This is a genomic window from Pseudomonas sp. IT-P294 (genome assembly GCF_949767865.1).
Lineage (GTDB): Bacteria > Pseudomonadota > Gammaproteobacteria > Pseudomonadales > Pseudomonadaceae > Aquipseudomonas.
Map to the genome: position 1 here is coordinate 1 of NZ_CATKQW010000010.1, position 56,107 is coordinate 56,107.

At 59.5% G+C, this 56,107-nt stretch carries 55 protein-coding genes and 3 pseudogenes (1 of these 58 cut by a window edge); 24 read left to right on the forward strand and 34 right to left on the reverse strand.

Annotation, left to right across the window (positions count from 1 at the left end):
- Window positions 1–217: 217 nt before the first annotated feature.
- The gene (locus ACM6I0_RS07095; RefSeq protein ID WP_285435977.1) at window positions 218–931 is read right to left on the reverse strand and encodes a FadR/GntR family transcriptional regulator; all 714 of its coding nucleotides are present in this window, start codon (window positions 929–931) and stop codon (window positions 218–220) included.
- 282 nt (window positions 932–1,213) lie between these two features.
- On the opposite strand from ACM6I0_RS07095, the gene ACM6I0_RS07100 reads away from it, so the two are divergent.
- Both ACM6I0_RS07100 and gudD read left to right on the forward strand, forming a co-directional pair.
- Window positions 1,214–2,560: an MFS transporter gene (locus ACM6I0_RS07100; protein ID WP_414921844.1), complete on the forward strand. Its 1,347-nt coding sequence runs from the start codon at window positions 1,214–1,216 to the stop codon at window positions 2,558–2,560.
- Window positions 2,561–2,584: 24 nt separating this feature from the next.
- The gene (gudD, locus tag ACM6I0_RS07105; protein WP_414921845.1) at window positions 2,585–3,928 is read left to right on the forward strand and encodes a glucarate dehydratase; all 1,344 of its coding nucleotides are present in this window, start codon (window positions 2,585–2,587) and stop codon (window positions 3,926–3,928) included.
- Between the two features lie 130 nt (window positions 3,929–4,058).
- On the opposite strand, the gene ACM6I0_RS07110 is transcribed toward gudD, so the two are convergent.
- On the reverse strand, window positions 4,059–4,937 hold the full coding sequence (locus ACM6I0_RS07110; RefSeq protein WP_414921846.1) for a LysR family transcriptional regulator: 879 nt from the start codon (window positions 4,935–4,937) through the stop codon (window positions 4,059–4,061).
- A 162-nt stretch (window positions 4,938–5,099) separates the two neighbouring features.
- Between ACM6I0_RS07110 and ampC the strand changes: the two genes are divergently transcribed.
- The 3 genes from ampC to ACM6I0_RS07125 all read left to right on the forward strand — a co-directional run bounded on the left by ampC (window position 5,100) and on the right by ACM6I0_RS07125 (window position 8,673).
- On the forward strand, window positions 5,100–6,266 hold the full coding sequence (ampC, locus tag ACM6I0_RS07115; protein WP_414921847.1) for a class C beta-lactamase: 1,167 nt from the start codon (window positions 5,100–5,102) through the stop codon (window positions 6,264–6,266).
- 174 nt (window positions 6,267–6,440) lie between these two features.
- Window positions 6,441–7,214 carry an ABC transporter substrate-binding protein gene (locus ACM6I0_RS07120; RefSeq protein WP_414921848.1) on the forward strand — a complete coding sequence of 258 codons (774 nt, stop codon included), beginning with the start codon at window positions 6,441–6,443 and terminating at the stop codon, window positions 7,212–7,214.
- 25 nt (window positions 7,215–7,239) lie between these two features.
- Window positions 7,240–8,673 (forward strand): N-acyl-D-amino-acid deacylase family protein, encoded by a 1,434-nt coding sequence (locus ACM6I0_RS07125; protein ID WP_414921849.1) that lies wholly within the window; start codon window positions 7,240–7,242, stop codon window positions 8,671–8,673.
- Between the two features lie 74 nt (window positions 8,674–8,747).
- On the opposite strand, the gene ACM6I0_RS07130 is transcribed toward ACM6I0_RS07125, so the two are convergent.
- From ACM6I0_RS07130 to ACM6I0_RS07150, 5 genes are all read right to left on the reverse strand, one after another.
- Window positions 8,748–9,125 (reverse strand): DUF6124 family protein, encoded by a 378-nt coding sequence (locus ACM6I0_RS07130; protein WP_414921850.1) that lies wholly within the window; start codon window positions 9,123–9,125, stop codon window positions 8,748–8,750.
- 262 nt (window positions 9,126–9,387) lie between these two features.
- The gene (locus ACM6I0_RS07135; protein ID WP_414921851.1) at window positions 9,388–9,651 is read right to left on the reverse strand and encodes a hypothetical protein; all 264 of its coding nucleotides are present in this window, start codon (window positions 9,649–9,651) and stop codon (window positions 9,388–9,390) included.
- 14 nt (window positions 9,652–9,665) lie between these two features.
- On the reverse strand, window positions 9,666–10,043 hold the full coding sequence (locus ACM6I0_RS07140; protein WP_414921852.1) for a DUF6124 family protein: 378 nt from the start codon (window positions 10,041–10,043) through the stop codon (window positions 9,666–9,668).
- 438 nt (window positions 10,044–10,481) lie between these two features.
- A complete protein-coding gene (locus ACM6I0_RS07145) occupies window positions 10,482–10,661 on the reverse strand; it encodes a hypothetical protein (RefSeq protein WP_414921853.1) in 180 nt (59 codons plus the stop codon).
- Window positions 10,654–11,217 carry a DUF4174 domain-containing protein gene (locus ACM6I0_RS07150; RefSeq protein WP_285435983.1) on the reverse strand — a complete coding sequence of 188 codons (564 nt, stop codon included), beginning with the start codon at window positions 11,215–11,217 and terminating at the stop codon, window positions 10,654–10,656. The genes ACM6I0_RS07145 and ACM6I0_RS07150 overlap by 8 nt, the downstream gene beginning before the upstream one ends.
- 180 nt (window positions 11,218–11,397) lie before the next feature.
- Here ACM6I0_RS07150 and ACM6I0_RS07155 point away from each other — a divergent pair, with 180 nt between their 5' ends.
- Window positions 11,398–11,766, forward strand: a complete 369-nt coding sequence (locus ACM6I0_RS07155) for a VOC family protein (RefSeq protein ID WP_222587722.1) — start codon at window positions 11,398–11,400, stop codon at window positions 11,764–11,766.
- 145 nt (window positions 11,767–11,911) lie between these two features.
- Window positions 11,912–13,447 (forward strand): diguanylate cyclase, encoded by a 1,536-nt coding sequence (locus ACM6I0_RS07160; protein WP_414921854.1) that lies wholly within the window; start codon window positions 11,912–11,914, stop codon window positions 13,445–13,447.
- A gap of 41 nt (window positions 13,448–13,488) precedes the next feature.
- Here the strand turns inward: ACM6I0_RS07160 and ACM6I0_RS07165 are convergent, their stop codons facing one another.
- The 5 genes from ACM6I0_RS07165 to ACM6I0_RS07185 all read right to left on the reverse strand — a co-directional run bounded on the left by ACM6I0_RS07165 (window position 13,489) and on the right by ACM6I0_RS07185 (window position 19,691).
- Window positions 13,489–15,603: a putative bifunctional diguanylate cyclase/phosphodiesterase gene (locus ACM6I0_RS07165; protein WP_414921855.1), complete on the reverse strand. Its 2,115-nt coding sequence runs from the start codon at window positions 15,601–15,603 to the stop codon at window positions 13,489–13,491.
- 9 nt (window positions 15,604–15,612) lie between these two features.
- Window positions 15,613–16,002 carry a response regulator gene (locus ACM6I0_RS07170; RefSeq protein WP_414921856.1) on the reverse strand — a complete coding sequence of 130 codons (390 nt, stop codon included), beginning with the start codon at window positions 16,000–16,002 and terminating at the stop codon, window positions 15,613–15,615.
- On the reverse strand, window positions 15,987–17,717 hold the full coding sequence (locus ACM6I0_RS07175; protein WP_414921857.1) for a PAS domain-containing sensor histidine kinase: 1,731 nt from the start codon (window positions 17,715–17,717) through the stop codon (window positions 15,987–15,989). The genes ACM6I0_RS07170 and ACM6I0_RS07175 overlap by 16 nt, the downstream gene beginning before the upstream one ends.
- A 183-nt stretch (window positions 17,718–17,900) precedes the next feature.
- Window positions 17,901–18,686, reverse strand: coding sequence for a sulfite exporter TauE/SafE family protein (locus ACM6I0_RS07180; protein ID WP_414921858.1), 786 nt, complete (start codon window positions 18,684–18,686; stop codon window positions 17,901–17,903).
- A gap of 255 nt (window positions 18,687–18,941) precedes the next feature.
- Window positions 18,942–19,691 carry a hypothetical protein gene (locus tag ACM6I0_RS07185; protein ID WP_414921859.1) on the reverse strand — a complete coding sequence of 250 codons (750 nt, stop codon included), beginning with the start codon at window positions 19,689–19,691 and terminating at the stop codon, window positions 18,942–18,944.
- A 252-nt stretch (window positions 19,692–19,943) separates the two neighbouring features.
- Here ACM6I0_RS07185 and ACM6I0_RS07190 point away from each other — a divergent pair, with 252 nt between their 5' ends.
- From ACM6I0_RS07190 to ACM6I0_RS07200, 3 genes are all read left to right on the forward strand, one after another.
- Window positions 19,944–21,092 carry an aldose epimerase family protein gene (locus ACM6I0_RS07190; RefSeq protein WP_414921860.1) on the forward strand — a complete coding sequence of 383 codons (1,149 nt, stop codon included), beginning with the start codon at window positions 19,944–19,946 and terminating at the stop codon, window positions 21,090–21,092.
- A 163-nt stretch (window positions 21,093–21,255) separates the two neighbouring features.
- Window positions 21,256–22,077, forward strand: coding sequence for an aldo/keto reductase (locus ACM6I0_RS07195; protein ID WP_285435990.1), 822 nt, complete (start codon window positions 21,256–21,258; stop codon window positions 22,075–22,077).
- A 30-nt stretch (window positions 22,078–22,107) separates the two neighbouring features.
- Window positions 22,108–22,578, forward strand: coding sequence for a DUF1810 domain-containing protein (locus tag ACM6I0_RS07200; RefSeq protein WP_285435991.1), 471 nt, complete (start codon window positions 22,108–22,110; stop codon window positions 22,576–22,578).
- On the opposite strand, the gene ACM6I0_RS07205 is transcribed toward ACM6I0_RS07200, so the two are convergent.
- The gene (locus tag ACM6I0_RS07205; RefSeq protein WP_414921861.1) at window positions 22,543–24,903 is read right to left on the reverse strand and encodes a DNA polymerase II; all 2,361 of its coding nucleotides are present in this window, start codon (window positions 24,901–24,903) and stop codon (window positions 22,543–22,545) included. The genes ACM6I0_RS07200 and ACM6I0_RS07205 overlap by 36 nt on opposite strands.
- 261 nt (window positions 24,904–25,164) lie before the next feature.
- Between ACM6I0_RS07205 and ACM6I0_RS07210 the strand changes: the two genes are divergently transcribed.
- The gene (locus tag ACM6I0_RS07210) at window positions 25,165–25,605 is read left to right on the forward strand and encodes a CBS domain-containing protein (RefSeq protein WP_090186012.1); all 441 of its coding nucleotides are present in this window, start codon (window positions 25,165–25,167) and stop codon (window positions 25,603–25,605) included.
- A gap of 66 nt (window positions 25,606–25,671) precedes the next feature.
- On the opposite strand, the gene ACM6I0_RS07215 is transcribed toward ACM6I0_RS07210, so the two are convergent.
- Window positions 25,672–26,295 carry a glutathione S-transferase N-terminal domain-containing protein gene (locus ACM6I0_RS07215; RefSeq protein WP_414921862.1) on the reverse strand — a complete coding sequence of 208 codons (624 nt, stop codon included), beginning with the start codon at window positions 26,293–26,295 and terminating at the stop codon, window positions 25,672–25,674.
- A gap of 317 nt (window positions 26,296–26,612) precedes the next feature.
- Here ACM6I0_RS07215 and ACM6I0_RS07220 point away from each other — a divergent pair, with 317 nt between their 5' ends.
- Complete coding sequence (locus ACM6I0_RS07220) at window positions 26,613–27,014, forward strand: hypothetical protein (protein ID WP_414921863.1); 402 nt, start codon at window positions 26,613–26,615, stop codon at window positions 27,012–27,014.
- A 79-nt stretch (window positions 27,015–27,093) separates the two neighbouring features.
- Here the strand turns inward: ACM6I0_RS07220 and ACM6I0_RS07225 are convergent, their stop codons facing one another.
- Window positions 27,094–28,188 (reverse strand): DUF1615 domain-containing protein, encoded by a 1,095-nt coding sequence (locus tag ACM6I0_RS07225; protein WP_414921864.1) that lies wholly within the window; start codon window positions 28,186–28,188, stop codon window positions 27,094–27,096.
- A 161-nt stretch (window positions 28,189–28,349) separates the two neighbouring features.
- Between ACM6I0_RS07225 and ACM6I0_RS07230 the strand changes: the two genes are divergently transcribed.
- Complete coding sequence (locus ACM6I0_RS07230; protein WP_414921865.1) at window positions 28,350–29,885, forward strand: FAD-dependent oxidoreductase; 1,536 nt, start codon at window positions 28,350–28,352, stop codon at window positions 29,883–29,885.
- A 123-nt stretch (window positions 29,886–30,008) separates the two neighbouring features.
- Here ACM6I0_RS07230 and hemB read toward each other — a convergent pair whose 3' ends face one another.
- The 3 genes from hemB to ACM6I0_RS07245 all read right to left on the reverse strand — a co-directional run bounded on the left by hemB (window position 30,009) and on the right by ACM6I0_RS07245 (window position 32,779).
- A complete protein-coding gene (gene hemB / locus ACM6I0_RS07235; protein ID WP_414921866.1) occupies window positions 30,009–30,983 on the reverse strand; it encodes a porphobilinogen synthase in 975 nt (324 codons plus the stop codon).
- 221 nt (window positions 30,984–31,204) lie between these two features.
- Entirely contained in the window at window positions 31,205–32,047 is an 843-nt protein-coding gene (locus ACM6I0_RS07240) for a PhzF family phenazine biosynthesis protein (protein WP_414921867.1), read from the reverse strand.
- A 33-nt stretch (window positions 32,048–32,080) separates the two neighbouring features.
- Complete coding sequence (locus tag ACM6I0_RS07245) at window positions 32,081–32,779, reverse strand: glutathione binding-like protein (RefSeq protein ID WP_285435999.1); 699 nt, start codon at window positions 32,777–32,779, stop codon at window positions 32,081–32,083.
- 373 nt (window positions 32,780–33,152) lie between these two features.
- Here ACM6I0_RS07245 and ACM6I0_RS07250 point away from each other — a divergent pair, with 373 nt between their 5' ends.
- Window positions 33,153–33,830 carry a histidine phosphatase family protein gene (locus ACM6I0_RS07250; protein WP_414921868.1) on the forward strand — a complete coding sequence of 226 codons (678 nt, stop codon included), beginning with the start codon at window positions 33,153–33,155 and terminating at the stop codon, window positions 33,828–33,830.
- Window positions 33,831–33,970: 140 nt separating this feature from the next.
- Here ACM6I0_RS07250 and mnmH read toward each other — a convergent pair whose 3' ends face one another.
- From mnmH to ACM6I0_RS07275, 5 genes are all read right to left on the reverse strand, one after another.
- Window positions 33,971–35,074 (reverse strand): tRNA 2-selenouridine(34) synthase MnmH, encoded by a 1,104-nt coding sequence (gene mnmH / locus ACM6I0_RS07255; RefSeq protein ID WP_414921869.1) that lies wholly within the window; start codon window positions 35,072–35,074, stop codon window positions 33,971–33,973.
- On the reverse strand, window positions 35,074–36,108 hold the full coding sequence (gene selD, locus ACM6I0_RS07260; protein WP_285436005.1) for a selenide, water dikinase SelD: 1,035 nt from the start codon (window positions 36,106–36,108) through the stop codon (window positions 35,074–35,076). Before selD ends, mnmH begins: the two co-directional genes overlap by 1 nt.
- A gap of 129 nt (window positions 36,109–36,237) precedes the next feature.
- A complete protein-coding gene (locus ACM6I0_RS07265; RefSeq protein WP_414921870.1) occupies window positions 36,238–37,194 on the reverse strand; it encodes a quinone oxidoreductase family protein in 957 nt (318 codons plus the stop codon).
- Window positions 37,195–37,223: 29 nt separating this feature from the next.
- Window positions 37,224–37,397, reverse strand: a complete 174-nt coding sequence (locus tag ACM6I0_RS07270; protein WP_090186053.1) for a DUF1427 family protein — start codon at window positions 37,395–37,397, stop codon at window positions 37,224–37,226.
- Between the two features lie 95 nt (window positions 37,398–37,492).
- Window positions 37,493–38,272, reverse strand: coding sequence for an AraC family transcriptional regulator (locus tag ACM6I0_RS07275; RefSeq protein WP_414921871.1), 780 nt, complete (start codon window positions 38,270–38,272; stop codon window positions 37,493–37,495).
- Window positions 38,273–38,418: 146 nt separating this feature from the next.
- Here ACM6I0_RS07275 and ACM6I0_RS07280 point away from each other — a divergent pair, with 146 nt between their 5' ends.
- Window positions 38,419–38,646: a DUF6555 family protein gene (locus tag ACM6I0_RS07280; protein WP_090186063.1), complete on the forward strand. Its 228-nt coding sequence runs from the start codon at window positions 38,419–38,421 to the stop codon at window positions 38,644–38,646.
- Window positions 38,647–38,720: 74 nt separating this feature from the next.
- Here ACM6I0_RS07280 and ACM6I0_RS07285 read toward each other — a convergent pair whose 3' ends face one another.
- The 3 genes from ACM6I0_RS07285 to ACM6I0_RS07295 form a co-directional block, all read right to left on the reverse strand.
- Complete coding sequence (locus ACM6I0_RS07285) at window positions 38,721–38,888, reverse strand: metallothionein (RefSeq protein WP_285436009.1); 168 nt, start codon at window positions 38,886–38,888, stop codon at window positions 38,721–38,723.
- A gap of 85 nt (window positions 38,889–38,973) precedes the next feature.
- A complete protein-coding gene (locus ACM6I0_RS07290; protein ID WP_414921872.1) occupies window positions 38,974–39,426 on the reverse strand; it encodes a DMT family transporter in 453 nt (150 codons plus the stop codon).
- 2 nt (window positions 39,427–39,428) lie between these two features.
- On the reverse strand, window positions 39,429–39,923 hold the full coding sequence (locus ACM6I0_RS07295) for a DMT family transporter (RefSeq protein ID WP_285436012.1): 495 nt from the start codon (window positions 39,921–39,923) through the stop codon (window positions 39,429–39,431).
- A gap of 238 nt (window positions 39,924–40,161) precedes the next feature.
- Between ACM6I0_RS07295 and ACM6I0_RS07300 the strand changes: the two genes are divergently transcribed.
- Window positions 40,162–41,097, forward strand: a complete 936-nt coding sequence (locus ACM6I0_RS07300; protein ID WP_414921873.1) for a LysR family transcriptional regulator — start codon at window positions 40,162–40,164, stop codon at window positions 41,095–41,097.
- Between the two features lie 119 nt (window positions 41,098–41,216).
- Here the strand turns inward: ACM6I0_RS07300 and ACM6I0_RS07305 are convergent, their stop codons facing one another.
- Complete coding sequence (locus ACM6I0_RS07305) at window positions 41,217–42,038, reverse strand: methyl-accepting chemotaxis protein (protein WP_414921888.1); 822 nt, start codon at window positions 42,036–42,038, stop codon at window positions 41,217–41,219.
- 84 nt (window positions 42,039–42,122) lie between these two features.
- Window positions 42,123–42,899: pseudogene (locus tag ACM6I0_RS07310) on the reverse strand (cache domain-containing protein); the annotation flags it as partial.
- Between ACM6I0_RS07310 and ACM6I0_RS07315 the strand changes: the two are divergent.
- Window positions 42,898–43,095 (forward strand): hypothetical protein, encoded by a 198-nt coding sequence (locus ACM6I0_RS07315; RefSeq protein ID WP_414921874.1) that lies wholly within the window; start codon window positions 42,898–42,900, stop codon window positions 43,093–43,095. The pseudogene ACM6I0_RS07310 and the gene ACM6I0_RS07315 overlap by 2 nt on opposite strands.
- Here ACM6I0_RS07315 and ACM6I0_RS07320 read toward each other — a convergent pair whose 3' ends face one another.
- On the reverse strand, window positions 43,096–44,412 hold the full coding sequence (locus ACM6I0_RS07320) for a Na+/H+ antiporter family protein (protein ID WP_285436185.1): 1,317 nt from the start codon (window positions 44,410–44,412) through the stop codon (window positions 43,096–43,098).
- A gap of 412 nt (window positions 44,413–44,824) precedes the next feature.
- Here ACM6I0_RS07320 and ACM6I0_RS07325 point away from each other — a divergent pair.
- Both ACM6I0_RS07325 and ACM6I0_RS07330 read left to right on the forward strand, forming a co-directional pair.
- Window positions 44,825–45,895 (forward strand): annotated as a pseudogene (locus ACM6I0_RS07325) (HAMP domain-containing protein); the annotation flags it as partial.
- A gap of 303 nt (window positions 45,896–46,198) precedes the next feature.
- Window positions 46,199–46,753: pseudogene (locus ACM6I0_RS07330) on the forward strand (methyl-accepting chemotaxis protein); the annotation flags it as partial.
- Between the two features lie 123 nt (window positions 46,754–46,876).
- Here ACM6I0_RS07330 and ACM6I0_RS07335 read toward each other — a convergent pair.
- From ACM6I0_RS07335 to ACM6I0_RS07350, 4 genes are read right to left on the reverse strand one after another with little or no spacing between them, the layout of a single operon-like run.
- A complete protein-coding gene (locus tag ACM6I0_RS07335; protein ID WP_414921875.1) occupies window positions 46,877–48,190 on the reverse strand; it encodes a sensor histidine kinase in 1,314 nt (437 codons plus the stop codon).
- A complete protein-coding gene (locus tag ACM6I0_RS07340) occupies window positions 48,187–48,855 on the reverse strand; it encodes a response regulator transcription factor (protein WP_414921876.1) in 669 nt (222 codons plus the stop codon). The genes ACM6I0_RS07335 and ACM6I0_RS07340 overlap by 4 nt, the downstream gene beginning before the upstream one ends.
- A 3-nt stretch (window positions 48,856–48,858) precedes the next feature.
- On the reverse strand, window positions 48,859–49,164 hold the full coding sequence (locus ACM6I0_RS07345) for a PepSY domain-containing protein (RefSeq protein ID WP_285436021.1): 306 nt from the start codon (window positions 49,162–49,164) through the stop codon (window positions 48,859–48,861).
- Window positions 49,164–49,472: a PepSY domain-containing protein gene (locus ACM6I0_RS07350; RefSeq protein WP_414921877.1), complete on the reverse strand. Its 309-nt coding sequence runs from the start codon at window positions 49,470–49,472 to the stop codon at window positions 49,164–49,166. Before ACM6I0_RS07350 ends, ACM6I0_RS07345 begins: the two co-directional genes overlap by 1 nt.
- Window positions 49,473–49,746: 274 nt before the next feature.
- Between ACM6I0_RS07350 and ACM6I0_RS07355 the strand changes: the two genes are divergently transcribed.
- From ACM6I0_RS07355 to codA, 4 genes are all read left to right on the forward strand, one after another.
- A complete protein-coding gene (locus ACM6I0_RS07355) occupies window positions 49,747–50,826 on the forward strand; it encodes a patatin-like phospholipase family protein (RefSeq protein WP_414921878.1) in 1,080 nt (359 codons plus the stop codon).
- Between the two features lie 85 nt (window positions 50,827–50,911).
- Window positions 50,912–51,268 (forward strand): 6-carboxytetrahydropterin synthase QueD, encoded by a 357-nt coding sequence (queD, locus tag ACM6I0_RS07360; protein WP_081744008.1) that lies wholly within the window; start codon window positions 50,912–50,914, stop codon window positions 51,266–51,268.
- Between the two features lie 208 nt (window positions 51,269–51,476).
- A complete protein-coding gene (locus ACM6I0_RS07365; RefSeq protein ID WP_414921879.1) occupies window positions 51,477–52,307 on the forward strand; it encodes an alpha/beta fold hydrolase in 831 nt (276 codons plus the stop codon).
- A gap of 398 nt (window positions 52,308–52,705) precedes the next feature.
- Window positions 52,706–53,950, forward strand: a complete 1,245-nt coding sequence (codA, locus tag ACM6I0_RS07370; RefSeq protein WP_414921880.1) for a cytosine deaminase — start codon at window positions 52,706–52,708, stop codon at window positions 53,948–53,950.
- Between the two features lie 128 nt (window positions 53,951–54,078).
- Here codA and ACM6I0_RS07375 read toward each other — a convergent pair whose 3' ends face one another.
- Entirely contained in the window at window positions 54,079–55,071 is a 993-nt protein-coding gene (locus tag ACM6I0_RS07375) for a diaminopimelate epimerase (RefSeq protein ID WP_414921881.1), read from the reverse strand.
- A 195-nt stretch (window positions 55,072–55,266) separates the two neighbouring features.
- On the opposite strand from ACM6I0_RS07375, the gene ACM6I0_RS07380 reads away from it, so the two are divergent.
- On the forward strand, window positions 55,267–56,107 hold the 5' portion of the coding sequence (locus ACM6I0_RS07380; protein WP_414921882.1) for a glucan 1,4-alpha-maltotetraohydrolase domain-containing protein. It continues 746 nt past the right edge of the window; 841 of the gene's 1,587 nt are visible here — the first part of the coding sequence; its start codon is at window positions 55,267–55,269; its stop codon lies off the right edge, out of view.

The following is a 56,107-nucleotide window of genomic DNA, read 5'->3' on the forward strand; positions in this document are numbered from 1 at the left end:
AGGGCATGCCGAGCCTTGGCGAGGCACCGAACGTCAGGGGCAAAGCGCTTTGGTTACTTTCGCGCTTTTCGAAAGTGACCCGCCGTCAGGGCGGAACCATAAGCCGCCATGACCGCAAAAACGGATATGTACCCAAAGCCAACCCCAACCCCAACCCCAAAACTTTCTAAAGTAAACAGCATTAGCCGCTGGGTGCTATCCAGTAGAAAAACGAATCTCAGACACCCGCCGAAAACCGGTCACGGCTGTTGGTCAGGTGCAGCCACATGGCGGCGCGCGCCGCGTCCGGGTCCTGACGCTTGATGGCGTTTAGAATCGCCTCATGTTCAAGATTCGCGAGCTGCCCCAGCTTGCTCAAATCCGCCGCACCACGCTCGGCCGCATTGACCCGGGTACGCGGAATCATCGCACTGCCCAAGTGCTGCATGATTTCAGTGAAGCACACGTTACCCGTGGCTTCGGCAATCAACAGGTGAAAACGCTTGTCAGCTTCAACACAGCTGTCGTTGTTAGCGAGCAGACTCTGATAGTCATCAAGCGCTTCGCGCATTTGCGCCAGTTGCTGATCGGTGCGACGCATCGCCGCCAGCGCCGCGGCCTGGGTTTCCAGGCCCATGCGCAACTCCAGAATGCTACGCACCCCGAGGGCCGTATCGACATTAAGGCGCAACCCCTGCTCCGGTGCGCGTTCCAGCACAAAGGTGCCAATACCGTGACGGGTTTCCACCAGGCCCGAGGCCTGCAACTTCGAGATTGCCTCACGCACCACGGTACGACTGACCCCGTGCTCCTGAACAATCGTGTTCTCCGACGGCAGCTTGTCCCCCGGCAGCATCTGGCCGAGCAAGATGCTCTGGGTCAGTTTGGCCACCAGGTCGTGAGCCAGATTGTGGGTGCGCTTGCGGGCAGGCGCGTCGAGGTCTTCTTGCATGGTGATCGTCCGATGGCAGGGCTATCGGAATCGTAGCACTGAGCCCCACTGGAATCTCAAGAAAAGCTCGCTCAACTTGTATGACAACACTCAAGAAAGGCCACATTTCAAAGTCAACAACAGGCCAACCCAAAGGAAAAAAATATAGATAACTGCGCCTATAGCGCCATTTTGTTGGATCTAAGCGCTTGCGCACCGAAAAAATCTAGTTGTATGATGTCTGTCAACACGCAACACCTCAGCTTCACCCCGCATAAAAATAATCAGTGGGAGAAAAACCAAGTGACTACATCCATATCCGGGATGCACGACGGCGCCGATTCGGTCCTGAAATCCGCCATCTCGAAAGTGAAACGCCATGTCCTGCCGCTCTTCGTCATCATGTTCATCGTCAATTACATTGACCGCGTGAACATCGGCTTCGTCCGCGCCCACATGGAGCAAGACCTGGGCATAGGCGCTGCCGCCTACGGCCTCGGTGCCGGTCTGTTCTTCATCGGTTACGCGCTGTTCGAAGTCCCCTCCAACATGCTTCTGCAAAAAGTCGGCGCACGCATCTGGCTGACCCGGATCATGCTGACCTGGGGCCTGGTAGCCGCCTGCATGGCCTTCATCCAGAACGAAACCCACTTCTACATCCTGCGATTCCTGCTCGGCGTGGCTGAAGCCGGGTTCTTTCCGGGGGTGATTTATTACTTCACCCGCTGGTTGCCAGGCGTTGAGCGCGGCAAGGCGATTGCCATCTTTCTCAGCGGTTCGGCCATCGCTTCGCTGATCTCCGGCCCGCTGTCCGGGTTGCTCCTGCAAGTCAGTGGATTTGGCCTGCACGGCTGGCAGTGGATGTATTTCATCGAGGGGATGTTTTCGGTCGGGCTGTGCGTGTTCGTCTGGTTCTGGCTCGACTCCAAACCCCATGACGCCAAATGGATGACCCGCGCCGAACAAGACGCTCTGGTCAAGGCCATCGATGACGAACAACTGGCCCGCGAAGCCGCGACGCCGATCAAACCGTCGTTGGGCACGCTGCTCAAGGATCGCCAGATCATCCTGTTCTGCCTGATCTACTTCTTTATCCAGCTGACCATTTATGCCGCGACCTTCTGGCTGCCGAGCATCATCAAGAAAATGGGTGACCTGAGCGACGTTCAGGTCGGGCTGTTCAACTCGATTCCGTGGTTATTGTCGATCGTCGGCATGTACGCCTTTGCCTCGCTGTCGGCCAAATGGAAGCACCAGCAAGCCTGGGTCGCTACCGCATTGCTGATCGCCGCCGCCGGGATGTTCATGTCCACCACGGGCGGGCCGATCTTCGCGTTTGTCGCCATCTGCTTTGCTGCGCTGGGTTTCAAATCGGCGTCCTCACTGTTCTGGCCAATACCCCAGGCCTACCTGGATGCACGGATCGCTGCCGGTGTAATCGCGTTGATCAACTCGGTGGGCAACCTCGGCGGTTTCGTCGCCCCCACCACTTTCGGCCTGCTTGAAGAACACACCGGCTCGATTCAGGGCGGGCTGTACGGCTTGGCTGCGACGTCGATCATCGCGGCAATCATCGTCTTCGCCGCACGCAATAAACCGAAAACGGCGCCCGCCGTTGCGCTGGGCAAACCAACGCCCAACCACGCCTGAATCGCGATTTACAAGGACATGACAATGAACGCACAAGACACCGCAAAAGCCCCGATCATCACCAGCATGCAAGTGGTGCCGGTGGCCGGTCATGACGGCATGCTGCTCAACCTGAGCGGCGCCCACGGACCGTTTTTCACCCGCAACATCGTGATCCTCAAGGACAACGCCGGCCACACCGGCGTCGGCGAAGTGCCGGGGGGCGAGCGTATTCGCCAAACGCTGGAAGACTCACGCTCCCTGGTGGTTGGCAGCCCGATCGGCACGTACCAGAAGATCCTCAATCAGGTCCGCCAGACCTTCGCCGATCGCGACGCCGGCGGTCGTGGCCTGCAAACCTTCGACCTGCGCATCACCATTCACGCGGTCACCGGCCTTGAGGCCGCCCTGCTCGACTTGCTCGGCCAGCACCTCGACGTGCCGGTCGCCGCCCTGCTCGGCGAAGGCCAGCAGCGCGATGAAGTGAAGATGCTCGGGTATCTGTTTTATGTGGGGGATCGCAACCAGACCGACCTGGCTTATCGCAGCGAACCGGACGCCGACAACGACTGGTTCCAAGTGCGTCACGAAAAAGCCATGACCGCTGACGCCGTGGTGCGCCTGGCCGAAGCCGCGCACGCTCGCTACGGCTTCAAGGACTTCAAACTCAAGGGCGGGGTACTCAGCGGCGATGAAGAGATCGAAGCCGTCACCGCGCTGGCTGAAAGCTTTCCCGAGGCGCGCATCACGCTCGATCCGAATGGCGCCTGGTCACTCAAGGAAGCCATTCGCCTGTGCCGCGACCAGCACCGCGTACTCGCTTATGCCGAGGACCCGTGCGGCGCGGAAAATGGCTATTCGGGGCGCGAAGTCATGGCTGAGTTCCGCCGCGCCACTGGCCTTAAAACCGCGACCAACATGATCGCCACCGACTGGCGGGAAATGGGCCACGCGATCCAGTTGCAATCGGTGGACATCCCGTTGGCCGACCCGCACTTCTGGACGATGCAGGGCTCGGTGCGCGTGGCGCAGATGTGCCACGAATGGGGCCTGACCTGGGGCTCGCACTCCAACAACCACTTCGACATTTCCCTGGCAATGTTCACCCACGTCGCGGCGGCCGCGCCAGGTGAAATCACCGCCATCGACACACACTGGATCTGGCAGGACGGCCAGCGCCTGACCAAGGCGCCGCTGCAAATCGTCGGAGGTTGCGTGCAGGTGCCGAAAAAACCGGGGCTGGGGGTTGAACTGGACCTGGACCAATTGGCCAAGGCCCATGAGTTGTACAAAGGCATGGGCCTGGGCGCGCGCGATGACAGCGTGGCCATGCAGTTTCTGATTCCAGGATGGAAGTTCGATAACAAGCGGCCGTGCCTGGTGCGCTAGACCCTCGCAGCACCGAAAACCCCCTGTGGGAGTGAGCCTGCTCGCGATGAGGCCATAACATTCAACATCATCGTTGACTGTTACACCGCCATCGCGAGCAGGCTCACTCCTACAGGGGCAATGGTATTCGTCAGTTCGTCCTGGCCGCTTGCTGCAGCCATTCCTTGAACGCCGTCATCGCCCCTGTTTCCGCCCGCGACTGCAAGCGGGTCAGCCAGTAGCTGCCGGTGGTGATGCCAATAGCGAACGGTTGCTCGATCGCCCCTGTCGCCAATTGCCGGGCAAACATCAGCGGCGGCGCCAAGGCCACACCTGCACCCTGTAGCGCGGCCTCCATCATGGCCAGCGAGGAGTCGAAGACGATGCTCCTGGGTGGTGGCGTATGCGGCGGCAACCCGGCAGCCAGAAACCACTCGGGCCACTCGTCCGTGCGATAGGAACGCAACAGCGTCTGCTTGAGTACGTCGACCGGCTCTCGCAACTGCTCGGCGATTTGCGCAACGCAAAGCACCGACAATGGCGCTTCCATCAGCTTTGACGCCTCGATCCCGTGCCACGCTCCGGCGCCAAATCGAATCGCGTAATCCAGCCCTTCAGCCGCCACGTCCACCCGGTTGTTGTGGGTCGACAGGCGCAAATCGATGAACGGATGTTTCGCCTGAAAATCCGCCAGTCGCGGCAATAGCCACCCCACCGCGAACGTCCCAACGGCGCCTACGGTGACCACTTCCCGAAAATGCCCGCCCTCGAAACACCCAAGGGTGTCGGCAATTCTGTCGAAAGACTCGCGCAGCACCGGCAGCAAAGTCTCCCCCTCACTGGTCAGCATCAAGCCACGGGGCAAGCGCTTGAACAGTGTCACGTTAAGCTGGGTCTCAAGGCTTTTGACTTGATGGCTCACTGCCGCGGGCGTGACGTAAAGCTCCACCGCCGCCCGGGTAAAACTCAAATGGCGCGCGGAAGCCTCGAAGGCGCGTAATGCATTCAGCGGCAGATGAGGTCGAATCATGCCTACTCCCAAATTTTTCTAATGGCTAACCCGAAATATCATCGTTTGTCGATTGCGGGTCGACTGCCTAGATTTACCCCGCCCGTTAACGGTACGGTGTTGCAAAACCGTTTGCAGTGCAGCGGTTAACGTCATGACAACTCATGGAGAGTGGTTCACATCATGCTCAAAATCAATCGACCAAGACTCGCGTCCTGCAGCGTTCTCACGCTATTGCTGGGGGCCGGCCACTGTATCGCCGCGACTCAGTCCGACGCTCAGATCGACGCCTTGGTGAAAGCGGCTATCGGGCCGGTCATGCAGCAACAGAACATTCCCGGGGTCGCCATCGCAATCACCCAGAACGGAAAGCAACATTACTTTAACTACGGAGTGGCCTCCAAAGAGGATGGCAAACCCGTCAGCAAAGACACGTTGTTCGAGATTGGTTCGGTCAGCAAAACCTTTACCGCCACCCTTGCGGCCTATGCCCAGGTCAGCGGAAAACTGTCCTTGTCTGATCGTGCTAGCCAGGTTTGGCCCGAGTTGAAGGGCAGTGCATTCGACCACATCAGCGTGCTGCAACTCGGCACCTACACCGCTGGCGGGCTGCCGCTGCAATTCCCCGATGAGGCCGATCATCCAGAGAAAATGCTCGGCTACTACCAACAGTGGAAACCTGTTTATGACGCGGGCAGCCACCGCCTGTATTCGAACCCCAGCCTGGGTTTGTTCGGCTACCTGGCCGCTAAAAGCATGGGGCAATCGTTCGATGCATTGATGGAAAACACCCTGCTGCCAAAACTCGGGTTGAAGCACACCTACCTCAAGGTGCCGCAGGATCAGATGAGCCTCTACGCCCAGGGTTACAACAAGGATAACCAGCCGGTTCGAGTTGGACCGGGTGCGCTGGACTCCGAAGCCTACGGGGTGAAAACCAGCGCTGCGGATCTGCTGCGTTATGTTGAGGCGAACATGAAGCCGGCCGAGCTCGAAGAGCCATTGCCGCAAGCCATCGCACTCACTCACTCCGGTTACTACACGGTTCACGCCATGACCCAGGGGTTGGGTTGGGAGCTCTACAACTATCCAGTCACCCTCGATACATTGCTGGCCGGCAACTCGACAGAGATGGCGATGCAGGCATATAAGGTCCAGTGGCTGAATCCGCCGAAGCCAGCGCAAGACGCCACATGGATCAACAAGACCGGGTCGACCGGTGGTTTCGGCGCCTATATTGCCTTCGTGCCGGCAAAGGATATCGGCATCGTGATCCTGGCCAACAAGAACTATCCGAACCCGGACCGAATCAAGATTGCTCATACGATATTGAGTGAACTGGACAGATAAGCCTGACACCCCTACAGAATTGAGCGGCAGCAACAAAAATGGGCGACCCCTTGAGGTCGCCCATTTTCGTTAACAGGTCGCCATTGACGGAAATGGACGATTGTGTCCATTATGGACAAATACATCCATTCCACCCACAGACAACACATTCCTTTGTGAATCAGGAGATCCGTCATGAAAAAAATAATGTGCCTGGGCTTTGCATTGGCATTGTGTGTCTCGGGTGCCATGGCGGAGAACAAGCCTCTGCGCATTGGCATTGAAGCCGCTTATCCGCCGTTCGCCTTCAAGACGTCTGACGGCAGCATCGGCGGGTTCGACTATGACATCGGCAACGCCCTGTGCGCGCAAATGCAGACAAAATGTGTTTGGGTCGAACAAGAGTTCGACGGCCTCATCCCTTCGTTGAAAGTGCGCAAGATCGATGCGGTGATTTCCTCGATGCTGATTACCGAGGAGCGCAAGCGTTCGGTCACGTTCACCGACAAATACTATTCGAGCCCGGCAAGATTGGTCATGAAAGCCGGCGCGCAAGTCGATGATGATTTCAAACAACTCAAAGGCAAGCGTATCGGCGTGCAGCGCGGAACCTCCCAGGATCGTTATGCCACCGACAAGCTACAACCGCTGGGCGCCGAGATCGTCCGTTATGGCTCCCAGTCGGAGATCTACCTCGACATGCAGTCCGACCGGCTCGACGGCACCATTGCCAACGCCGCGCCACTGCAAGAGGGTTTCCTGAAGATGCCGCAGGGCCAGGGCTTCGCCTTCGTCGGACCGGAGTTGCGTAACAAGGAGTACTTTGGCGAAGGCACCGGCATTGCGGTGAGCAAGGGCAACACCGAGCTGGCCGAGCGGTTCAACACCGCGATCAAGGCCCTTCGCGCGGACGGCACTTACCAGCAAGTTGAGAAGAAGTACTTCGACTACAACATCTATGGCGATTGAAGCCCGGTACGCTGGAGCCCCCTGAATGACAGTCATCGATACCCTGATCCGCAACGCCACGCTCATCGATGGTCGCGGCACGCCGCCCTTTATCACCGATGTCGCGGTGGTTGATGGCAGGATCCATGCAATGGGTCATCTGCCTGACCTTGAGGCCCGCAACGTAATCGACGCACGCGGGAAAATCCTTAGTCCGGGGTTCATCGACGTCCATACCCATGATGATCTGGCACTGATCAAACAGCCGGCCATGCTGCCGAAAATCTGTCAGGGCGTGACCACGGTGATTGTCGGAAACTGCGGCATCAGTGCCGCCGGTGTGCGCCTTCGCGGCGACCCTCCGGACCCGATGAATCTGCTCGGCGAGGCGGCGGACTTCAAATACCCCAGCTTCGCAGCCTATGCCCAGGCCATCGAAGCGGTTCGACCTGCGGTGAACGTCGCGGCGCTGGTGGGACATACCGCGTTGCGTGCCAACCATATGGAACGGTTCGACCGTCCGGCGACGCTCCCCGAGTGCGACGCCATGCGCGACGATCTCAACGCTGCGCTGGAACAAGGAGCCTTGGGCCTGAGCACCGGGCTCGCCTACCGCAATGCCCTGCAAGCACCCAAGGCGGAAGTCGATTACCTTGCGGCCACCTTGCACGGTGTCGGCGGAATCTACGTGAGCCATATTCGCTCCGAAGATGACGAAATCATCGAGGCCATCGACGAAGCCATCGACATTGGCCACGACGCCCGCGTGCCCGTGATCATTTCGCATCTCAAGTGCGCCGGGGCAGGCAACTGGGGACGCAGCGAGGCGATTATCGGCCGGATTGAAAATGCCCGACAGCAGCATCCGGTGGGCTGTGATTGCTATCCCTACGCCGCCAGCTCGACCACCATCGACCCGCGCATCGTGGACGAAAGCTTCAGGATCCAGATCACCTGGTCCACGCCGCATCCAGAAATGGCCGGCAAAGACCTCAAGGACATCGCCTCGCTCTGGGGCCTTTCACACGTCGACGCGGCTCGACGGCTGGAACCGGGCGGAGCGATTTATCACGAGATGAACGAAGCCGATGTGTCGCGCATCCTTGCCTATCCACACACTATGATCGGCTCGGATGGCTTGCCCAACGACCCGCGCCCACATCCCCGGCTGTGGGGCACGTTCCCTCGGGTACTTGGCCATTACAGTCGCGATCAGGGGTTGTTTCCACTGGAGGAAGCCGTGCGCAAGATGACCGGGCTGCCGGCGGAACGATTCGGGCTGCGTGATCGCGGGCAGCTCAGTGTGGGGGCCTGGGCCGACCTTGTCTTGTTCGACGCCGACGATATCCGTGACTGTGCCACCTTCGAACAACCGACATTGCCCCCCCTAGGGATCGAGGCCGTATGGGTCAACGGTGTGTTGTCCTACAGCCAGGGCAAAAGCACCGAGGCACGGAACGGACAATTTATTCGTCGTTGAACCAACCACAGGGCTCAGCAACAGTGAAAAAAGGGCGACCTATTGAGGTCGCCCTTTGTCGTTATTGCGTCAGCTCAATGCCGAGTCGGCGAATGATCGTCAGGCGTAGCGTTTCCCGGATCTAGATTGTCCCGCGCCTGATTCACCAACAACTGCGCTATCCCCGCCAACTGCTGAATCGCCCCCAACATTACCCGGTTCGAGCCGTCCAGCTTGTGGGCGAAATTCGCAATCACGGCATTCAGCGAAGCGAGCGTTTCACTGGCCTGATGCAAGAGCGTGAGCGTATCGACGCCAGGGGCAATCGTGAGAATTTGGTTGATCGGGACGGAACGCCTTGGCTTGCGCACACGAATGTTGGTGTCGCGCCCGCTCGTTTCGCCAAGCCGGACGAGCTTGAGGTAACTGACGTCGGTGGGGCGTTGCGCATCATTTTTGCCGAACTTCTTCATAGACGAGGCTCCTTTCTGGCCATTGGTGTTTTCGTCCCTGGATCCCTCAGTGTTGCGGACTCCCACGTCCGACCGCGATGTGTGCGGTGGCTGACGAAGGCTAACGGCGCGTTCTGACAGAATCCAGTTCACGCATTCCGACAGGACTTGCAGGAAATTTCCGAGACCAATGAAACCAATACGTCTATGCGCGCAACATTCGGTTTTTTTGTAGCCGCTGTCGTGGAAAAAATGGGCGATCGCTTTAGATCACCCATCGTTATTATTGCAGTTGCAATCGTCGTCCGATCACATCCATCAAATCACAACCGTCACGCAGCGGAATCGCCAACACTCGCGCGAAGTCCTGCAACAGCAATGCATCACGACCGATGCCCTCTCCTGCCGAAAGGGTTTCCAGCAGTTGAGTCACGCTGCGAATGCGATACGCCGCGGTGTCATGCAAAACATCTACCGGGGCGTCTGTGTCGATCAGCAACGACGCAATGGAGCAATCAATGCCCGTAATCGGCATGTATCTGGCCATAACTGAATCCCCCCTCAATGCTGAACCGGCGGCTGAATGACGGGCTCACCTTCAGGCGGATCAACATTGTCCAGCGCCTGATTCACCAGCAATTCGGCGATGACCGCCAACTGCTGAATCGACAGCGCCACGTTTCGGTTCGAGCCTTCCAGCTTGCAGGCCAGATCGGTAATCAGGACGTTGAGGGAAGCCAGGGTTTCGCAGGCGTGGCTCAGCAGGGTTGGTGTATCGACGCCGGAGTTCACCGTAAAGATGTGGCTGACAGGATCGACGCGCCTAGGGTTACGTAAACGGGCGCTGACCTTACGTTCTGTAGCTTCGGACAGTTGGATGGGGTCGAGTGGATCACAATCCGCTGGGGATTCGGGGGGATTGGGACTTAATTTTTTCATGTGCGAAGACCCTCGGTAATTATGAAAAACTGCCGATCTCACTTCCACATGAGGGTGGCAGCTGTACGCAGGTGTGGAAGTCCGGGATACCAAGAGAAACCCAGTGCACTCAAGAGTGCTCCTGCGCATAGCCGCCATAAGCAACAATGTTGGCATAAAAAACGCCAACATGTGTTTGCAGGTGCACACGCGCTCTCGGTAATCACCGGACTTCCACATCCGACCGCTGATTTTGCAGCGGCCGACGAAGGTTATCGGCAGGGTCAGCTACGCACCAGTTCATGAAGTACGACACGTCTTGCAGGAAATCTCCGAAGCCTGCGAAGGCCGATACATAGCGTCCTAGGACGCCGGCGATTTGGTAGCTCCGCCCTTTTTCGCCCCCCCTGCGCGCATCTGCCCTTGAACGCCGTTTTTCCGCGACGGGACTATGCTGAATCAGGGCTTGAGGGCTGACATCTGAAAGTGCTGTTGGTCGATGGTCACACGGTAGCGCGCTTGGCGATCGGGATGATTCCGGGCCGTGAAGGCCATGAGATTGTCGGCGAATGCGACAACGGTAAGGATGCGCTCAACAAGGCGTCCGGGTTCAAGCCGGACGCCATTGTGTTCAATCATCGGGCATTTCAGGCGGCTTGGTGGGTTTGCCCGGTTTACCCGGTTTTGTACCCTTGGCGCCCTTGGCAGCCGGCTCGGCTGCAACGGGGGTCGCGACCGCTGGCGCGGCGGCTTCTTTCTCGGCCGCTGGCAAGGCGTCGATGGTGTCGAAAATCTTCTTCAAATCGACCGATTTTGAGTCTTCCCCAGAGCTCTCGAACTTCTTCTCGCCGTCCTTGCCCACCAGGATGACTTTGGGCAACGCCCCCGCACCGAGCTTCAGCGAGCGGATCAGGGCCATGGTGTCCTGTTGACCGAGATCCTTGCCATCGAGCTGGCCGAACATGTTCAACACCGTGTACACCCTGATGTTGCGCTGGGCGACACCGTCCTTGTTGGCCGGATCGTTCAGCGACTTTTTCAGCCCCACCCACACCGGGTCGACGGTGCTGGGAGCAATGACAATCAATGCCCGGGACCTGCCCTTATCAATATCCAGAGGTGAGCCATCATCGGCGGCGAGCAAGGGGCCGGCTAAAGCCAGCAGTGTAGTCAGGACCAAAGACCTGATGAGCATGCGCATCTCCTTTTGATATCCACGCTCTAATGATCGCGCATCGCGGTGATCGTTCCGGGTGACGCACCGCAAATGTGTTTCGCCTTGACCCAAGCTTAGGTCAGGCCGGTCATTGCGCAACAGGCTGGGCTAATCTCATGGTTCAAGAAGACCCGCCTGAACCGCCGTGAGGACCACGCCATTAGCGCTCAGTTGAATCACACCATCGTCTGGTGTCGTGACAAACAGACCTCCGCAAACTATTTGACGGAAATGCTTGGGCTGCCCCGCGCGCAACCGTTCGGGCCGATGCTGATCGTCAAGCTCGACAATGGCGTGTCACTGGATTTCTACAACAACGACCCGCCGATCGCGTCCCAACACTACGCTTTTTTAATCGGCGACGAGGATTTCGATGCGGCGTTCGCACGCCTGCAAGCACGCCAGCAAACCTGGTGGGCGGATCCCGGCAAACAGCGACCAAACGAAATCAATGACTACGGCGGTGGGAGACGGGTGTATTTCGATGACCCGGACGGGCATCTGCTGGAGATTTTCACCCGCGAGTGATGCGGCTGAAGGCCCCCCGAAAGACTCGAAGAGGGCAGGATGACTTCCAGCACCTGGCTTATAAAGAAATCGGTAGGCGTGCCGATAATCCAAAATAACTTCAGGTGCCTGTACGTTGTTTTGGGCGATGAGCAAGGAACACAAAATGATGTCTTCTCGTCAGTACGCCCTCAAGGCATCGGACGTGACGCTTTGCGCTCTGGTATGCCTGGCGGGAGTGGCCGTCACGGCATTGGTATTGATTCTTTTCGTTGGGTCAGAGCAGCGCACCGTTAGCGTTGCGTTCCAACTGGAGGTCGACGAACGATTCAGTCGCCTTCAACGACGTTTTAATACTCAGGTCTTGAAACTGGACGTTGTAAGGCGTTTTTTTATCAACGCCGACGATGTCACTGAAAAGGAATTTCTGGGATTCGTCACGCCACTGGTTGAAGAGAACGAAGCCTATAGCTGGGTGCCGAGGATTCTCGAAAAGGATTTACAAACGTTTCGCGCCAAGGCGCTCCTCAACGGCACCAGTGACTTTTCATATCATGAAATCAATCCCGTGACCGGCGAAATAGTCCCCCTCGCGAGTCGGCCTGAACACTGGATATTGCTCTACCTAATGAAGCGCGATGACGTGAAGATCGTACCTGGCATGGATGTTCTGGCTCGCCCGGGTCGCCAAGCCTTGATGAGCAAGGCAAGAGAAACACATCAAATAGTCGTGTCGGAACCGTTGAAAATGACCAATGGGCAGGCGGGGGTTTTCTTTGTCGCCCCCGTATTCCACGAGTCCTCCAAGGCGCCATTGAATGATGATGGTTTGCAGGGGTTCGTAATCTCCACCGTGCGTCTGGCTGCTTTGATGGAGCAAGGCATTCCATTACCAAGCCTGCAACGATTGAACGTGACGCTTTCATTGACCGACAAGCAGCATCAGGGGACAAATATGTATCAGAGCCTGGAGCCAGCGACCCCTTCAAGGCTCTATGCGCAGCGGCTGCTGAAAGTAGCTGACCAAAATTACTTGCTGCAGTTTCGGCCAAGCTCAACATTTCTGGTCGCCAACAGCCACCCACTGTATATCAGCATGATTGTCGTGTTCGGAGCAGGGTTGACGCTGCTGATGACCTTGTTGGTTTACTTGCTGATCACGCAACGTGCACGCGCACTCTCGCTTGTTGATGAGCGCACCCAAGATTTGCGTTTACTGAACATTACCGACCACCTGACCGGGGTTTATAACCGCCGATACTTCGAAGAATTGATGGAGCGCCTGCTCACCGAGGCTAACGTGCGATACCAGCCTGTGTCGTTGATCATGTTCGACATCGATCACTTCAAGTACATCAACGACCGCTGGGGGCATCAGTGTGGTGATAACGTTCTGAAGTCGTTGTGCACACGAATACGCTCGGCAACACGCAAAACCGACCTGCTGTGCCGAACGGGCGGAGAAGAGTTTGCATTGATCTGCCCGGATAGCGAGCTGGACAATACAAGACTGCTGGCAGAGAAGCTTAGAGTTCTGATAAGCACCCTCCCATTTGATGAGACAGGACAGGTGACCTGTAGCTTCGGCGTTGCGACGTGGATTCCATCGGAATCATTTGACGCCTTCGTTCGGCGTGCGGACAGCGCTATGTACAGCGCTAAATCAAGTGGTCGTGATCAAGTCCAGCTTGCCGATTCGTAACAGGCTGGATGTCGGGTTGTGTTCTTGGGAAAGACTACTGCTCAAGTAAAACCTTGCCGCTCGCGTAGAAATTCCTCCAACTCCTTGATCGGCAGTGGCCGGCTGAAAAGATAGCCTTGCACCTGATCGCAACCGTTCGCGCGCAGGAATGCCAGTTGCTCAGGGGTCTCCACCCCTTCTGCGATCACTTGCAGATTGAGACTGTGCGCCAACTCAATGATCGTCCTGGCAATAGCGGCGTCTTGGGGGTTGCTGGTCACTTCACGGATGAAGGCGATATCGATCTTCAGTTTGTCGATCGGGAATCGTCGCAGGTACGCAAGGCTTGAATAGCCGGTGCCAAAATCGTCGATCGAGACCTTCACCCCCAGATTTTGCAGGGTCTGCAAACTGGCAATGGTGTGCGAGGTGTTTTCCATCAACGAACTTTCTGTCAGCTCGATTTCAAGCCAGTGCGGATCGATCCGATGGTCGATCAGCGCCTGCCGGATGCTGTCGATCAGATCACCTTCGATGATCTGCTGGCCGGAGACGTTGACCGCTACCTGGAGAGGCCCCTTCCCTGCGCTTCGCCATTCGGCGATTTGCTTGCACACACAGGTAATCACCCAATTGCCGACCTCGCTAATCAGCCCGAGGTTTTCCAGCATCGGCACGAACACCGCCGGAGAGACATTGGATTGCCCCGGACGTGGCCAGCGCAACAAGGCCTCCAGTCCGCACACCTGGCCGTCGACCAAGCCAATCTTGGGTTGGTAAAACAGCTCAAACGCCTGCTGTTGCACGGCCTCACGCAAGGCGATTTCCATCTCTTGCCGCGCCGATGCATCCACATTCATTTGTGCCGTGTAGAAACGAAAAGTGTCCCGACCGACCTTCTTCGCCTGGTGCATGGCGGTGTTCGCGTGTTTGATCAACCCGTGTGCGTCGTCCCCATCATTTGGGTACAGCGCTATGCCGATACTGGCGGTCATCGCCGTCGACTGCCCGTCGAGCAGAAAAGGCTCGCGCAGCGTCTCGCGTATGCGCTCGACAGTTTGCAGGGGATCTGCCTGGCCCTCGCGAATCATCAGGATCAACGCAAATTCGTCACCGTCCATGCGCCCCACTGTGTCGCTGACATTAAGGCAGTTGGTCAGTCGCTGCCCCAGCTCTGCCAGCATTTGATCACCCAACAGGTGGCCCCAGGTTTCGTTCACGCTACTGAAATCGTCCAGGTCGACGGTCACCACCGCCAGCTGCCAATGACTGAGCGACGCCTGGGTAAGGCCCATTTGCAACGTGGTGAAAAACAGGTTGCGATTGGGCAGCCCGGTCAACGTATCGTAATGGGCCATTTTCAGCATGCGCTGATCGTTTTCCTTACGCGCAGTGATGTCACGCGCAATGCCGACGATGATCCAGTCATCCCCGGTTTTGTAAGCCTGGCGGTGAACTTCTACCGGAAGGAAACTGCCGTCCTTGCAGCGGATACGCGTTTCCGTGGCTTCGCTGGGGCCTCTGCCGGCGATGATCTGATCATATAAAGCCTCCAGCTGTTCGATGGAGTCTTCGCCGAGATCGGCCGGTGTCTTGCACAAGAGCTCTTGCGGGGTGTAGCCAAACACTTGGCAGGCATGTCGGTTGAACTCGATCAGACGCATGGTGCTGCGATTGATCAGGAAGATAGCGTCACCCGACACGTCCATGGCCGAACGAAAACGTTCAAGGTCGATGGTGCGCTGTTGCAGTTGCTCTTCCAGCATCAGGCTGTGGTTTTTCAGGTAATCGCCAAAGGTCTTGAGCCTTAAGAGGTTGCGCACCCGCAGCCACAACTCGGCACTTTCCACGGGTTTACTGAGGAAATCTTCGGCGCCTGCTTCCAGACCGGAAATACGCGCACTGTGCTCACCGAGAGCGGACAGCATGATGATCGGGATGTTTGACGTGGCCTTGTTCGTCTTGAGCTGGCGGGCAACTTCGAAACCGTCCATGCCCGGCATCATGATATCGAGCAGGATCAAGTCCGGCGGTTGTTGTGCGACCGCCAGAAGAGCTTCTTCGCCCGAGTGGGCTGTTAACGTCTGATACCCCTGATGCTGTAATAGCACCTGCAACAATTTGCAGACATGGGGTTCATCGTCAACGATCAATAAAGTAGCGCAAGTGTCCGACATGTAGAGAGCTCAAGTAGAGGGCTGTTGAGGCAGATTGTTTTGCAGCAACGTGTCGATGACCCGGTAGAGCTCTTTGTAGCGCAGAGGTTTGATGATGTAAGCGTTACACCCCGCCAGACGGGTTTTTTCTTCATCTTCTTTCATGGCCATGGCGGTGAGCGCAATTACCGGAATCGCCGCTGTCAGCGCATCGCTCTTGAGCAATGAGGTGGCCTTGAGGCCATCAATTCCCGGTAACTGGATGTCCATGAGAATCAGCGCCGGCTGAAGCTCACGTGCCAGCTTCAGAGCGGTTTCTGCATCCGTCGCGCATATGACGCTGTGGCCGGCACTGGTGAGCAGCAGCCGGGCCAGGCGCATGTTGGCGGCGTTGTCTTCGACGATCAGGATTTCAGCCACGGCGCCTCCACATTGATTGAACGACGGATAGGCAACCACGCCACAAATCGGGCGCCTGCTCCTTCAAGACTGGCAACCGCGACACTGCCGCCATGGAGCTCGGTCAATTGCTTGACCATCGCCAACCCCAGGCCTGTGCCCTCGAATTTACGTGCCAGACTGCTGTCGATCTGGCTGAATGCCTTGAACAACTTGTCCATATTGCTCTGGGCGATACCAATGCCGGTATCGCTGACACTCAACTCCAGAAACTGCTCGAAACCGCTGTCCGGAATCGGGAAACCCTGCACGGGCCAATCCCCTTCGAGCGTCCCGACATGTGCACGCGTCACCTGGCGCACCGCCAATGTCACCACGCCTCCTGGCGCGCTGAATTTTACGGCATTGGCCAGCAGGTTGTAGATGATCTGTTTGGTCTTGCGCAAATCAAGTTCAAAGCTGCCGAATTCGGTATCGGCGTCGAGTTTCAACTGGATGCGTTGCAGTGCGGCTTTCTCACGCACGATCAGCAGGCTGTTGCTCAGCAAACCTTGCAGTTCAACGGGCTCCAGCTCCAGCTTCATCATCCCGGCTTCGACCTTGGACAGGTCAAGGATGTCATTGATCAGCGACAGCAAGTGTTGGCCGCTGTTGAAAATGTCGCCTATGTATTCGCGCTGTGTCTCGGTCATGTCTCCGACCATGCCGTCCCTGAGTGCTTCGGAAAAGCCGATGACGGCGTTCAAAGGCGTGCGCAGTTCATGGGACATGGTGGCGAGGAACTCGGACTTCATGTGGCTGGCATGTTCGAGCTCGATATTCTTTTCTTCCAGCGTACGCTCGAAACGCTTGCGCTCAGTCACATCACGGGCAGCCGCGAACACACCTTGCAACTTGCGGTCACGGTCGTGAAAGGTCGCCGCGTTATAGGACACAACGGTTTCGGTGCCGTTGTAAGCGCGCACAGTGAGTTCGTAATCGCTGACTTTGTTTTCACTGAGCACGCGTTTGATTGCCGCATCGGCGCGCGCCGGATCGGTGAAAAAGTTTTTGCAGGGTGCGCCAATCAATTCGTCCCGGGTACGGCCGGTGAGCGCCATCATTTGTTTGTTGACGTCGGAAATGATGCCCTGCGGATCCGTCATCATCAGGGCATCGATATTCGACTCGATCAACGAGCGCGTATAAAACTGCTGATCGCGCAAACGCTGATCCAGCAGGGCCTGGGCCGCTTCCTCCTGTTTGCGCGCGGTGTTATCGGTGCCGATCAGCAAGTAACCGATAATGGTTTCCGTGCTGTCGCGCAACGAGGTGACCGACACCATCGCCGAGAGGCGACTGCCGTCCTTGCGAATGTAGGTCAATTCATAAATATCTTCGATGCCGCGGGAGGCCTTGAATACCAGTGCTTCGAAGCCTGGCGTGATCGGTGTCTTCAGTTCAAGGCTCAGGGCGGCTGCGCGGGTAATCAATTCGGCGGGGTCGGAGATATCGGCCGGCGTGATCCGGTTGACCACGTCTTCAGACTGATAACCGAGCATGCGCTCGGCGCCGACATTGAAGATTTGGATAACGCCTTTTTCGTCGGTGGCGATACTGGAAAAGTAGGCACTGTTAAAGATTGCGTCTTGAAGGGCGCCGGTCTTGAGCAAGGTTTTCTGCCGGCGAAACTCGACAATCTTCTCAGCGCGAGACAGAGGCTCGGGGGGCGGATGGTCTACTGGCGGCGTGTCCAATGATTCGTTTCCCGTTAACTCGCGAACCTGACCGTGATGACGGTGCCGTAAAGCGTGCTTACGGGAATCGCCCGAATGAGCGACCAGAGGTTTTTACACGATAGCAGAGGCTCTGCAGTGAGGGTAAGCCGGGAAGCTTTCGTTAGACTTTCAGACCATCAAGATTTGATGATGGGGTGCACACTAGAACGCCAGTTTGTAGCCGATCAGCAACAGCATCGTGGCCAGGCAAGGGCGCAGTACTTCATCGGAGATTCGACCCGTGAGGTGACTACCGATATAAATCCCCGGCAGCGAACCGAGCAACAAGAAACCCAGCACGTGCCAATCCATGTTGCCCATGCTGGCATGGCCCAGACCGGCGACCAGGGTCAGGGGCACGGCGTGAGCGATCTCCGTTCCGACGAGACGGCGGGTCGGCAGCAGCGGGTAAAGGATAAATAGCGCAACGGTGCCCAAGGCGCCGGCGCCGATGGAGGTCAGCGCGACCATGGTGCCCAGGACCAGGCCGGTAACGACCGTCAGTGCATTGAGGCGCTTACCGCTGGGGTTGTAGTGGCCGCCTGCACGTTTGTGGGCGAAGTCGAGCAGGCGTTTCTTGAAGAGAATCGCCAACGCCGTGGCAAACAACACAAAGCCCAGCGCCTGCTTGATGACCGCGTTCATCGCCTCGGGCGATGTCTGCAATTGGCTGAGGAACCACAGGGTCAGCGCCACCGCAGGCACACTGCCGAGCGTCAGCCAGCCGGTAATTGCCCAGTCGATGTTGTTGTTCTTGCGATGAACCAGCACGCCGCTGGATTTGGTAATGGCCGCGTACAGCAGGTCAGTGCCCACCGCCGTCGCCGGATTGATCCCGAACCACAGCAGGATCGGGGTCATCAACGAACCGCCGCCCACGCCGGTCATGCCGACGATGAAGCCCACGACCAATCCTGCAATTACCAACCCGAAGTTAACGAAATCCATTAACACGCCCACAAAAAACGCATGAGAAATCTGGCCCGCAGCATAGCGATTTTTCTTATAACCAGTTATATCGATGCGAACTATCCTTATTCCACAACACACCATGTGTCATGTGTACTCAATTCCCTGTGGGAGCGGGCTTGCTCGCGAAAGCGGACTGTCAGCCAACATTTTTGTTGAGTGTTCGACCGCATTCGCGAGCAAGCCCGCTCCCACAAGGGAATCTGTTGTGTCAGTTAGTGCGGTGGGATTGATCTACTGCACCGGCAAGAAATTCAAGAACAGCAAACTCTGGGCGTAATTCAGGCCGATCCGTCGGTAGCGCTCGTCCAGCATCTGCGTCAGCAGGTCCAGCCGCGCGACGATCTTGCCGAATTCCACGGCAAAACTGAGGTTGCTGCCCTCTTCCGAAATTTCATTGGAAAACAGCAAGGGCTCGCCGTTTTTGTTTTGTCGATGGCTCAAGATCCAGGTGGCTTTCTCGATATTGCGTGCGGCGTTGTTGACGAACATCGAGTTGATCGCATCGGTCATGTAAAACTCGACACGGTTGCCATGAGCGGTGACCAGCATGCTGCCGATGGCATAGATGAAAGCGCCGACCCGATCGCCGAGAAATTCCGGGCTCATGGCATAACTCAGCGCCGCCAGGTCTTTCTTGCCGCCCAGGGTTGGCAGTGGCTGCTGTTGTTCAATGGCCAGGCGCACTTGCTTGCCAGCCGTTCTGGCATCGAGAAAGCCGGACTTTTTCAACTCATCAGGGTTGCGCAAATACAACTTGCTCATCAGCAAGTAGAGGCTGTCGAGGTTGTCGCGCATCGTCAGGGTCGCCATGCGATCGACACTGGTCTGAAGAAACTCTTGGGGGGTGCCTTCGCGGAACTGAGTGACGATGTCCCTGCCCTGCTGCTGGCTGCAACCCGTGGCAAAGAGCATCGACAGGCCCGCCAGCAGCAGGCAATGACGACGGCTCAGTGAGGCAGAAAGGGCAAAAACCTGGGCCATGGACAGTTGGACTTGGGCATTGGCCGATGGTGGGAATCACCGCAGGCTGGCCATGGATAGAGCCGTCAATGCGCAAAAAGTGCAGTGCCGATGGTCCATAAACGTTGGTTGCCGAGAGAAGCCCCGCCTAATTAGTCATACTTTATAATTGCAACATAACGTATATCAGCTATAAATCCTTCCTTGCTTGGCATTGAAAATCGAAAATTAGTATTACTACTTTGCTAAAAATAACAAAAAGGAAGATCAACCATGTTGAAATCCCGTTACCCTCTCTGCGGCCTCGGACTGTCCCTGATGATTGCCACCCTCTCCACCCAGGCTGCCGGCCTGTCCAGCGAACACAAAGCCTTCGGCAAGACCCGTGACGGCAGCCCCGTCGAGCAATACATTTTGCGCAACAGCCACGGCATGCAGGCCACGGTGATTACCTACGGCGGGATTTTGCAGTCGTTGAAGGTGCCGGACAAAAACGGCAAATTCGACGATGTGGTACTGGGGTTTGACGACGTTCAGGGCTATCAGGGCGGTACGGCGTACTTTGGTGCGACCATCGGGCGCTTTGGCAATCGCCTGGCCAATGGGGCCTTCGAACTGGACGGCAAGCGCTATCAGGTGCCGCTCAACGATGGCTCAAACTCGCTGCACGGCGGCCCGCAGGGTTTCGACAAGCACGTGTGGAAAGCCCAACCGAGCAAAGGCAAGGATTCGGTGGGCGTGACCCTGACGCATGTGTCGGCGGACGGAGAAATGGGTTTTCCCGGCACCCTCAAAACCGAGGTCACTTACAGCCTCACCGAGAACAATGAGCTGCGCATCGAGTACAAGGCCTCCACCGATAAACCAACGGTGCTGAACCTGACGAACCACAGCTACTTCAACCTCGCCGGTGCCGGCAACGGTGATGTACTCAAACAACTCGTGACCCTGCACGCGACCCATTACACACCGGTCAACGGCAAGCTGATTCCCACTGGCGAACTGGCCCCGGTCAGTGGCACGCCGATGGACTTCACCCAGCCAACCGCCATTGGCAAAAACATCAAGGCCGATCACCCGCAGTTGAAGTTCGCCGAACCGAAACAGGGTGGTTTCGACTTCAACTGGGCGCTGGACGCCAAGGGTGACGTCAGCCAACTCGCCGCCGATGTCAGCGATCCGCAATCGGGCCGCCGCTTGCAGCTTTACACCTCGGAACCGGGCGTGCAGTTCTACACCAGCAACTTCCTCGACGGCACGGTCAAGGGCAAGGCTGGCAAAGTCTATGCGCATTGGGGCGCGTTTACCCTGGAGACCCAGCATTACCCGGACTCGCCGAACCAGCCGAATTTCCCGTCCACACGACTCGACCCGGGCAAGGCCTATACCCAAAATACCGTGCTGAAATTTTCGGCCAACTGACCATCCCACGACACGCAATCCTGCCGCCGCCACAAGCCTGAGGGCACCGTGATCGATCGATCCCGGCCCGAAGGCTCGGCAGCGGCTGCCTGCGTTACGGAACCACTTGAGGATTTTGCTGCCAATCAAAGAGTATGCTTCGATTCAAAATAAGGAGATTTTCATGCGTACCCTCGAATTGGCCGGCGTCAACGTACCGGTCATCGGCCAAGGCACCTGGCGCATGGGAGAAGATCCCTCGCAACACACCAAGGAAGTCGCCGCTTTGCGCCTGGGCATCGAGTTGGGCATGACCCTGATCGATACCGCTGAAATGTACGCCGAAGGTGGCGCGGAAAAAGTGGTGGGTGAAGCCATCGAGGGAATGCGCGACAAGGTCTTCCTGGTCAGCAAGGTCTACCCGCACAACGCCAGCCGTAAAGGTATCCCACAGGCCTGCGAACGCAGCTTGCGACGCTTGAATACCGACTATATCGATCTGTACCTGCTGCACTGGCGTGGCCAGTATCCGCTTGAGGAAACCGTCGACGCCTTCGAACGCCTGCGTGAAGAAGGCAAGATCGGTCGTTGGGGCGTGTCCAATTTCGACGTGGATGACCTTCAAGAGCTGGCCTCACCCGCCTGCGCGACCAATCAAGTGCTCTACAACCTGGAAGAGCGCGGTATCGAATTTGATCTGCTGCCCTGGTGCCAGCAGCATCATCAACCATTGATGGCCTACTGCCCTATCGGTCAGGGCGGGCAACTGCTGGCCCAGCCGACACTCAAACAGATTGCCGCCCGTCACGGGGTGAGCCCCGCCCAGGTTGCACTGGCATGGATACTGCGCACGCCTGATGTGATCGCCATCCCCAAAGCGGTCAGAACCGAACATGTGCAACTGAATGCGCAGGCCGCGCAACTGCGGCTCGAAGACGAGGACTTGAAGGCGCTGGACCAAGCGTTTCACGCGCCACAACGCAAACAGCGGTTGGCCATGGTCTAAGCCATCGCGGTGTTGTCAGAGGACTTCTGCATGAGAAGCACCGATCAGCTCGATGCTTTTAATTTGCCACGGTTCGTTCAGGCTCAGGACCCCGTGTTTGATCGGGTTCAGGAGGAACTGCGCAACGGTCAAAAACGTCGTCACTGGATGTGGTTTATCTTCCCGCAGTTAGCCGGCCTGGGTGGCAGCGAGATGTCACGGCATTTCGCGATCCGCTCCCGCGAAGAGGCGCTTGCCTACCTTGAACACCCACAACTGGGAACGCGCCTGCGCACCTGCACGCAACTGGTCCTGGACATTAAAAATCGCTCGATAGCCGAGATTTTCGGTCATCCCGACAACCTGAAATTCCATTCCTCGATGACGCTGTTTGCCCAGTTTTCGCCCAAGGGCAGCGTGTTCCATCAGGCGCTGGATCAGTACTTTCATGGAGTACCGGATGCCTGGACGGTGTCGCTACTGGACCTAAAACAGGCCCATTTGCCCACCCACCAGGGTTGAGAAGTCGTCGTCGACAAAGGGCAGGATCGCATCCGCCACCGGTTGCAGTTGGCGGGTGACGTAATGGTCGTAGTCAATCGGGGCACTGCGGATCTCCAGCGGTTCGGGCCCGGCAACGGTGATCACGTAGTTGATCCAGCCGCCGTTCTGGTATTGCCGGGGGCGACCCTGCCGGTCGTTGTAGTCGTCGGCGATACGCGCCGCGCGGACGTGAGGCGGCACATTGCGCTCATAGTCATCGAGGGTGCGGCGCAGGCGTTTGCGGTAGATCAGGCGGTCGTCGAATTCGCCGGACAGGGTCTTGCGCACATAATCGCGCACGTAATCCTGATAAGGCTGGCGATGGAAGATCCTCGAGTACAACTCCTGCTGGAACTGCCGGGCCAGCGGTGACCAGTCGGTGCGTACGGTTTCCAGGCCTTTGTAGACCATTTCGTCAGTGCCATCGGCACGAATGACCAGCCCGGCATACCGCTTCTTGCTGCCCTCCTCGGCCCCACGAATGGTCGGCATCAAAAACCGCGTGTAGTGAGTCTCGAACTGCAATTCCAGAGCGCTTTGCAGCCCGTATTCCTGCTGCACATGCTCGCGCCACCATTGGTTGACATGGTCCACCAGCGCACGACCGATCTGCGCGGCCTCTTCCTGGCCGTGGGCACGACGTAGCCAGACGAACGTGGAGTCTGTATCGCCGTAGATCACCGTGTGGCCCTGGGCTTCGATCAACTGGCGGGTGCGCAGCATGATCTCGTGACCGCGCAAGGTGATGGACGACGCCAACCGCGTGTCGAAGAAACGGCAGCCGCTGGAGCCGAGCACGCCGTAGAAAGCGTTCATGATGATTTTCAAGGCTTGCGACAGCGGCGCGTTGTGTTCGCGCTTGGCGGTCTCGCGACCTTCGGCTACCCGGGCGACGATGGCGGGCAGGCAATGCCGGGTTCTGGAAAAACGCGCACCGCGAAAGCCTGGCACGGACTCACTGTCGTCAGGGTGTTGCAAACCTTCGATCAGCCCCACCGGGTCGATCAGGAAAGTGCGGATGATCGAGGGATAGAGGCTTTTGTAATCGAGCACCAGCACCGACTCATACAGGCCCGGTTGCGAATCCATGACGAATCCACCGGGGCTGGCCTGCGCGGGCTTGGTGCCGAGGTTGGGCGCGACGAAGCCCTGACGGTGCATCAGCGGCATGTACAAGTGAGTGAACGCTGCGACCGAGCCACCGTTGCGATCGGCCGGCAAACCGGTGACGCTGGCACGCTCCAGCAGAAAGGTCAGCAGTTCGGTCTTGGCGAAAATCCGCGTCACCAGCTCGCAGTCCTTGAGGTTGTACGTGGCCAGGGCCGGCTTGTCCTCGGCGAACATGCGGTTGATTTCGTCCATGCGCTGGTACGGCGTGCTGATCGCCTTGCCCTCGCCGAGCAAGGATTGCGCGACGTTTTCCAGGCTGAACGAGGGGAAACTCCAGGTCGCCGAACGCAACGATTCGATGCCGTCGATGATCAACCGTCCGGCGGCAGCAGCGAAGTAATGGTTGCGACTGCCGTGTTCGCGCCATTGCATCTCTTCGCCACCCCGCCCCAGTTTCAGCGGCACGCCCAACTGCCGGGCGTGTTGGTGCAGCACGCGCAAGTCGAACTGCACGACGTTCCAGCCGATGATCGCGTCGGGATCATGGCGGGCGAACCATTCGTTGAGTTTTTTCAGCAGCAGGGTTCGCGAGTCGCAGTACTCAAGCTGGAAATCCACTTCGCTGTCGTCGCCATTGGGCGGGCCAAGCATGTAGACCTGACGCTCGCCGCAGCCTTCCAGCGCAATGGAATACAACTCGCCTTGGGCGGTGGTTTCAATGTCGAGGGACACCAGCCTGAGTGTCGGTCGGTAGCCGGGGTCGGGCTTCATTTGTGCTTCGAGCAGCAGGCCATCGGCGTCTGGCGTGCCACCGAACAGCACAGGCGCCGTGATGAAACGCTCCATCATGTAGCGTTCCGGCGGGCGCACGTCGGCTTCGAACATCTCGACGCCTGCTTTACGCAGCGCGGTTTCCAGGCGCATCAACTGGCCGTGCTGCTGGCAATAGAGGCCGAGCACTGGACGGTGCTCGAAATCCAGAAGGGCCAACGGTTTTAGCTCGACGTTTTTTTCGCCGCGCAACACCGTTTCGGCCTGCTCGCGCTGTGCCGCCGGAATGAACGCCACCGACGGTTGATGAGGCAGGCGAATTCGCTGGGGGCCGGCATCGGTCGCCAGCCAGAACTCGACTTGCGTACCGGTCGGTGTATCGCGCCAATGCCGGGTCAGGACGAAGCCCTGCTGTAAATCCACCACTGCAACCTCAAGATTTGATTCAGGTGGCGATTCTACGCGTCATTGCGGTTGATGGCCTTCTCTGCGAGGTGGATACAGGTTCGCTCACACAGGATTGAGTTCAGCCTATGGATTCGTGAACAACGATGGAATATTCAGGTTTACCAAAGAAAAACCGCTGAATGGCGTTTTTTGAGCGTTTTCTGCCGCTTTGTGGCTTGCCCTCAGCGCTTGGGTCTACGATTCTTCAAGAACAACGACAACACCTGAGAAACCGCCATGAAAACCGTCGCCCAACTGCTGAAGTTAAAGGCTGAACAGAATCACGAAGTCCACACCATTGCGCCACATCAAATGGTCCTGGAAGCGCTGATGGTCATGGCCGCGAAAAACGTCGGCGCATTGCCCGTCGTAAAAAATGGCGAAGTCGTGGGCATCATCAGCGAGCGTGACTATGCGCGCAAACTCGTGCTCAAGGGCCGCTCCTCGGTGGGTACACCGGTCGAAGACATCATGGTGTCGCCGGTGATCACGGTGGACACCCACCAAACCGTCGAAACCTGCATGGGCATCATGTCCGACAAACGCCTGCGGCACTTGCCGGTGGTGGAAAACGGCGTGTTGATCGGTTTGCTGTCGATCGGCGACCTGGTCAAGGAAGCCATTGCCGAACAGGCTGAGCTGATCCGCCAACTGGAGCAGTACATTCGCGGCGACTGATTGAAGAAACACCGTACTGGCTGTGGGAGCGAACCTGCTCGCTCCCACATTGATTGTTGATGTTCCTCAGTTCGGCCAATGCCGGGCAAAGACCGGTGCCAACGTCGGGTGCCGGTCGATTCGCGTCAGCCACGCGTAGAAGCCCGGTCGGGCATGGCGCAGATGCTCCCGACTGCCCGCCCACCGCGTCACCACCGCTGCCAGCACATCCAGTGCGCCAGGCGTCTCGTCGTCCAGATACAACTCGCCGGAAAACTGATCGGCAAATACCTCCCAACACCAGTGCAACCGCCGGCGGGCACCGGCCATGAGATTCTCCCTGGACGCAGCATCCGCCTCGATCAGCCAGCGCTCGGGGTAATCGATGATGCCGATGGCCGCGTAGCAATTGCTGACGATGTACGCCAGGCCACGGATCGCCTGATCACGCTCGGCCGGGTCGCTCGACAGCAGGTTCGATTGGGGGAACGCCAGCCCCAGGTGAATCAGGATCGCCGCGCTTTCGGTGAGAATGCCGCCGTCGGGCAGTTGCAGCGTCGGAATCTGCTTGAGCGGGTTGAGCTTCTCCAGGGCTTTGGCGGCCTCCGGTGACGACTCGACGTCGATGAAGCGATAAGGGATTTCACAGAGTTCAAGTGCAGCCTCGATCGCGGCGGCGCCGGAGTTCTGGTGTCCGTAGAGCTGATACATGGTGCTGCCTCCTGGCGGGACAAGGTTACAGTCAGTAGAGGCGCGGTTTGCCGGCTCGTTCCCTGCCGTTGAGTGAATCAGGGCGTTGGCTGCCTTGGCCCGGGGTCTGGCAAAGGCATGTGCCAGCTAACCAGTGTAGAAGCGCCGCTCGCCCCTGCCGAGACGACCCGACGACTGAACCATCACGCCCGCGCAGGGACCCCGCAGGTCCTATCATTGCCGTCAATGGTCACCATCACCTCAATGAAGTTCTCATAAAAAATCCGCGGCGTAACATCGGCTCCATACAAAACAACGACCCCCTGGAGCACACCACCATGAAACGCCAACTCTTCCTCAGCATCGCTTTCTCGGTTTTTGCAGTTAACGCTTTCGCCGCTACTTCGACTCACCCGGTTGTCGCTGAAGGCGGCTCCGATCGTCTGATTGAAAGTCGTGTGGCTGAGGGTGGTTCGGATCGTCTGATCGAGAATCGCGTTGCCGAAGGTGGTTCCGATCGTCTGATCGAAAAACGCGTTGCTGAAGGTGGTTCGGATCGACTGATCGAGAATCGTGTTGCAGAAGGCGGTTCGGATCGTTTGATCGAAAAACGTGTTGCCGAAGGTGGTTCCGACCGTTTGATCGAGAATCGTGTTGCAGAAGGCGGTTCGGATCGTTTGATCGAAAAACGCGTTGCCGAAGGTGGCTCGGATCGTCTGATCGAAAGCCGCGCTGCATAAATGCGTCGTTTCACTGCAGGACTCAATGAAAACCCGGCCTCATCCGCCGGGTTTTTTATGCCTGTTTATCAGCGCTTGGTCACTTGCCCGCACGCTCCATGCAGCGCTGGTAACGCTCATCGACCCGCTTGGCAAACCACGCTGTCGTCAGCTTGCGAGTGATTTTCGGGCTTTGCAGCTCGATCCCCGGCAATACCGCGTGCGGCAACGGTCGACCTTGCGCCTTCTCGGCCAGCTCGAAAACCCGCGCATAGAGTTGAGTGTCCTCAAACCCAAGGTTCTTGCCCTCCTCCAATTGATCCCGAATGGTCGTATTGCGCATACCCAATTGCTTGCCCAGGGTGCGCACCGCCAACTCCGTGGTGCCCGGCATGATCGAGTCATAACGCACCAGATCGCCATCCAGGTCCAGTGGGATGCCAGAGGCGCGACTCACCGCGTTCTGAAACGCCGCATTGCGGCTGGCGTACCAACCGGCGTTGAAATCGGCAAAGCGATACAACGGCTGTTTGTAGCTCACCGGATACCCGAGCAAATGGGCGATGCCGAAATACATACCGCCGCGACGAGTGAACACTTCATGACGGATCGTGCTGTTCATCGGGTACGGATACTCCTTCGCGTGTTGCTCGGCGAAGTCGATGCTGACCTGCATCGGACCTGCGGTGTGCACCGGGTTGAACCCGCCGAACAGGGTCCGCCCCATGGGCACCATGCCAATGAAGTCGTCGAAGATGGCGCTGAGTTCTTGTTCGCTGCGCGCCGCATTCAGCCGCTCGCTGTAGCTTTTGCCGTTGGAGGAACGGACCTGCAGGGCACCGCTCACCAACAGGCTGGGGATGTGCGCGCTGGCGGCACGGCGGTCAATCTCGTCGCGGGCGATCTTGCCCAGGCCCGGCACAGGTGGATCGACCTGAAACGTCGACTCCTGCTCGGTGACCGCGAGCACCGAACACAGGTTCTGGGTCGATGGATAGATGTTTTGCGCGGCAAACGCTGCGTAGATATCCGTGGCCCAGCCCTGGCGATCAACCGTTTTCGCCGGCAGCAGGCGCACGATCTCGGCCTTGACCTCGGCAGGCTTGCGGGCAGGCGGTTCCTGCGGGCGCTGGGTGCCACAGCCCGCCAGCACCAGCAGAGCCGCGAGACTCATGATCAATCGATTGGCTTGCATGTTGCTCCATCAAATCCATTGAGCGGGGATCACCATACGATCAATGGCATGGTGCAGGCTATGACTCTTGCCGTTCCTCGCTGTTCCCGTTGGGTATACGCGACCTGACCAACCCACCGGGCTGAACCATACTTGAACCTCACACCGAAGAGGACAGGCTCATGAACCGTAGCGATGTACTGATCGTCGGTGCCGGCCCGACCGGGCTGGTACTGGCGCTGTGGCTGAGCAAACTGGGGATTCGGGTGCGGATTCTCGACAAGACGTCAGCGCCTGGCACCACGTCGCGGGCGCTGGCGGTGCAGGCGCGGACGCTCGAACTTTACCGTCAGCTCGACCTCAGCGATGCCGTGGTCCGTAACGGCCATCGCGTCGGCGCGGCGAATTTCTGGGTCAAGGGCGAGCCCGTGGCGCGTTTGCCGCTGACGCGCATCGGTGAGGGGCTGACGCCTTACGCCTTTCTCGAGATATTCCCTCAAGACGAGCACGAACGGTTGCTGATCGAACGCCTTGAAAAGTTCGGCGTCGAGGTTGAACGCAACACTGAACTTGAGAGTTTCGAGGACACCGGCGATGGCATCAGCGTCAGGCTGCGCTTGCCCGACGGCCAACAGGAAGTCTGCCAGGCGTGTTATCTGGCCGGGTGCGATGGCGCCCGATCAATGGTGCGCAAGACCCTCGACACTGGTTTTCCCGGCGGCACTTACCAGCAGATTTTCTACGTTGCCGATGTGCAGGCCCGTGGGCCGACGTTCAATGGCGAACTGCACGTAGACCTCGACGAAGCTGACTTTCTCGCGGTGTTTCCGCTGGCCGGTGAAGGTCGCGCCCGTTTGATCGGCACCGTACGTGATGAACGCGCCGACCGGGTTGAAAGCCTGCAGTTTGAAGACGTCAGCAGCCGGGCCATCGAACATATGAAAGTGCAGATCGATCAGGTGAACTGGTTCTCGACCTATCGGGTGCATCATCGGGTGGCGGAGCACTTTCGCAGCGGTCGCGCGTTTCTTTTGGGAGACGCCGCGCATGTCCATAGCCCGGCGGGTGGTCAGGGCATGAACACCGGAATCGGCGATGCCATCAACCTGGCCTGGAAACTGGCAGCGGTGTTGAGCGGTGGCGCGACGGCCAACCTGCTCGACACTTACGAAACCGAGCGCATTGCCTTTGCCCGCAAACTGGTGACCACCACCGATCGGGTATTCACGTTCGTCACCGCCGAGGGCCGCCTGGCCGATTTGTTGCGCACACGCCTGGCACCGTTCGTGATCCCCAAAATGGCCTCGTTCGAAACGTCCCGCGAATTTCTGTTTCGCACGGTGTCGCAAATCACCCTCAATTATCGCGGGACGCCCTTGAGCACGGGCGTCGCCGGTCACGTTCATGGCGGCGATCGCCTGCCCTGGGCTCACGACGGTGAGGGCGACAATTTCGAATCATTGAAGTGTCCGACCTGGCAGGTGCATGTCTACGGCGACACCAGCGACGAGATGATTGACTGGTGCATCGAGCATCACCTGCCGCTGCACGTATTCGATTGGCGCCCGGCGTTTGAAGCCGCGGGTCTGGGGCGCAACGGGTTTTACCTGTTGCGCCCGGATACGTATGTGGCGATTGCCGAAACCTGTGCTGACCCGAAGGTGATCGAGCGGTATTTCAAGCACCACGGGATCCGGCCGTTTTTTGGCAGCGCCTGAGTCCACCCCATACCCCTGTGGGAGCGAGCCTGCTCGCGATGGGGTCGTGTCAGTCGATTGTGTTTTGACTGATACACCGCCATCGCGAGCAGGCTCGCTCCCACAGTTTTTTTGCGGTGGGGTTTAGATCCCGGCCAGGGCCAGGTCCATCGCAAAGTAGGTAAAGATCAGGTCCGCGCCGGCCCGCTTGATCGCCCCCAGGCTTTCACGCACCACCCGGTCCTCATCGATCGCCCCGGCCTGCGCGGCGAATTTGATCATCGCGTACTCGCCGCTGACCTGATACGCCGACAGCGGTAACCGCGACACTTCACGGATGTCGCGGATGATGTCCAGGTAGGCGCCAGCCGGTTTGACCATCAGCGCGTCGGCGCCTTCCTGCTCGTCCATCAGCGATTCGCGCACCGCTTCGCGGCGGTTCATCGGGTTCATCTGGTAGCTTTTGCGGTCGCCTTTAAGGGCGCTGCCGCCGGCTTCACGGAACGGGCCATAAAGCGCCGAAGCAAATTTGGTCGAATAGGCCACGATCGCGGTCTGGGTGAAACCGGCTTCATCCAGCGCCCGGCGAATCGCCTGGACCTGGCCGTCCATGGCCGCTGACGGCGCGATCACATCCGCACCGGCACGTGCCGCGGCTACCGCTTGTCTGCCGAGGTTGATCAGGGTCTGGTCGTTGTCGACCTCGTGGTTGTGCAGCACGCCACAATGGCCGTGATCGGTGTACTCGCAGAAGCAGGTGTCGGACATCACGATCATTTCCGGCACAGCGTCCTTGGCAATGCGCGACATGCGTGACACCAGCCCGTTATCGTTCCAGGTGTCGCTGCCGCTGCTGTCCAGGTGATGCGACACGCCGAAGGTCATCACCGACTTGATCCCGGCCCGGGCATAGCGCTCGATCTCGCCGGCCAGTTTCGACTCGGGGATTCGCATCACCCCGGGCATGCTTTTGATCGGCACGAAATCGTCGATTTCTTCCTCGACGAAAATCGGCAACACCAGGTCGTTCAAGCTGAACTCGGTTTCCTGGAACAGGCTGCGCAGGCTCGCATTGCGGCGCAGACGGCGTGGACGTGCTTCGGGGAACTGACTGGACATGGGGTTTCCTGAACAAGACAAAAGTCGTAGGGGGCGAAGCTTATGCCTTGCGAGGTGTGGGGTACACACCTGAGGCGCGGAACAAACCATTACCGGTCCAGCAATAATCCATCATCCACCACAGAACCTTGTGGGAGCGAGCTTGCTCGCGATAGCGGTGTTTCATCCAAAATCACTGTGGCTGATAGTCCGCTATCGCGAGCAAGCTCGCTCCCACAGGTTTAGATTCTCAGCGTGCCGGCAATACAGGTCACCACAGCACCACCGATCCAGACTTCATCGCCCACCTGCTCGACCTGAATGCGCCCGGCGCGTCCCATCGTCAGCCCCTGACTGACCACATAGGACGCCGGCGCCAGGCCCTCTGCGAGCAGCCATTGGGCAATCCCGGCATTCAGGCTTCCCGTCGCCGGGTCCTCCGGCATGCCGTCACCGGAAATGAAGGCCCGCACTTCGAACTGTGCGTCGTCGCCATCGCGTTCGGGATGCCACGGAGCAATGACGCCTACGGCGAGGCCGAGCATTTGCGAATGATCCGGCTGCAGATCCAGCACCTGCTGGCGATCCTCGACCATCACCGCCAACCAGCCGGCACCGTTATCGACCCACTGCGCCCGGATAATCACGCCAGGCTCCAGTCGCAGCCCGCGACGCACGCGCTCGACCACATCGGCCTCCACCGGCCCGGTCCTGATCAACGGTGGCGCGAGAAAAGCCAGCTCCGCGCCCTGCCTGCGGATCCGCACCAGACCGACGCCACATTCCTGAATGATCTCCTCACCCTTGGGCACGCCACCGGATTCCAGCCACGCGTGGCAAGTGCCCAGTGTCGGATGACCGGCGAACGGCAGCTCGTTGAGGGTGGTAAAGATCCTCACGCGATAATCCGCACGAGGGTCGCGCGGTTCGAGGATGAATGTGGTTTCGCTGAGGTTGGTCCAGCTCGCGAACGCCGCCATGCGCTCATCACTGAGCTCATCGGCACCGAACACCACCGCCAACGGATTGCCCTTGAGCGCGATACGACTGAAGACATCTACCTGCTTGAAATCGAATGAGCTCATTGCCTGCCTTGGTCTTGAGAAAGTCGAAGCGGTTTACTTGGGGATTTCCAGCCCGCGCATCACCGCCGGCCGCGCCAGGAAGCGCTCCAGGACCCGGGTGACATTCGGGAAGTCCTTGATGCCCACCAGATCCCCCGCTTCATAGAAGCCAATCAGGTTGCGCACCCACGGAAAGGTCGCGATGTCGGCGATGGTGTAGCGTTCGCCCATGATCCAGTCGCGTCCTTGCAGGCGTTCATCGAGCACCTTCAACAGGCGTTTGCTTTCATCGACGTAACGATCACGCGGACGCTTGTCCTCGTAGTCCTTGCCGGCGAACTTGTTGAAAAAACCGAGCTGACCGAACATCGGCCCGATGCCGCCCATCTGAAACATCAGCCACTGGATCGTCTCGTACCGCGCCGCCGATTCCTGCGCCAGCAGCTGCCCGCTTTTGTCGGCGAGGTAAATCAGAATGGCACCGGACTCGAACAACGGCAGGGGTTTGTCCCCCGGACCATGGGGATCGAGGATCGCCGGGATCTTGTTGTTAGGGTTCAGTGACAGGAACTCGGGGGACATCTGGTCGTTGGTGTCGAAGCCCACGCGATGGGGCTCGTAGGGCAGGCCGATCTCTTCGAGCATGATCGAGACCTTGACGCCATTGGGAGTTGGCAGGGAATAAAGCTGAATCCACTCGGGGTATTGCGCCGGCCATTTTCGGGTGATGGGGAACGAAGACAGATCGGTCATGGGGGGCCTCCATCGGCAAAGAAAGGGTTGAGCATAATCCAGGTTGATCGCCTGACGGTTGCGATCTTTTTGACCTTATCAAGTCGGCTGATGAACAAGATCGAAAGATTGCAGCTTTAATGTCGCCGCACCCCCTGTACTGTATCCAAAAATTCGCAACATCTTGTCGATAACCTACTCTGCAACCCGTTCGAGGTTACCGGTACATTGCTGCGCACCCGCCGGAATCGAACCAAACAAGCTTCAGAGGACTCTGAAGTTTGGCTTTACGGACACAGGACCGGCTCAACGACAGGGAAAACACCCGATGCTGGGAGCTCGTGTGTAAAGGTTTGTCAGCCTTAACCGAACACGTTGAAGATCACCTATTCAAATGATGAACCCTTTGAAATTCGCTGGCCGCTTCAAACAATGCGCCTACGTCGTCCTGACGGCGGTGCTGGCGGCGGGCGCGTTGTTTTTTGCACTGGAGTCCAGTGAAAGCCGCGCCCAACCTGCGGCTGACGGCACCCAGACCCTTGTCTTCCTGCGTCATGCGGAAAAACCCGAAGGCGGTCTCGGCCAGCTCAACTGCCAGGGCCTGAACCGCGCAATCAATCTGGCCACCCTGCTGCCGGAAAAATTCGGCAAGGCCAATTACGTGTTTGCCGCCGACCCGACCCGCAATGTCGAGGAAGGCGAACAGGACAACTCCTACAGCTACATCCGCCCACTGTTGACCATCAGCCCCACCGCCATAAAGCTTGGCTTGCCGGTGAACATCAATTTTTCGGCCAACGACGTTAGCGATCTGGCGGGTGAATTGCTCCACGACAAGTACCACAACTCGGTGATCTACACGGCTTGGTCCCACGGCTACCTGCCCGAGCTGATCAACAAGGTCGCGGAGGAAGCCGTCGGCAAGGAACAGATAATCACCGAAGACTGGGAATCCAACGACTATGACTCGGTGGTGGTGCTTACGCTGACCTGGCACAACGGCAAGGCCAGTTTGCAGAGCCGCAGCTACAAGCAAGGCCTTGATAACGGGCCCACGTCGTGTCCGACGTGAGCTGATCAAGTTTTATAGGGGCTGCCGGGGGGCCATCGCGGGCAAGCCCGCTCCCACAGGCTATCGTGGCGGCACAATTTCAATGTGAGAGCAGGTTAGCTCCGGTCGGCGTTCCGACGATCGGGTCAGTCAAAACAACCTCACCCTGGCAGATTGGCCCTGGCTCGCAGGTACTCGAGCACCTCCCCCCGCGCCCCGGCAAACTCGATCCGCGCGCCCTTCTTCTCCCGCTGGAACGCATACATCGGGTCGTAATACTCACGGAGCAACCCTTCAATCCAGCCCCGGTGCAAATCAATCGCGCCGCTGCTCGCCTGCTCCGCCAGCGCGTCTTCCATCAGGATCAACATCCGCCGATGCCGTTCGCCGCCCAGGCGCTTCTGCACATTGTTCAGGCTTTCCAGCAATCGCTCGGAAAATAGCGCAAAACCTTCCTCGCCATGTACCGCGACGAACTCGGCACACAAATCCACCACGTAATCGCGCAAGATCCGTTCGACTCGCCCTTCCAGGCTGTCTTCCAGCCAGACCATCGGATACTGCTGCATGCTCTGATAAAGCGGCAACGGCAAGGCGCAACTGCCGATCGCGCGGCTCTCGTCTTCCAGCACAAACTGCTCGATGCCGTGGGCGCGCTTTTTCAGCACGTCCACCGCCAGGCGGTTTTCAAAGTCGATATTGGACGGTTGGCCGGTGGCGCGCTTGCCAAAACTGGAGCCGCGATGATTGGCGTGGCCTTCAAGGTCCAGCGCGTTGCTCAACTGCCAAAGCACCTCGGTCTTACCGGTGCCGGTCATGCCACCCAGCAACACGAAATCGCACTGGGCCACGGCCTCTTCGACCGTGTCGAGCAAGAAGGTGCGCATCGCTTTGTAGCCGCCACCCACTCGCGGATAGTCGATGCCGGCTTCGTCCTTGAGCCACTGCTGGGCAATCTGTGAGCGTAAGCCGCCGCGAAAACAATACAAATAGCCTTCTGGATGCGCCCGGGCAAATTCGGCCCAGGCCTCGACGCGTTCTGCCTTGATCTGGCCAGACACCAACTGATGCCCCAGCGTGATTGCCGCTTGCTGGCCGTGTTGCTTGTAGCAGGTGCCGACCCGTTGGCGCTCGTTGTCGTTCATCAGTGGCAAGTTGACGACACCGGGGAACGATCCCTTGAAGAACTCGACCGGCGCACGAACATCCATCAGCGGTCGGTCGTTGAGGAAAATGTCGCGGTAGTCGGTGAAGTCCTGTGACATCAAATCACCTCGACCGCGTGGGTCTGTCGCTCGACCAGTTCACCGATTGGCTCAAGGATCAGACCCAATTCGGCGGCCACTTTGAGGAATTGCTCGTTGCCTTCGGGCGTGACGGCAACCAGCAGGCCACCGCTGGTCTGCGGATCACACAGCACCCGTTTGTGCAGCTCCTGCAGACGCCCAAGCTTGCTGGCGTAGCTGTCGAAGTTGCGCAGCGTGCCGCCCGGCACACAGCCCTGCTCAAGGTAATACTCGACACCCGGCAGACGCGGCACACGGTCATATTCGATGCGCGCGGTCAGGTGGCTGCCGTCCGCCATTTCCACCAGGTGCCCGAGCAAGCCAAAACCGGTGACATCGGTCATTGCGGTCACGCCATCGAGCTTGCCGAAACGGCTGCCGGGCTTGTTCAGCGTGCACATCCAGTCGCGGGCCAGGCCGATGTCGGCATGGCGCAACTTGCCCTTTTTCTCGGCGGTGGTGAGGATGCCGATGCCCAACGGTTTGGTGAGGTAAAGCAGGCATCCGGCGGTGGCAGTGTCGTTACGTTTCATGTGGCGTTTTTGCACCAGGCCGGTCACGGCGAGGCCGAAGATCGGTTCCGGCGCGTCGATGGAATGCCCTCCGGCCAATGGAATGCCGGCCTCGTCGCATATTGAGCGCCCGCCGCGAATCACTTCACGCGCGATCTCCGGCGCCAGCTTGTCGACCGGCCAGCCCAGGATCGCAATCGCCATCAGCGGATCGCCGCCCATGGCGTAGATATCGCTGATGGCGTTGGTCGCCGCGATACGACCGAAATCGAACGGGTCATCGACGATTGGCATAAAGAAGTCGGTGGTGGAGACCACGCCACGTTCTTCATCGATGGCGTACACCGCGGCGTCATCGCGCGAGGCGTTGCCGACCCAGAGGTTCGGGTCAAGGTTCTGCGCCCCGCTTCCCGCTAGAATCACCTCCAGCACCTGCGGCGAAATCTTGCAGCCACACCCTGCGCCGTGGCTGTACTGGGTCAGACGAATCGGTTCACTCATGGGGCAGTACCTCTGAAGTCAATGCAGGCGAGTCTAGCATTGTGGAGGATCAGCCAACGTCTACGCACAGGTAAGGGACTCATCATCGGATCGCCGCCCGGAGCAAGCCCCTCCACCTTTTGATGGGTGTCAGGGCAACAAAATCACCTTGTCGCCACTGCCCTGGTTCACCTCGGCATACCGATCCAGCCCTTGCGCCAACGGCGATTCAAGCAGGCCCTGGGGCAATGGCAGCAACCCCTGATCAAAGAACTTGCCAAACTGATCCAGCATCGCCGCACACGCCTGGACGCCGTAGAGCAACGAATTGATCCCCACCACCGAACCGCCCTTGCGATACAGCGCCAACGCCGGCAGCTGCACCATGCCGTCCACCGGCGCGGCGATGATTGCGATGCGCCCGAACGCGGCCAGCGCAGGCACCGAGGCCGGCAACCAGAAGCCCGTGGTGTCGAAAATCACATCGGCACCGCCGGCATACACGGCGTTGACCTGCGCCCCTAACTCCTCTGGCTTGTCCAGCTGCAGCGTCTGATAACCCTGAGCCTGCAAATCCTTAACCTGCTCGGGACGCCGCGCCGCTGCCAGCACCTGGGCGCCACGCACCTTGGCCAGCGCCAGCGCGGCACTGCCCACTGCCCCGCCACCGATCACCAATAGGCGCGTTTGCGCCGTTACCAGACTGCGCTCCAGCGCATCCCACGCCGTGGTGTAAGGCACACCGAGGCTGGCGGCCTGGGCGAAGCTCAGGTGAGTGGGTTTGAGCGCCACGCCATTGGCCGGCAGCTTGACGAATTGTGCATGGGAGCCGTCGGCAAAAAAACCCAGCTCGCGACCGGTGCCCCAGACTTCCTGACCAATCAGGGCCTCGGGCCCTTCAACCACCACCCCGGCGAAATCGCGCCCGGGAATGCGCGGCAAGGTGGTGTAGGGGAAGCGCCCGAGCACGTTCTTCACGTCGCTGGGGTTCAGGCCTGCCGCCTTGATCTGGACCAGCACTTCATCGGCGCCGGGAACGGGGGTTGGAACATCAACATAGCGCAAGGCCGAGAGGTCGCCAGTCTTGTCGAATTGCAGTGCTTTCATGGGAGTGTCCATCGCTTCAAGGAAGGGGTTCAGGAGATCCAGCCGCTGACCAGTTGCCGGCCCATGGGCCACAACTTTTCACCGGCAAGCATGCCAAGCAGGCCCACCAGCGCAATGGCCGGTGGTGCGGGGGAACGAAAATCCAGGGCGCCGTACACCAGGCCGACGCCCAGACCGATGACCAGCGAGATGAGGTAGCTCATGGCAGACTCCGTGGGCAAAAAAGGTATGCCTGAAGTCTAGAGCGAGGTGACGGCGGGCACCGGCCAAGTGCTTCTGAATATCGGCCAAAGTGTCTTCACACCTGACGTTGACTCGCGCAAAACTGCGAAGGAACGACACCCAGTTCCCGGCGGAACATGTCGCTGAAGCTGCTCGGCGAATAGCCCAGTTCCCGGGCAATCGTGCTGACCGCCACGCCCTGGATCAATTCTGCCGCCGCCGTCGCCAGTTGCACCTGTCGCCGCCATTGCGCGAAGCCCATGCCCAGGCCGTCCTTGAACAGCCGCGCGAGGGTACGCACGCTGGCCCCGGCATTTTCCGCGTGCTGCTCGAAGGGGATGTCCAGCGAGGGCGCGGCCATGACCGCCTGACACAGGTTCATCAAGCGTCGGTCGGACTCATCCGGTAACGGGATTTTCAGCCGCGAACGCCTGGCCCGCCTGAGCTCCAGCAGTGCCAGACCGACCAGCGCTTCGTAATACTCGGGCGCGCCATCATCGCCCTGCTCCACCAGCCCGACGATCAGCTCTCGCAGCAGCCCGCCGACTTCAATCACCTGAACACTGTCGTCCAGCGTGGCGGCCAGCGAGGGGCGCAGGTAGATGTTGCGCATCTGCAGGTCCGAGACCACGCGAATCCCGTGGGGCACGCCCGGCGGCAGCCACACCGCCCGTTGCGGCGGCACCACCAGCGCCTCAAAGGGCGTTTCGACCCACATGACCCCGCTCATCGCGTACAGCAACTGGCCCCAGTCATGCTCGTGCGGCTCGATGTACAAGCCACGCGGGTAAGTGCGCGCCAACGGTTGCACGGGGACATCGGTGTCACTCAGGTCTGGAGGAGCAGCAAGGGCCATGGGCAATGATCATTGGGGAATTCAGGTGTTTGCATGGTAACGAGCCACTGGCATTGTCGCCACTGGCGGCAGCCGTCCGCCAATCCAAGTGAATTTTCCGCTGGCCCGACGATCCTTCTATTACCACAGGGAGGAATACGGGCTTTATGAACAACGCAAAACTTTTCGTCATTGAATACACCCTTCATGGCGTTCCCAAGTCATTCATCATCCGCCTGGACAAAATGGACAACGCGGAAGCTTGGCATTGGGCCAGTTGTGATGCCGGCGTCGGACGAATCCCTCGCTTTGGCCGAGAGAAGGTGCAAAAAACCAGCAAGCCGCTGGCGGAAAAGTTCGGGATCGAAAACGTGACCTGGCGACCGGCTGGCTGAAGCTCGAAAAAGGGGAAAACAGACAAAAAAAAGTGGAGCCAGGGCGGCTCCACTTTACGTTTTACGTTGATGAGTTATTTGCTGTGGGCGCACTTGCAGCCTTTGCTCGCACACGCTTCGCCATGTTCGTGGTGCTTGGCGCACGCTTCACAGCAATAGTGCTTGCCGTGACGCGCGATCGGATGTTCGCCCAGTTTGCATGAGCATTTGGGGCAGTCGCAGATACTGTCACTGCTGATCATGAGCCTGACTCCATGGGTGGTGGTCGTCGGGTGCGCAATCGCTGGCACCGTCCTGACAGTGTAGGAGTTGGCCGGGGTTTCAGCGTCAGGCCTGACGGGTGTTGCTGCGGTACATGAAGAACAAGGCCAGCGCGAGACACGCCATTGCCACCATCCGGCTGCTCGACAACTCGATCGCCGGGTTGCCCAGCCAGCCGAAGTTGTCGATCAACATCCCCATGCCCAGTTGCCCGAGAATCACCGCCACGGTCGCCACCGCCGTGCCGACGCGCGGCACCGCGCCGACCATGACCATCATGTAGACCACGCCGAACAGCGCGCCGCTGAGCTGCCATTTCGGCACGTCCAACAGGCTGACGGCATGCGCCGGCTCAAAAAACAGGATCAGCAAACCGGTGACCACCGCACCGACCGCAAAGGTCAGCAAACTGCTGCGCAACACACCAACCGTTTCGCCCAGACGTCCGTTGATCGCCGCCTGGACACTCAACACCGCACCGGCGGCCACGACCACCGCCAACAAAATAATCAGATTCATCATTAACCCCGAGCGATCAGAACAAGTGCCGCGACAATCAGCAGCAAGGCCAGCCAACGTTCACCGTTGACCTTTTTGCGCGTGGTGCCGAACCAGCCGAAGTGGTCGATCAACACGCTTTTGCCGACTTGCCCGGAGAGGATTGCGATCATCGTCATGGCAATGCCGATGTGCGGCGTGGCCAGGGTCAGCACCACCACGTAGATCGGCCCCAGGAAACCGCCGATCAATTGCCAGCGCGGCAAAGTGTTCAACGCCGGTCCCTGTTGCTTGCCGCTGAACAACAGCAGCAAAAACAGAATCGCCGAACCCACGCCGAAGATGCTCAACGTCGCCCATAAATGCCCGACCTGAACCCCGAGCGGGCCGAGCAGACCGGCTTCCACGGAAAGCCCCATGCCGGCCAGGATCACCAGCGGCAGCAGCAACAGGCGCAGCCCCGGTTTAGTGGTCGGCGCGGCGACAACGCCAACGTCGTCGATTGAAGAAGTGTGCATGAGGGGGACACCTACCAGTTATCAGATAGAACACGCCCCCTGTGGGAGCGAGCTTGCTCGCGAAAGCGCCGGAACATCCAACATCAATGTGACTGACAAATCGCTATCGCGAGCAAGCTCGCTCCCACAGGGTTTCTGTTCTCAGTGGAATTGGCGCGCATTATCGGCTGGCGATCCTTTGCGATAAATGGGAGCATCCTGACAACACTTTTGCGCAATCCGCACAGCAGGATGAATCATGCACGGCCTCAACGAACTGGGATTCAAGGCACTCCGGCTGTTTGTCGCGGTACTCGACCATGGCAGTTTTTCCGAAGTCGCCCGCCGCGAAGGCCTGGCGCCCTCTTCGATTTCCCGGCAGGTCCAGTTGATGGAACAGGCCTTGAACCAGCAATTGCTCTATCGCCACACGCGCGCCGTCACGCCTACCGAAGCCGGGCGCATGCTGGGGCATCACGCGCGACTGGTGCTGGTGCAACTGGAAGAGGCCGAGCAAGCCTTGCAGGAACAGCAAAGCGAACCGAGCGGACTGGTGCGGATCAACGCGCCAGTGGTGTTCGGGCAGCGTCATCTCACGCCGTGGCTGGGGCAGCTGTGCGAGCGCTACTCGAAACTGCAACTGGATATCCAGCAGACCGACAGCTACATCGACCCGTTACAGGAAGGCGCCGACCTGCTGTTTCGCATCGGCCCGCTGCATGATTCGAGCATGCAGGCGCGCATCCTCGCGCCGCACCGGTTTCAAGTCGCCGCCAGCCCGGCCTATCTGCAACGCCACGGCACGCCGCGACATCCCGAGGATCTGGCGGCGCATCAATGCCTGGCCTACAAAGGCGTGACGGGCCAACAGCGCTGGTTTTTCCGCCAGGATCAGCAGGACTGGACGCCCTACTCGGTGAAAGGACCGATCACCGGCAATCACGCCGACACACTCACCCAGGCCGCTGAACAGGGGTTGGGGCTGGTGATGTTTCCGTCGTGGTTGATTGGTGAGGCGGTACGCAACGGCACGCTGGTGCCGGTGCTGGGGGACTATCAAGTGTCCAACAGCCTTGAGCCGCAGCAGATTGCGGTGCTGTGGCCCGGTAGTCGGCGCTTGTCGGTGAAGGTCAGGACGGTGATCGATTTCTTTGTGGAATGCTTTGGCGCGGTGCCCTACTGGGACAGACCCTGACACCGATAAGCCCTGTGGGAGTGAGCCTGCTCGCGATAGCGGTCTGTCAGTCAAATCGATGTAGGATTTACCACCGCTATCGCGAGCAGGCTCGCTCCCACAGGTTCCGTTCCTGTACTTCAGATACGGAACTGGCCGACCAGTTTGCCCAGGCGCTGACCGAGGTCGGCGAGGCTGCGCGAGGTCTGGGCGCCGAGTTGTGTTTCGTCGGCGACACTGTCCACCGCCACGGCGATCTGGTGCACGCTGCGGTTGATCTCTTCGGCCACGGCGGTCTGTTCCTCTGCCGCGCTGGCAATCTGTGCGTTCATCGAGTTGATGGTGGCGATCAGTTGGGCCATGGTGTCCAGCGACGCACCGGCCTCATTGGCCTGGGCCGAGGTGCCATCGCCCGCTTCACTGGAACGACGCATTGCTTCCACCGCCGATTGAGTACCGGCCTGCAAACGGTCGATCATGCCCTGGATTTCCTGGGTGCTGATCTGCGTACGACTGGCCAGTGCCCGCACTTCGTCGGCCACCACCGCAAAACCACGTCCCGCTTCACCGGCGCGCGCGGCTTCAATCGCGGCGTTCAGCGCCAGCAGGTTGGTCTGCTCGGCAATCGAGCGAATCACTCCCAGCACGCTGACAATCGACGACACGTCTTTTTGCAGACTGTCGAGGGACACGCCGCTTCTGCGAATGTCATCCACCAACGCATGAATCTTCACAATGCTGCCCGCCACCACACGCTTGGCGGCCTGGCCTTCCTCGTCGGTTTGCTGGGCGGCGACCGCCGCGTTTTGTGCACTCTTCGCCACTTCCTGCGCCGCCGCCGACATTTCGTTGATCGCCGTGGCGACCTGATCAGTCTCGTGACGCTGACGCTCCATAGCCTGATCCGAACGCTGGGCCTGATCGGAGACCTGAGTCACCAGGCCGGTCAGTTGCGAGGTCATTTCGGTAATCTGGCGCACCAGACCGTGGATCTTGTCGACGAAACGGTTGAACGAGCCGGCCAGTTCGCCGAGTTCATCCTGGCTGGTGATGGTCAGGCGACGGGTCAGGTCGCCCTCACCCGCCGCGATGTCATCGAGGTTGGCTTTCATCAGGTTCAGCGGACGCAAAATGGTGTTGGCCAGCAGCATCCCGGCGGCTGCGATCACCAACAGCACCACCACCGCAATCCCGACGATGCTCAGCACCACGCCTTCCATCCGTTCCTTGACCTTGGCCTCCACCAGGGCGACTTGCGCTTCGATGCCGTCAAGGTTGACCGAAGTGCCGACCGCCATGTCCCACTTGGGCAGGTAGTCGGTGTAGCCGAGCTTGGGCACCAGCACTTGGGTGTTGCCAGGCAGTGGCGAGCTGTATTGCAGGTAGTGAGTGCCGTCCTTGGCGACTTTGACCAAGTCGCGATTGACGTAGACGCCGTTCGGGTCGCGGTTGTCCTTGAAGCTCTGGCCCACGCCATCGGGACTGTTGGCCTTGAACAGGCGCACGGTGTTGGAGTCGTAGCCGAAGAAGTAGCCTTCCTTGCCGTAGGTGATGCTCGACAGCAGCTTGATCGCCTGGGCCCGCGCCGCGTCATCGCCCTGGGCGGCCGCGTCGTACAACGGTTTGATCGTGGTCATGGCGACCGCGACGTAGCTTTGCAGGGTGGCCTTGGCGTCGCTGAGCAGGCGCTCGCGCGTTTCTTCGACTTCCTTGCGAGCCTGTTCTTGCAGAATGAACAACGTGGTCAGGCTGATGACCAGCGCAAAGAGCAACACCGGGAGGACGGCAAGGGACAGGACTTTAGCCTTGAGGCTCATGCGCATGACGGTTCACTCTTTTGATTTTATTGGCGTGGTTAAAGGCTTTAACGGCACGCCGGACCAAAAGTTGAATCCGCAGGAAAGTAAGCAAGCCCCCTGTGGGAGCGAGCTTGCTCGCGATAGCGGGGTGTCAGCCAACATCAATGTTGGATGTACCGCCGTCATCGCGAGCAAGCTCGCTCCCACAGGGGTGATGTGACTACAAAATCATCGCGGCGACCCAGCCGAACGCCAGCAGCGGCAAGTTGTAGTGCAGGAAGGTCGGCACCACGGTGTCCCAGATGTGGTGATGCTGGCCGTCGATGTTCAGGCCGGAGGTCGGGCCCAGCGTCGAGTCCGAGGCCGGCGAACCCGCGTCGCCCAAGGCGCCGGCCGTGCCGACGATGCACACGATCGCAATCGGGCTGAAGCCCAGCTGCACGCACAACGGCACGAAGATCGCTGCCAGGATCGGCACGGTGGAAAACGACGAGCCGATGCCCATCGTCACCAGCAGGCCAACCAACAACATCAGCAATGCCCCCACGCCTTTGCTGTGATCAATCCACGACGCAGAGGCCTCGACCAGCGTTTGCACCTCGCCGGTGGCCTTCATCACTTCGGCAAACCCTGACGCGGCGATCATGATGAAGCCGATCATCGCCATCATTTTCATGCCTTCGGTGAACAGGTCGTCCGTGTCGCGCCACTTGACGATACCCGAGACCGAGAAGATCAGAAAACCGACCAGCGCACCGATGATCATCGAGTCCAGCAACAACTGAATGATGAACGCCGCCGCAATGGCGACACCGGCGACCATCAGGCTCAGCGGGTTGTACTCCACCGCGACTTGCTCGACTTGCTCGATCTTTTCCAGGTCGTAGACGCGCTTTTTGCGGTAGCTGATAAACGCCGCCGCCAGCCCCACGACCATGCCCAGCGCTGGAATGCCCATGGCGTGGGTGACGTTGATTCCCGTGATGTCCACGCCGCTGCGGGCCACGTTGGCCAGCAGGATTTCATTGAGGAAGATGTTGCCAAAGCCCACCGGCAAGAACATGTACGGCGTGATCAGGCCGAAGGTCATGACGCAGGCGATCAATCGGCGATCCAGTTGCAGCCGGGTCAATACATAAAGAAGCGGCGGCACCAGCAATGGAATAAAGGCGATATGTATCGGCAGGATGTTTTGCGATGCGATCGCGACCACCCAGAGCAGACCGATCAGCAGCCACTTGACCTGGCGGCCACCGCTGGCGTGCTGGCGATCAACCATCGCCAACGCTTTGTCCGCCAGCGCATGGGCCAGGCCGGACTTGGCAATCGCCACCGCAAACGCCCCGAGCAAGGCGTAAGACAACGCCACCGTCGCGCCGCCGCCGAGGCCGCTGTTGAAGGCTTTGAGGGTGGCGTCGATGCCCAGGCCACCGGTCAAACCACCCACCAGCGCGCCGACGATCAGTGCGATCACGACGTGCACGCGGGACAGGCTGAGGATCAGCATGACGCCGACCGCAGCAATTACAGCATTAATCATCGTTACCTCAAGGCAAGCGAAATGAGCTCAGCCGGCAGTCTGCGAAGAGCCGCCAGCGGATCAAGGAATGGGTTTTATTAGAGGGCGCGCACTTTGAAGGAAGCCGCCGCAAGCTGCAACCCTCAAGAAAGTCGATCGTGCGCCGTTATAGTGCAAAGTCTCAGATATTTATCGAATAAAGGACGTCTCCATGTCGATCAGACAACTTTCCATTCAATGGAAAATCACCCTGCTGGCCGGGCTGTGCCTGGCCGGCATCGTGACCCTGCTGGTGGGTCTTTCGCTGTACCGCATGGAGCACAGCTCCGAGATGGTGAAAGCCTCAAGCATGGAGATGCTCACCGAAGCCGCACAGGCCCGGATTGAGTCCCAGGGAGAAAACCAGGCGCTGGGGATTCGCCAGCAGTTCATGGACGCCTATCAATATGGCCATGGTTTTTCGCGGCAGGTGCTGTTCCTGCGCGATCAGGCCGAGAAGCGTTTTCTGGACGCCTTCGACCTGCGTGAAGACCTGACCCGCCAGGTCAAATCGGCGCTGCAGGCCAACCCGGAACTCCTCGGTCTGTCCCTGGTGTTCGAAGCCAACGCGCTGGATGGCAAGGATGAGCTGTTCGCAGGCCAGGCGGAGCTGGGCAGCAACGACAAGGGGCGTTTTGCCCTGTACTGGTCGCAACCGACGCCGGGCAAGGTCACCTCCATGGCGCTGCCGGAAAGTGACATGGCCGACACCAGCACCGGCCCCAGCGGCGAGCCGGCCAACGCCTGGTTCACCTGCCCGCGCACCACGCTCAAGCCCTGCGTGATCGAACCGTACTTCTATGTGATCGACGGCCAGAACGTACTGATGACCAGCATCGTCTTCCCGCTGATGGTCAACGGCAAAGTCATCGCTTCGCTGTCGGTGGACATCAACCTCAACAGCCTGCAAGCCATGAGCCAGGGCGCCAGTAAAAAACTCTACGACGGCCAGACCAGCGTCAGCATCATCAGCCCGGTCGGCCTGTTGGCCGGTTACAGCCCGGACGCCAGCAAACTCAGCCAGCGCCTGGACGCCGTGGACAAGACCAACGGCGCCGAGCTGATTCGCCTGCTCGCCGCCAGCAGCAAAACCGAAAGCCTGCACAGTGATCATCAACTCAAAGTGCTGTCGCCGTTCCTGCCGATTCCCGGTGGCAAGTCCTGGGGCGTGTTGCTCGACGTGCCGGAAAAAGTCCTGGTCGGCCCCGCCGAGACCCTGAAAAAACAACTCGATGACAGCAACCGGTCCGGCACGCTGGTCGAGCTCGGCCTGGGCGTGCTCGCCGCGCTGATTGGCTTGTTGCTGGTGTGGCTGATGGCGCGCAGCGTGACCAGGCCAATCCTCGGCGTGGCGCACATGCTCGAAGACATCGCCAGCGGCGAAGGCGACCTGACCCGGCGCCTGGCCTATGACAAACAGGATGAACTGGGCCAGTTGGCCGGCTGGTTCAACCGTTTCCTCGACAAGCTGCAACCGATCATCGCCGAGGTCAAACGCTCGGTGCAGGACGCGCGCAGCACGGCGGACCAATCTGCCGCCATCGCCACCCAGACCAGCGCCGGCATGGAGCAGCAATACCGCCAGGTCGACCAAGTGGCAACCGCGTCCCACGAAATGAGCGCCACCGCCCAGGACGTTGCCCGCAGCGCGGCGCAAGCGGCACAAGCGGCAAAGGAAGCGGATCAGGCGACTCGCCGAGGCTTGACAGTGATCGATCAAACCACCAACAGCATCGACACCCTCGCCGCCGACATGAGCGCGGCGATGGTGCAAGTCGAAGGCCTGGCGGCGAACAGCGAGAAAATCGGTTCGGTGCTGGAAGTGATTCGCGCCATCGCCGAGCAAACCAACCTGCTGGCGCTCAACGCTGCCATCGAAGCGGCCCGGGCCGGTGAAGCCGGGCGTGGTTTTGCCGTGGTGGCTGATGAGGTGCGCAACCTGGCGCGGCGCACTCAGGAGTCGGTCGAAGAAACCCGACTGGTGATCGAGCAGTTGCAGAGCGGCACCCAGGACGTGGTCGGGTCGATGAACAACAGCCATCGCCAGGCCCAAGGCAGCGTCGAACAAGTGGGTCAGGCGGTCACCGCGTTACGCCAGATTGGCGAGGCCGTGACGGTGATCAGCGACATGAACCTGCAGATCGCCTCGGCGGCCGAAGAGCAAAGTGCGGTGGCCGAGGAGATCAACAACAACGTGGCAACGATTCGCGACGTGACCGAATCGCTGTCGGGGCAGGCGAACGAGTCGGCGCGGGTGAGCCAGTCGCTCAACAGCCTGGCGAATCAGCAGCAGGGCTTAATGGATCAATTCCGCGTGTAACCCGATTTAATGCCCACTAAAGATCCAATGTGGGAGCGGGCTTGCTCGCGAATGCGGTGTTTCAGCAACAGAGATGTCGACTGAAACACCGCTTTCGCGAGCAAGCCCGCTCCCACAGGATATTCAGCGCTTGGGTAATTGAATGATTACTTTAAGGCCGCCCCACTCACTCTCCTCCAGCCTCAACACCCCGCCCCACGAATCGACAATGTCGCGCACGATGCCCAATCCCAACCCGTGTCCGTCGGTCTGTTCATCCAGCCGCGTACCCCGGCTGAACACCTGATCACGCTGCTCCACGGGAATGCCCGGGCCATCGTCTTCCACACTCAACAAAAACCCTTCAGCCATCTCGACCACGCTCAAGCGAACCTCCGCATCCGCCCATTTACAGGCGTTGTCCAGCAGGTTGCCCAGCAACTCCAGCAAATCCTCGCGATCCCACGGCAACTGCAAACCGCTGGGTGCCCGGTAGCTGAGGTCCAGGTGCTCGCCGTGAATCATGCGCAACGTCGCCAGCAAACCCGGCAGCTGCGCATCGCAATCAAACAAGGCCCCCGGCAGCGCATCGCCGGACAACCGCGCGCGATTGAGTTCGCGATTAAGGCGCTGCTGAACCTGTTCCAGTTGCGCCTTGAGGGTCTTGCGCAACTCGGGATGAGCGTCGAGTTTTTCGCTCGACGCCAGGCTCAGCAACACAGCCAGCGGCGTTTTCAACGCGTGCCCCAGGTTGCCCAGGGCGTTGCGCGAGCGCTTGAGGCTGTCCTCGGTGTGCGCGAGCAAATGGTTGATCTGCGCCACCAGCGGCTCCAGCTCCACCGGCACCTGATCGTCGAGTTGCGAGCGCTGGCCCTGTTGCAGCTGGGCGATTTGCTCGCGGGCCTTTTCCAGCGGACGCAAGGCGCGACGCACCGTGATCCGTTGCAGCAACAGAATCAGCAGCAGCCCCGCCAACCCCAGGCCAATCCCGACCTGTTGCATGCGCCGAAAACTCTCGCGCACCGGGGTGTAATCCTGCGCCACGCTAATCGAAATCGACTGGCCGAGCCGCCGATAATCCGAACGCAGCACCAGCAACTGCTGACCTTCGGGCCCCAGTTGCAAGTTGCTGTGCAGGCCCGGGTGGTCAAGGCTCGGCATCTCCTGGTCCCACAAGGAACGGGACCGCCAGTGCTTGTCAGCAAAATCGATGCGGAAGTAATGCCCGGAAAACGGCCGTTGATAGGCCGGCGACAAGTGCCGTTCATCCAGCTGCAAGCCTTGCGGCCCGCGCACCAAGGCCACCAGCAAATTTTCACTGTCGTCACGCAGACCGGCTTCGAGGTAACGCTGCAAGCCCATTTCAAACAGCCACAGGCTGGTCTGCGCCAGTACCAGGCCGACCACCACCATCACGCTGATCAGGCCCAGGCTCAAGCGGCGCTGGATCGACCTCACCGGGCTTGCTCGCCGAACAGGTAACCCTGGCCGCGACGGGTTTCGATGACGCTGCGCCCCAGCTTGCGTCGCAGGTGATTGACGTGCACTTCGAGCACGTTGGAATCGCGCTCGGTTTCACCGTCGTAGAGGTGTTCGGCGAGGTGGCTTTTGGAAAGGATTTGTTCGGGGTGCAACATGAAATAACGCAGCAGACGAAATTCAGAGGCGGTCAGCTGGATGTCGGCGCCGTCGCGGGTCACGCATTGACGGCCTTCGTCCAGATGCCAACCGGCGGCCTTGAGCGTTGGCTGATTGGCCTGGCCGTGGGAGCGGCGCAATAACGCCTGGACGCGCAGGTGCAGTTCTTCGGGGTGGAACGGCTTGGTCAGATAATCGTCGGCGCCGGCCTTGAGGCCTTCGATGCGTTCGGCCCAGGAATCGCGAGCCGTGAGGATCAGCACTGGCGTCATCAGGCCGCCGGCGCGCCATTGCGCCAGCACCTCAAGCCCCGGCAAACCTGGCAAGCCAAGGTCGAGGATGATCAGGTCATACGGTTCACTGCTGCCCTGATACACCGCGTCGCGGCCATCGGCCAGCCAATCCACGGCGTAGCCCTGACGGTTGAGCCCGGCCATCAATTCGTCGGCCAGGGGCACATGGTCTTCCACCAGCAACAATCGCATCGGTCAGTCTTCCTTGTCTTTGAGCAAGCGGCCAGTGGCGGCTTCGATGTCCAGTTCGCGGACCACGCCTTGGGCGGTCAGCAACTCGACTTCATAAATGTAGACGTCGTGTTTTTCTTCAAGCTCGGCTTCCAGCAGTTTTGCCCCCGGATAGCGGTCCAGCGCCTGTTGCAACAGTTGCTCCAGCGGCAGAATAACGCCGCGCTGACGCAGGCGCAGGGCTTCGTCCTGATCCAGGTCACGCGCCATGGCCACCGAACAAAACGCCAGCAACAGCAGCGCCATGCGTGAAAATGAAAGCACCTTCATTACGTATCCTGATGATCCTTGAGCAGCTGGCCGCTGACCGCGTCTAATTCCATGTCCCACTCAATGCCTTGTGGGTCGCGCAGCTCAACCTGATAGATGTACTTGCCGTACTCTTCTTCCAGCTCGGTTTGAGTGATTTTGGCGCCGGGGTGTTTGGCCAGAGCGGTGGCGTTGAGCTTCTCGAAAGACACAATGGTACCAGCGTCGCGCAAACGCAGGGCTTCGTCGGGGCCCAGGTCACGAGCGTGGGCGAGGCTGGCGGTCATGGCGATGAGGGATGCGGTGAACAGGGCAGTCAGGATTTTCATAGGGGGGGCTCCGTATTTTCTTATGTGTTGGCTACGCGGGCCACCTTAGCGAGCTGAACTTAACTGAAACTGAATTGCCATCATTGAAGTGGCACCTCGACATCAACTACCTGCACAAAAACCTGTGGGAGCGAGCTTGCTCGCGATGGGGGGCACATCCAGCATTGATGTTGGCTGACAGACCGCCATCGCGAGCAAGCTCGCTCCCACAGTTAATTTGTGGCGTTGCCTGACCTGTTTATAATCCGCCCGCTTGCCAATTATCGAGACCGGTATGACCGCCATCCACATCAAGTTCCCTGCCCTGACCCTCAAGGCCGGCCCGCGAGCCTTTGCGCGCATCCGTAAAAACGGTTTGAGCGCCGCCGATGTCGGCACGCTGCCCGGAGCCGCTGGTGGGCCGAAAGCGTTGGGGATTCAAGGTCTGGACCTGGCGTTGTTCGGCGAATGGTTGCCGGCCGCACCTCGAGAACGCTCGCTGATTGGCGCCTCGGTGGGTTCCTGGCGCTTCGCCAGCGCCTGCCTGCCGGATGCCGCCGAAGGCATTCGACGCCTCGGTCATCTCTACACCGGGCAAGATTTCGCCAAAGGCGTGACCATGGCGCAGATCAGCCAAAGCTCCCGGCGCATGCTCGATGAACTGTTGGACGGTCGCGATGCGTCGATCCTGAGCAACGCCCATTACCGACTGAACATCATGGTGGTCAAAAGCCACGGCCGGCTCGCGGACGATCACCGCGGCATGCTCGGGCTGGCGCTGGGATCGGTGATCGCCGACAACCTGCGCGGTCGCGCGCGACTGTCGCGGCATTTCGAGCGACTGATCATCCACGACCCGCGCCTGATGCCTCCGGTCAATGCGTTGAACGACTTCCCGTCGCGCTTCGTCGCGCTCACTGCCGGCAACCTGCGCCAGGCCCTGCTCGCCTCGGGCTCAATCCCGATGGTCATGGAAGGCGTGCGTGATCTGCCGGGTGCCGGCGCCGGGACGTTCCGCGATGGCGGTCTGCTGGACTATCACCTCGACCTGCCCTACAGCGGCAACGACATCGTGCTGTACCCGCACTTCACCGACCGGGTGATCCCCGGCTGGTTCGACAAGACGCTGCCGTGGCGCCGCGCCTGCCCTGCGCGTTTGCAGGATGTTCTGCTGCTGGCGCCGTCGAAGGACTACCTGGCGCGCCTGCCCTACGGCAAGCTGCCGGACCGCAACGATTTCAAACGCTTCATGGGCGATGCACCGAGCCGGCAGAAATACTGGCGAGCGGCGATGGATGAAAGCCGCCGTCTGGGCGACGAGTTCCTCGAACTGGCTGCCAACGGTCGCCTCGGCGAGCGCTTGCTGACCCTTTAGTCAGTGTTTTGCCCAGAGCTCTGGTAAACTCGCCGCCTGCCCACATCGCCGCGGCGATCGCCACCTGACAGAGCTGAAAATCACTGTGGAAATCTTCAAAGAGTTTACGTTCGAATCCGCCCACCGCCTGCCTCACGTGCCGGAAGGCCATAAGTGCGGTCGCTTGCATGGTCACTCGTTCAAAGTGGCGATCCACTTGAGCGGCGACCTCGATCCGCACACCGGCTGGATCCGCGACTTCTCGGAAATCAAGGCGATCTTCAAGCCGCTGTACGAGCGCCTGGACCACAACTACCTGAACGACATTCCCGGCCTGGAAAACCCGACCAGCGAAGTGCTGGCCAAATTCATCTGGAATGAATTGAAGCCCCTGCTGCCGGAACTCAGCGCGATCCGAATCCATGAGACATGCACCAGCGGCTGCATCTATCACGGCGAGTAAACCGACCTGAAACAACACATCCCCCTGTGGGAGCGGGCTTGCCCGCGATAGCGGTGTCAGTCACATCACACTGAATGTCAGACCTATCGCGAGCAGGCTCCCCCCCACAAGGGGCGAATGCGTTTCGTCAGTGATACAGAGAATAGCCTTCGTGGCTGTTTTTTTTTGCCTATGCTTTTTGGCTTGCACCTGCCAAGAGGACCCGCGCATGACTGACTGGCCACTGCCCCAGACCTATCGCTTCAACGGACACTGCGTTCGCTACGCCGTACGGGGCGACGGCCCGCCGCTGGTGTTCGTGCATGGCACGCCGTTCTCTTCCTGTGTGTGGCACCGGATCGCGCCGCATTTCATCACCACGCACCGGGTGTACTACTTCGACCTGCTGGGCTATGGCCAATCCGCAAAAATCGATGGCGATGTTTCACTGGGGGTGCAAAACGTCTTGCTGGCGCAGTTGCTCGATCACTGGGGGCTGGAACGGCCGGATGTGGTGGCCCACGATTTCGGCGGCGCCACTGCGCTTCGCGCGCACCTGCTCAACGGCAAGGACTATCGCAGCCTGACGCTGGTCGACCCGGTGGCGTTGACGCCGTGGGGTTCGCCGTTCGTCCAGCATGTGCGCCAGCATGAAGCGGCGTTCAGCGGCCTGCCCGATTACATCCAGCGCGCCATTGTGCCGGCCTATATTCGCGGGGCGATCAAGCGCGACATCAGCGATGAAGAACTTGCGCCCTATGTGCAGCCGTGGCTGGGCGATCCGGGGCAAGCGGCGTTCTATCGACAAATTGCTCAAATGGATGAGCGTTATACCCGTGAGGCCGAAGCGCTGTACCCGACGGTCCGCTGCCCGGTGCAAATCCTGTGGGGCGAAGACGATCAGTGGATCCCCATCGAGCGTGGATGGGCGCTGCAGCAGATGATTGCCGGAGCACAATTCCACCCGATTCCCAATGCCGGGCATTTGGTGCAGGAAGATGCGCCGGAGGCGATTGTTGCGGCGTTGCTGCGTTTTTTGCCCCTGATCCAGTCCCCCTGAAGAAACCAATATCCCTTGTGGGAGCGAGCCTGCTCGCGATGGCGGTGTATCAGTCGGCATTTATGTTGCCAGGTACGCCGCCATCGCGAGCAGGCTCACTCCCACAGGGGTTGTGTATTCCTGCAGATGCACTGCTCTCTTGCCTTCGCGCGCACCAAACTTGCCGGCTCGACTATAAATAACTGCATCCCTCGGCACGTCTCTCATCCAGCAAGGAATGCCGCATGACGCAGAACGATCCGGGCAACGACTGCCCCCTCGGCGAAGTGACAATTTGCCGTGGGTCGCGCCGCTGGCAGGGATTGCCGCTGCCGCGTTAACGTATGTGTTATTCACCAGCGTCCCGGGTGCCCGGGTCGCTGAAGCGCCATGACAAGATCTATAAAAGGATTCGCCTGATGCACATCATCAACGCCCGGCTGCGCAACCAGGATGGCCTGCATGAGTTGCACCTGGAAAACGGTCTGATCCGCACGATTGCCCGTCAGACCGAAGCCCCGACCCTGGGCCCCGATGACCTGGACGCCGGCGGCAACCTGGTGGTGCCGCCCTTCGTCGAGCCGCACATTCACCTCGATGCCACCCTCACCGCCGGCGAACCGCGCTGGAACATGAGCGGCACCCTGTTCGAAGGCATCGAGTGCTGGGGCGAGCGCAAGGTGACCATCACCGAGGAAGACACCAAGACACGCGCCACTAAAACCATCCAGACCCTCGCCGCCCACGGCATCCAGCACGTGCGCACCCACGTCGACGTCACCGACCCGCAGCTCACGGCGCTCAAGGCGATGCTCGAAGTGCGCGAGCAAAGCCGTCACTTGATCGACATGCAAATCGTCGCGTTCCCCCAGGAAGGCATCGAGTCGTACCGCAACGGCCGGGAATTGATGGAGGAAGCGATCCGCATGGGCGCCGATGTGGTCGGCGGCATTCCGCATTTCGAGTACACCCGGGATCAAGGCGTCAGCTCGGTGAAATTCCTGATGGACCTGGCCGAGCGCACCGGCTGCCTGGTGGACGTGCATTGCGACGAAACCGACGATCCGCATTCGCGCTTTCTGGAAGTGTTGGCTGAAGAAGCCCGCAGCCGCGACATGGGCTCGCGGGTGACCGCCAGCCACACTACGGCGATGGGCTCTTACGACAACGCCTACTGCGCCAAACTGTTTCGCCTGCTCGGGCATTCGGGCATCAGTTTTGTCTCCTGCCCCACCGAAAGCATTCACCTGCAAGGCCGCTACGACAATTTCCCGAAACGCCGCGGCGTAACGCGGGTCAACGAGTTGCTCGAAGCGGGGATGAACGTGTGTTTCGGCCAGGACTCGATTGTCGATCCGTGGTATCCGCTGGGCAACGGCAACATTTTGCGGGTGCTCGAAGCGGGTCTGCACATTTGCCACATGCTCGGTTACCGCAACCTGCAAAGTGCGCTGGATCTGGTCACCGACAACAGCGCCAAAGCCATGAACCTGGGTGATCGGTACGGGCTGGAACAGGGCCGGCCGGCGAATCTGTTGATCCTGTCGGCGGACAGCGACTACGAGGTGATTCGCAGCCAGGGCTTGCCGCTGTATTCGGTCAGGGAGGGCAAGGTGTTGATGAAGCGGACGATGCCGGTGGTGGAATGGCCGGGGCAACTCTAAAACTGCAGTGATCTTGAAGGCCCCATTGCGGGCAGGCTGGCTCCCACATTGGGATTTGTGAATGACACAGATTCAATGTGGGAGTGACGCTGCGACGATTCGACTTGCCCGCGATGACGGCCGACAATTCAATCCATCAACCGAGCCGTACCAAACAGCCTGACCCGACTCAATTCCCCATCCGCTTCCTCCAGTAAAATCGGCGCCGTGCCGCCCGGCATGACGACTTTCACCTCACCTGCCGCCACCCAGCCAACACGCCAAGCCGCACATGCCACCGCACTGGCGCTGGTGCCCGACGACGCCGTCGGCCCTTCTCCGCGTTCAAATACCCGCGCGGCGACTTGCCCTTCAGACGCAAGCATCGCCCACTGCAAATTCACGCCGGCAGGACACGGAGCCCCTGCCCCCGCCGGCTTGGCGTAAGCAATTCGCGTCAGGCCTTCGCACAGCCCAGGCTCGCGCATTTGCTCATTGCTCGGCAATGCGTCGGCGGTCTCCAAAAGTGTCACGCAATGGGGATTGCCAATGCGCACGAACTGGCTTCGAGACCATGCTGGATCAAGCGCCGACAACGGTTGCACATGGCTGACATCGCGCCCGTTCAACAGCGCGCCTTCAACCCGCTCAGCTCCCACCGCGCGCGGCCCGAACGAAGGTTTGCCCAGATCCAGCCAGAACCCTTTCACCCCCTCGACCTCGGCCGGCTTCACCGAAGTGCCCACGGGTGAAACCGCATCAGCCTTGTCGTGATGAACCCTGAGCAGACACGCCTCGTCCCAGGGCAGCAATCCTTGCTCGCTCAGGGCCTGAGAAAAAATCGTCAGCCCGTTGCCGCTGCGCTCGGCCAGGGTGCCGTCGGTGTTGACGATCAACAGATCAAACGGCGGCGACGATTGAAACGGCCCCACCAGCAGACCGTCGCAGCGATGGTCTTTGCTGCCCGGCGGTTGAGTGCCGGGACCCCAGGCGCAGAACGCCTCGATCGCCGCCAACGCCCAGTTTTCGCGGGTTTGCGCGGCGTCGCCGGCGAGTTGAGGCAGATCGATACCGCGTTCACGCACGGCGTCAGGCGCCATCACCGCATAGATATTGCCTCGAGCATCGTAGAACGGCGTCATGGATCGGACCTGAAGTCAGCCTGTAGAGAGCCTGTACTTTAGGCGACGGCCCGGAAAAATCACATCCGCCAGAACTGTTATGAGCATCCGCGCTTTTATCGCAAAACAGTTGGGAAGATCTGTCATTTATGACAGCAGACAAGCCGCAGTCCCGAGCCCAGAGTAAAAACTCGGGATCACCCTCGGAATACGCTCATGAAAAAGTTGGGGATACTGCCACTGCTTATCTCGCTGCTTCTAACCGGAGCGGCAACGGCGGACGAAGTCACACCGGTGCGCAATGGCAACGGGAAAGAAATCCTGTTGCAGGGATTCCACTGGAACTCCAGTCGCAACGAAACCGAAACATGGTATGCGGTACTGGCACACCTGGCTGGTCAGATCGGCAACGACGGCTTCACCGCCATCTGGATGCCACCGCCGTGGAAAGACACGTCCAGTTGGGTAGACGGCGGCAGCAACACGTCCGGTGGTGGTGAAGGTTACTTCTGGCGCAGCTTCGATAAAAACAGTCAGTACGGCACCGATGAGCAGCTCAAAACGGCAGCAGCGGCCCTGAATCGAGCGGGTGTAAACGTCGTTTATGACGTGGTGCCCAACCACATGGATGACACCAAGGGCGATGACCCGCTGTTCCCCAGAGGCCATGGGGAATGGCGTCACGATTGTGCCAAGTGCGACGAAGGCGATTCATTTATCGACGGTAATGCCGACCTGAACACCGGCAATTCTTTGGTGTTCGAGATCATCAAAAAAGAATTGCTCAACCTGCGCGACAACTATGGCGCCATGGGCCTGCGTTTCGACTTTGTTCGCGGCTACGCGCCGCAGACCGTGGACCGCTGGATGAATGCGTTTGGCAATTCGCAATTCTGCGTCGGTGAACTGTGGAAAGGCCCAAGCGAATACCCGTCTGACGACTGGCGCAGCAAGGCCAGTTGGCAGGATGCGCTCAAGGACTGGTCCAACCGCGCCCATTGCACCGTCTTCGACTTTGCCCTCAAGGAGCGCATGCAAAACGGCTCGATCGCCGAAT

Coding starts and splice junctions, on each gene's coding strand:
- ACM6I0_RS07095 (WP_285435977.1), bottom strand. CDS start 931: ATGCAAGAAGACCTCGACGCGCCTGCCCGCAAGCGCACCCACAATCTG.
- gudD (WP_414921845.1), top strand. CDS start 2,585: ATGAACGCACAAGACACCGCAAAAGCCCCGATCATCACCAGCATGCAA.
- ACM6I0_RS07110 (WP_414921846.1), bottom strand. CDS start 4,937: ATGATTCGACCTCATCTGCCGCTGAATGCATTACGCGCCTTCGAGGCT.
- ampC (WP_414921847.1), top strand. CDS start 5,100: ATGCTCAAAATCAATCGACCAAGACTCGCGTCCTGCAGCGTTCTCACG.
- ACM6I0_RS07120 (WP_414921848.1), top strand. CDS start 6,441: ATGAAAAAAATAATGTGCCTGGGCTTTGCATTGGCATTGTGTGTCTCG.
- ACM6I0_RS07125 (WP_414921849.1), top strand. CDS start 7,240: ATGACAGTCATCGATACCCTGATCCGCAACGCCACGCTCATCGATGGT.
- ACM6I0_RS07130 (WP_414921850.1), bottom strand. CDS start 9,125: ATGAAGAAGTTCGGCAAAAATGATGCGCAACGCCCCACCGACGTCAGT.
- ACM6I0_RS07135 (WP_414921851.1), bottom strand. CDS start 9,651: ATGGCCAGATACATGCCGATTACGGGCATTGATTGCTCCATTGCGTCG.
- ACM6I0_RS07140 (WP_414921852.1), bottom strand. CDS start 10,043: ATGAAAAAATTAAGTCCCAATCCCCCCGAATCCCCAGCGGATTGTGAT.
- ACM6I0_RS07145 (WP_414921853.1), bottom strand. CDS start 10,661: ATGATTGAACACAATGGCGTCCGGCTTGAACCCGGACGCCTTGTTGAG.
- ACM6I0_RS07150 (WP_285435983.1), bottom strand. CDS start 11,217: ATGCTCATCAGGTCTTTGGTCCTGACTACACTGCTGGCTTTAGCCGGC.
- ACM6I0_RS07160 (WP_414921854.1), top strand. CDS start 11,912: ATGATGTCTTCTCGTCAGTACGCCCTCAAGGCATCGGACGTGACGCTT.
- ACM6I0_RS07165 (WP_414921855.1), bottom strand. CDS start 15,603: ATGTCGGACACTTGCGCTACTTTATTGATCGTTGACGATGAACCCCAT.
- ACM6I0_RS07180 (WP_414921858.1), bottom strand. CDS start 18,686: ATGGATTTCGTTAACTTCGGGTTGGTAATTGCAGGATTGGTCGTGGGC.
- ACM6I0_RS07185 (WP_414921859.1), bottom strand. CDS start 19,691: ATGGCCCAGGTTTTTGCCCTTTCTGCCTCACTGAGCCGTCGTCATTGC.
- ACM6I0_RS07190 (WP_414921860.1), top strand. CDS start 19,944: ATGTTGAAATCCCGTTACCCTCTCTGCGGCCTCGGACTGTCCCTGATG.
- ACM6I0_RS07195 (WP_285435990.1), top strand. CDS start 21,256: ATGCGTACCCTCGAATTGGCCGGCGTCAACGTACCGGTCATCGGCCAA.
- ACM6I0_RS07200 (WP_285435991.1), top strand. CDS start 22,108: ATGAGAAGCACCGATCAGCTCGATGCTTTTAATTTGCCACGGTTCGTT.
- ACM6I0_RS07210 (WP_090186012.1), top strand. CDS start 25,165: ATGAAAACCGTCGCCCAACTGCTGAAGTTAAAGGCTGAACAGAATCAC.
- ACM6I0_RS07215 (WP_414921862.1), bottom strand. CDS start 26,295: ATGTATCAGCTCTACGGACACCAGAACTCCGGCGCCGCCGCGATCGAG.
- ACM6I0_RS07220 (WP_414921863.1), top strand. CDS start 26,613: ATGAAACGCCAACTCTTCCTCAGCATCGCTTTCTCGGTTTTTGCAGTT.
- ACM6I0_RS07225 (WP_414921864.1), bottom strand. CDS start 28,188: ATGCAAGCCAATCGATTGATCATGAGTCTCGCGGCTCTGCTGGTGCTG.
- ACM6I0_RS07230 (WP_414921865.1), top strand. CDS start 28,350: ATGAACCGTAGCGATGTACTGATCGTCGGTGCCGGCCCGACCGGGCTG.
- hemB (WP_414921866.1), bottom strand. CDS start 30,983: ATGTCCAGTCAGTTCCCCGAAGCACGTCCACGCCGTCTGCGCCGCAAT.
- ACM6I0_RS07240 (WP_414921867.1), bottom strand. CDS start 32,047: ATGAGCTCATTCGATTTCAAGCAGGTAGATGTCTTCAGTCGTATCGCG.
- ACM6I0_RS07245 (WP_285435999.1), bottom strand. CDS start 32,779: ATGACCGATCTGTCTTCGTTCCCCATCACCCGAAAATGGCCGGCGCAA.
- ACM6I0_RS07250 (WP_414921868.1), top strand. CDS start 33,153: ATGATGAACCCTTTGAAATTCGCTGGCCGCTTCAAACAATGCGCCTAC.
- mnmH (WP_414921869.1), bottom strand. CDS start 35,074: ATGTCACAGGACTTCACCGACTACCGCGACATTTTCCTCAACGACCGA.
- selD (WP_285436005.1), bottom strand. CDS start 36,108: ATGAGTGAACCGATTCGTCTGACCCAGTACAGCCACGGCGCAGGGTGT.
- ACM6I0_RS07265 (WP_414921870.1), bottom strand. CDS start 37,194: ATGAAAGCACTGCAATTCGACAAGACTGGCGACCTCTCGGCCTTGCGC.
- ACM6I0_RS07270 (WP_090186053.1), bottom strand. CDS start 37,397: ATGAGCTACCTCATCTCGCTGGTCATCGGTCTGGGCGTCGGCCTGGTG.
- ACM6I0_RS07275 (WP_414921871.1), bottom strand. CDS start 38,272: ATGGCCCTTGCTGCTCCTCCAGACCTGAGTGACACCGATGTCCCCGTG.
- ACM6I0_RS07280 (WP_090186063.1), top strand. CDS start 38,419: ATGAACAACGCAAAACTTTTCGTCATTGAATACACCCTTCATGGCGTT.
- ACM6I0_RS07285 (WP_285436009.1), bottom strand. CDS start 38,888: ATGATCAGCAGTGACAGTATCTGCGACTGCCCCAAATGCTCATGCAAA.
- ACM6I0_RS07290 (WP_414921872.1), bottom strand. CDS start 39,426: ATGAATCTGATTATTTTGTTGGCGGTGGTCGTGGCCGCCGGTGCGGTG.
- ACM6I0_RS07295 (WP_285436012.1), bottom strand. CDS start 39,923: ATGCACACTTCTTCAATCGACGACGTTGGCGTTGTCGCCGCGCCGACC.
- ACM6I0_RS07300 (WP_414921873.1), top strand. CDS start 40,162: ATGCACGGCCTCAACGAACTGGGATTCAAGGCACTCCGGCTGTTTGTC.
- ACM6I0_RS07305 (WP_414921888.1), bottom strand. CDS start 42,038: ATGACCTCGCAACTGACCGGCCTGGTGACTCAGGTCTCCGATCAGGCC.
- ACM6I0_RS07315 (WP_414921874.1), top strand. CDS start 42,898: ATGACGGTTCACTCTTTTGATTTTATTGGCGTGGTTAAAGGCTTTAAC.
- ACM6I0_RS07340 (WP_414921876.1), bottom strand. CDS start 48,855: ATGCGATTGTTGCTGGTGGAAGACCATGTGCCCCTGGCCGACGAATTG.
- ACM6I0_RS07345 (WP_285436021.1), bottom strand. CDS start 49,164: ATGAAGGTGCTTTCATTTTCACGCATGGCGCTGCTGTTGCTGGCGTTT.
- ACM6I0_RS07350 (WP_414921877.1), bottom strand. CDS start 49,472: ATGAAAATCCTGACTGCCCTGTTCACCGCATCCCTCATCGCCATGACC.
- ACM6I0_RS07355 (WP_414921878.1), top strand. CDS start 49,747: ATGACCGCCATCCACATCAAGTTCCCTGCCCTGACCCTCAAGGCCGGC.
- ACM6I0_RS07365 (WP_414921879.1), top strand. CDS start 51,477: ATGACTGACTGGCCACTGCCCCAGACCTATCGCTTCAACGGACACTGC.
- codA (WP_414921880.1), top strand. CDS start 52,706: ATGCACATCATCAACGCCCGGCTGCGCAACCAGGATGGCCTGCATGAG.
- ACM6I0_RS07375 (WP_414921881.1), bottom strand. CDS start 55,071: ATGACGCCGTTCTACGATGCTCGAGGCAATATCTATGCGGTGATGGCG.